This window comes from Desulfovibrio intestinalis, from assembly GCF_014202345.1.
GTDB lineage: Bacteria > Desulfobacterota > Desulfovibrionia > Desulfovibrionales > Desulfovibrionaceae > Desulfovibrio > Desulfovibrio intestinalis.
Genome location: NZ_JACHGO010000012.1, coordinates 1 through 54110, shown reverse-complemented (window position 1 = coordinate 54110; position 54110 = coordinate 1). Strand labels below are relative to the sequence as shown.

The window sequence follows — 54110 nt, the reverse complement described above, 5'->3', positions numbered from 1 at the left end:
GCCCTCAATTGCGGCTTCCACTGCCGAATGCTCTGTGCCAATTGACAAGCATAGGCGATGGCTGAAGCCGTGTCAGGACAGTGAACGTGGACTTTGATCAAGGTGGCATCCAGCGCTTCCTTCAGGCCGGGAAAGTGCTGACGTAGCACCGCTGCTGCTGCCATGCGTGGAATGTTAACTTCTTCCACATCCCAGGCCCGTACGGTCAACAGCACATAGTCCAAAACAGCAAGGGCCGGGGAATCACCCCCGGCCCTTGGCTGTGCCTCTTCCACAAAGAATCGTCGTATCAGCCAGTTCAAATTCTGTCGGCAGCCAGGAAAAATGGCGGACAGCTTCTTTTCAATGCGCCAGTCCTCCAGGCAGTTAAAGAAATTGAAGGTCACAGGATCAAGGTTGGCAGCCTTCAGTACTACAAAGTCCGTATGCCGGATATGGCCAGATTCATGATCGACAAACGACCTTGCCAATGCCAGCAATTCCGGCTCGCAAGCCATCGGCAATGAGGGCAGTTGAATAACCTTGCCGTCGGTGCAGGCTTCACTGCCACCAATACGTATCTGCACCCCGTACTGGTCGCCCAGCACGGATGCCAGCAGGGGCAGGCAGTTGAGAACGTCTTTTGAACGAATCATGGCATCACCACAGGCCCAGGCTGGGAATGGCTGGATGAGGCAGCGTGTTGTCTGCCACGGAGATATCCGGCAATATGGGGGCGTCATCCATATCCCCACCTGCAATGTCGTCTATCTGTTCAGCTAAGCCGTCTGATTCGTGGATAACGTTCGGCCCAGCCAGCAAGGCGTCCAGCACAAAGGCCGGGCCATACCCCTCAATGACCTTCTGGGCGTGTGCCACCAGGGCATCACTGTCCTTGAGCAGGCAGACCAGGCCTTGCAGCAACAGCAAGTCTGTGCCGCTGATGTTGCCCTTCCTGGGTATGCGCTGCAATGCGGCCTGCACGATGTCTGCCACCGGAGCCACATGCGGCTCCACGAAAGACAAGCCCGTGAGCTTGGCATGCAGAGTTCGCAGAGGCGAAAGGGCCTTGTGGGTTACTTCCGTCTTGCCGTGATAGACCCTGCGCCAGATGTCTTCGGCAGACTTGGCCACTTCGCCGAAGAGTGTGCCGCCCAGACCCTGCACCTCTTCTGCCAGACCGGCTTCCAGCACGGCTGTGTTATCTGTATGTTGCGCCAGCGGGGACACCTTGTACAATTGCCAGCGAAAATCCATGCGGGCACGCACATAGTCCGGCCCCACAATGGAATTGCGGATAATTTCGCCCCACTGATGATGCTTTTCTATCCAGCCCTGCACATTCTGATCATAGCCTGCCAGAAAGGCCTCTTTTTCTTTCTGAAAATCGTTGCGTATATTGCAAAGCTCTTGCACGATTTCACCGGCTTTTTCTTCAGGGATGGCCCAGCCGGACATGAAGCGTACTCCGTGCCGGTCCAGATAGTTGAAGGCGCGGGCCTTGAGCGTACCGAACACCTTGAGATTTTCCGGGTCAGCAATGCGCTTTGATCCCAGAGATGCCAGGTCTTCAGGGGGCAGTTCTGCGCCGCCCAGGTCTTCCTGGCTCATCTTGCGCCGGGCTGACCACAGGCTGACATTGAGGTTGAGGGCCAGTAAATTGTCGAGAATACGAATGTCAGAAATAATCGATGTCATAACAGCCTCCTAAAATAAGCTTTTTGTAATGTTTAGGACGTAGCCTTCGGTGAGCTTTTTGGCTGCGCGGGCTTCAAGCTCCAGCACGGAATTGTTGCCCGCACAATTTTCAGCAGGGATAGAGTGTTGTTGCCCGGCAGTGTCCGGCTTGCCCCAATGGAGCATAAGACCTTCAGGCCTGGCCTCGCCGATCCAGAACTTTCCGCTCTGTTTTTTACCGGGAGGGGTATGAGCTACCTCCAAATGAACACGAGGCTTCGCCACCGTAGGAGTGTTCCTCAAATGGCTGCGCATGAAGCGCAGGGCTTGTTCACCTTGCAGGCTTTCTGTTTCAGTCGTTTTGGTTTTAAGGGCTTCAGCTTCCACCGGTTGCGGAAACATGCGCTGTGCCAATTCGTGCAGCATGGCGCGAGTTTCGCGGCTGGCGCGATAGGCAAGCGCTCGGTCAAGGGCATAGGTGACAGGCTGTATGCCCTGATGGGCCAAAGGCTGGAAGCGCACGGTCAGATCGCCCCAGCGCAGCAGGCTGCGCGTGGAGAAGGTAACTTCAATGGTGTTGGTCAGATTGCCGGTCGAAGCTTCTCCCATGAATAGTTTTCGGATTTCGTTGGCGTACTCCACCATGGTGGCACAGAGCGCTTCGGGCAGTGAAGGGAAGCGCCTGGCAAGCAAGCTTTTTTCCACATCCGCAGTTGGGTAACCCACTTCACAGATGGTAAAGCGGTCCAGCCACGCGAGGTTCTGGCGTTGTGTGCCCTGGTACAGGCCCGTGTCATCGCCAGCGCCATTGGTATTGGCTGTTGCCACGAAGCGGAACATGGGGTGCGGCTGGATGATCTCACCCCCATTTTCCGCTACGCACAGGGTGGAGCCATCCAAGACGCTGTTCAGGCCAGCGGCGATTTCTGGCGAGGTTAAGTCAATCTCATTAAGCAGAAGAAGTGCGCCGTACCGCATGGCTAGTGCCAGCGGGCCGTACTCAAAGGCCATGTTGCCGTCTTTGACCGTCAGGTGCCCCACCAGATCGGCAAATTCCAGCCGCCCGTGTCCTGTCACCTCAAATACGGGATAGTTAAGCCTGGCCGCCAGTTGCTTGATGCAACTTGTTTTGCCGCAGCCTGTGGGGCCGAAGACATAGAGAGGTTCATGTGTCCCCTGTGGCCCTTGAAGATTTACGAACCAAACCACCATGTCGCGGCTGGATTCGTGGAAGATGTAGCCTGGGTCAAGGATCGGAGTGTACGCTGTGGGCGCGGCATAGCCTCTTACCGTGGTGCCGGAGGGTTTGCCGCTGAAAACCTGCCCGGCGTCGAAGTCGGTGGGCTGGAGGTTGGATATTTCAATAATTATAGGATTTTTCATTATTTTCACCTTTTCATGTTGTGTGTGCTATTCGCTTGACCGAAGGCGAACAAGGCCCTATCTTTTTGATAGACAGGGGGTATTTATGTCAGAGCAAACAGTTAGTTTTTCTGTTGACGCCAGTCTGTTGAGTGCCTTTGTGCATGTTGCTGAAAAGAACGCCTGCGACAATACTGAGCTTCTGAGAGCATTTATGGCTGAGTATGTGCAGCAGGACGTCCGTAGGAATCATTACGACATGTGGTTCAAAGGCAAGGTGGAGCGCGGATTGCAAGAATTGGAGGCGGGACGTGGCCTGACACAGGAGCAGGCTCTTGCACAGATGGGAGCCTTTAAATCTTCGCTGGCGGCTAGTCGAGAAGGATCACTATGAATCTGATCTGGTCTCCTCAATCCCTAGAAGACCGAAAACAGATTTATGCTTTCATCTTTGAACATGATAATCAGGCTGCGGATGCATTGGATGACTTGTTCGACAATCAGGCCAATCGGCTGCTGACGTTTTCTGAAATGGGTAAACCAGGACGTATAAAGGGGACTCGCGAACTTGTTGTCCATAAACACTATTTGCTTGTGTATACATGTTCACCGGGTGCGATACGCGTTGTAACCGTTCTGCACACATCGCGGCAGTACCCAGCCTGATCAGCCGAATACAATCTCCCGCATAAGGCGCATGCCCAGCAGGTTGTTTCAAAACCGCCGCCTGTTTTGATTCGGCACAGGGCCACGTCAGAATCATACCCCTGATAACCTCCCGGAGTTCAGTTTATGGGTGAAATGGACAGCCGCTCAGAAGGCGCACCCGTACGCTCGCAGCGTGCTAGCAATGCATCTACGTCGATTCCGCCTACCCCTTCAAAGCGGAAAATGTCGGTCAGTTCTTCATGCAGGGCGTCACGATTAAGCGTGCTGCGTCCTGCTGCTACTGACATGCGAAAGCGGTACTTCCCCGTTTCTACCCAATCCTGTGCGCCAGACTGGCGGTGAACCAGCTTGAGCACCGTCTCCATTTCTTTGATTTCGTTATCTAAGGCCGTGCGCTGCTCCTTGAGGGCAGCTAGCTTTTCAAGTGCTGGTTCCCATTGCGGCATCTGCACTCCCTGTGGGAATTTGGGGCAGTCGCCGTTATATTCACAGTACGAACAGATTGGGTAAAAACCTTGGGCGCAATCCACCTGTGCCAGGGTTATGTTCCCTGCGCGGAATGCTGCTAGCTCGTCCCAAAGCTGTGTCGCATGGTCAAGGGCCGTATCGAGCATGGCCTGATTGAAGCCATAGGGACCGAACGCCTTTACCTCCTTCATAGAAAGGCAGAGCAGCCATGCCTCCATACTTGCCTCGGTAGCAGTTGTGGGCAGATGCAGGCCAAGATGGGCAAGGCAAAGTTGCGGAAAGGTCATTTTGTCATGTAGAAGCGTACCGTCCTCAGTACGGAGGCTGAAGACGGGCTTCCTCCATGCTTTTGCCATAAGCCCGATCTGTCCGTGCAGTTGCAGTAGATGGGAATCGTGCGGCGAAGCAGGCAGCTTGTCCGTACTCTTCACTTCCAGAATCCGTATGGCATTGACGGGCGCACCCCAGACCACCACAAAATCCAGATGTGCCTTGATGGGTACGCCCTGATGCTGCCAGTTGATCTCAAGCTGGGGCAATACATGCAGGCTCAGGGATGCCAGAGCCTGGCCAACCCCGGATTCAAACCAATGCCCGCGCTGCAGGGTCAGCAGGCGCTCCAGGCTGTTTGTGGTGGGCAGCACCTTTCTGGCCAACGCAGCCCGTGGACATTCCCAGTGCTGACCAATGTCACTCATGCCCACATAGGTGGACCTGTCGCCCAGATGAGCGGTGGTACTTTGCTGAGAGACCGCCTGCAGCCCCTGACGAATTAATGCCCGCAATCCTTCCGTGCGGTCTGATAGTTCCATAATCCTGTCTCCATAAAAGCGAAAGGGCCGCCATCAGGCAGCCCTTTCACTCAGTCTTTTTGTTTTCGCTATGCGGCATCAACATACTTCCACCACAATTTTCTATGCGGGTTCCAGCGGAAGCCTGCACCTGTGAGCAATTCCTTTTTGGCCTGCGTGTTGCCGCTGGCAATGATGCAGGGCCGCCCGTCCTGGGCCGTGACCTGCTGGTAGGTTATGCCCTCCAGCGGAGGAAGCTTTTCAAGGTTGGCTGTTGGTCGATTTGAGGTGGCTGGAGACTTGCTTTTGATGTTGGCATCGGGAGAACCCACTTTTCGCGCCTCAGAGGCGTTTATGGGTAATTTCGGACGTGAGGGCGTTTTTCGGCCAGTTCTCGCTCCCTCGCCGTCATCATCTTCCGTGACCATGCCCAACATGGCGGTTAGAGCGTAGCGACGGCAATAGGTCATGGCCGATCCCATGCCCTGCGGGTCGGCCTTTGGCAGGGGAACAACAGCAAGGGAACTTTGCCATTGACCTGATTCCGCATGGGTCAGCTTGGTAACCAGCCCGAGAGAGTTGGGCTGCTCCACTGGCACAGGATACTGACACAGCCATATGCCGTTTTCGATGAGCGCATCACGACAGGCATCCATGACGCTGTTGAGGCTGGCGTACCAGCTTTTGGTGAAAGGATTTTCAGCATCCTTAACTATGGGTTGCATGGTTCGTTGCACGTTGAGCAAAGCCTTGGCCAGTTCGGTGATGTTTTCAGATTGGTATGGGGTCATGAGATTCCTCCGTGATTGAAAAATGACAAAGCCCTGCCAGCTTGGTGCTGCACAGGGCTTTCAGGCTGATTTGAAGCATTACTCTGGTATTCTTGAAAGAGTAATATATTCTTAAAGATGGATGAATAACATTGTTCCATGTTCCATTTTTGATTCCTGTGTCAGGGACGCCAACCTTTCAATGGCATACTTTCTACTTCTGACCGCTCCTAAAAATGGGGAGATTACCTATCACTTCTCACCGGGGATCGCAATTATCGCCAGGACATAGAAGAGGAGGGGCCACTACAAGCGGCAGCAGCACCTGGCTGCAAAAATTACGGTAGTTGTTTGCAGATGAAAAACGCTGTCGGCCAGCCTGAACAATAGCGGCACGGGCCGCAGGACTTTTAAAACGGGGCAGCGCATCCACAGCGGCATTAAAGGCCTCCGCGTTGGCATCCGCTGGCAGCAGCATCCCGACATCCGGTGTAACCAGTTCCGCAATGCCGCCCACAGCCGTGCCAATTATGGGTATGCCCGCATGAAGAGCCTCCATCATGCTCACCGGAACCCCCTCTGAAGCGCTGACGTTTACCAGCGCGTCCACAGCCGTGGTATTCATAAAGGCCCGCACAGCATCCACGGGCATTTGCCCGTGCAGCACATATTGCAGATTGGCAACGCCCTGCAGGTGATTCTTGCAGTATTCGGCAAGGGGCGCCAGCAACTCACCGCCGCCCACGTGGTGCCATACGCATGCGCATTCCGGCCTGGCCAAAGCATATTGGCGCACCCGCTCGGCCAACAGATCCAGCCGCTTGATGGCGACGGCCGAACTGCACGAAAGCAGAATACGCTCGTTGGGGGAAGGAATACGCAGTTGCGGCTCGGCCTCCGGTACGCCCAGATAACTGACCGCAAGCCTCTGCGGGGGGACGCCCTGGGCCTCAAGCGTCGCCGCGCCCTGCCGCGAGCAGGGCACAACCATGTCAGGAAGCGTGGCGCGCCATCGGCAAAGGGGGATATAACCGCTGGCATTTTGCTCTGGAAAAATATCATTGCCGTGCGCTCTCGTTACCACAGGAGCATGGCTGCCCGCGCAGGCGCAAGTTGTGGGCGTGAACCAGTACGTATAAAATACCCCTTTGCGCCCAGCGTTTTCTTCTGCCGTCAGCATGGCCCGCAGCCGTTCTTTGTGTACCCGCACCGTCGCGCAGGCATAGGCCAGACGCGCCAGAGCGCGCGCGTTGAACGGCACAGCCCCGGACAGAACCTCCTGCCAAAACAGCCGCCCAAGCCCGTAACGCAGCATGTACGCACATTTTTGCCGGGGGGTGAGTACAAGGGCATCCGACACCTCCACCCCCGCAGGCAAGGCACGACGCCCGCTGGCCCGGCTTACGGGCAAAATGGAGACGCGAAAGCCCGCCTCCAGCAGGTAGGGGATTTCATCCTGCAGAAATGTCTCGCCTTCTCCGTATGGGAAGCGGTGCGTAACAAGAAACAGCGTTGTATTTTGCATGGAATTACCGCGCAAAAGGTGGCAGACCGTAAAAACCCAGGGTGTGGTCGAGCATGTTTTCCAACGAGAAGCGCTCTTTTACAAATGCCGCCCCACGCAAGGCGGCGCGTTTGCGCCAGGCCTCATCCCGCAAGATGCGCAGGGTCGCCGCAGTGAGGTCGTCGGCCAGGTTGCTGCTTTCTGCCACCAGCAGGGCGCTTTCGCCGTCCACAACGGCCTCTGACGCGCCGCCCGTATTTGTGGACACAAGCGGCACACCCAACAACTGGGCCTCAAGGTAGACAACACCAAAGCCTTCAGTTTTAGCCGTGTGCAGCATGATGTCCGCCATAGACAGGGCGTTGCGGGCGTTACCCACCCCCGGCAACAAAACGCCTGCGCGGGCGGCCAGGGGGGTGAGCGCCTCGCGCAACGGGCCGTCGCCAAAAGCCACAAAGGTCACGTTGGGAAACTGCTCTCTGGTGCGCTTTGCAACCTCAATCCACAGCTCTGGGCGCTTGGTCGCGTCAAAGCGCATCAATCCAATAACAACCGCGTGGTCTGAGGCAATGTGCAAGGAGTTTTTTAGCTCCGCAACTTCCGCAGCATCACAGCGGGGCCACTGCGCAACGCCAATGCCAGGATACAGCACATTGATGGATCTGCTGTCGAGATGCAGCCACTGGGCGTAGGAATCCGCTGCGGCGCGGCTGACGTTAAGGCACGTGATGTCCTTGCGCCAGCGGAACAACAGGGCGTAGAGAGCGCGCCAAAGATATGTGCGCGGCAAGGCCTTGCGCGGGAGGATATTCAGCTTGTGCCAGACGTTGAGCGCCATATTCTGCCACGCCAGAACAATTCTGGGCGTCCTGACGAGGCAGGCCCCCAGCGCGGCATAGATATTGTCTGACCAGACATGCACAATATCCGGGGCAATTTTTTGCAGAACAACGGCGTGCCGGACAATATTGAACAATATGCGCCTGGGCAGCAGACGGAGTAAGGGCGGCACGTGGATTGAGCAATCTTTGAGGTCTGCCTGGGAAGGCGCTTCGTACACTGTGGCGTACTGTGAGATGGCCTCAACATAGTGGCGCATGGCCGGCGTGGACAAATCCGCTACCAGCACATGCTGATCCACATAGCCGCGTTTATGGAGGCCCTCGACCGTAGTGAGCAGCAGCCTTTCCGCGCCGCCGCAGCCAAGCCCAAAAACACAATGCACAATTTTAGGCATGCCCTCTTCCTTGCAGCCAGGCTGGATATGGCACCATTTTTTCAATTATCCTTCACCGTTCAGCGCAGCATTTTCCAAAGATTTTCCGCACGCAGGCGAGCCACTTGCAGAGTACTTTTCATCAAGCGCGCGGTGGTGGAGGGGCTGCACCCACGAAACAGCACTGGCATGCAGGCCAGCGCCTTGATAAAGAGCGCGCGCGATATCATCTGGCATACGGTCTCCCACTGCAAGGCTACCTGCGCTTCCAGCTGCGGCTGCGGCAAAAGCCGCCGGCGGGCATTGCCCGCGGGCAGCGTACAAAGATACCCGGCAATGGATTTCAGATCCTCAATGGATGCCGCCCGTCCGTCAGAAGACAGGCAGTGCAGCCGAACTTTTTCATCAGTGGCCTCGTCGCCCCAAAACCAGCGGCAAAGCTCGGCGCGCACCTTGTCGGCCTGTTGCGACATGCGCTGATGATACGCAGATCTGTCCACCTCAGGATGGGTGCGGTAGCGCAAAAGCACATCCTTGTGGTTGGCCAGGCCCCCCTTGCCTGACATGAGAAGCCGCGCCCATAGCGCGTAATCCTCCACAGGCGTGAGGTGGGGGGGATACCCGCCCACAAGGGTCAATGCTTCGTGCTTCCGCATAATGGAGGCCGGATGTACCAAGGCCGCATTGAACAGCGTCATACAGGCGGTCGCCCCCGGCTCAACGGGCAGCGCATGTATTTTGCCTGTTTCATACACGGCATAGGCCCCGCCGCTTGCCAGAACAGACGGGCCCGATTCCATCAGCGCATGCTGCGCTTCCAGCCTGTGGGGGGCGGCGGCGTCATCCGCATCCATAGCCGCAACATAGGGGGCACAGGCCAATGTAAAGGCTTTGTTGCGTGAACCATCTATGCCAAGGTCATGCTCATTGTAAATGCACCGTACCCGCTCGTCTGTGATGGACTCCATATACTGACGTGTAGCGTCGGTTGAAGCGTTGTCCAGCAAGAGCAGCTCAAACTGCGTAAACGTTTGCCCAAGGATGGAGTCTACAGCTTCAGAGAGGAACGGCATGCCGTTTTTTACAGAAAGAACGACGCTGATTTTTGGTTCAGACATTACTCCCCTCCGCGCACGCTATCATGCAAGCCTTCGTGCAACGAGTGCGCGCACTTCCAGCCAGTTACCGAGTGCAATAGCGAGGGGTCGCCAACCATAAAGGGCGCATCAGGAACCGCGCGCGGCGGCAGCGCGCCAAACTTGAGCAACGAGACGTCCACATTAAGGGCCTGCGCTGTCTTTTTGGCAAAATCCGCCACAGAGCAAGGACAGCCGGAGGCAATATTATACGCCGCCGACGGCAGCGTTCCTTCCATGAGGGCGTGCATCATTTGGGATACGGCAGAACACGCATCCTTGATATACACAAAATCCCGCGCCTGCCTCCCCTCGGACAGGGGCACTTCCTGTCCTGTTTTCAGCCGGTCAACCAGCGAAGGGAAGAGCCGGTGACGCAGAGTGTCTTGTGGCCCATAAAGATTGAAAAGACGCCCCACCGCCACTGGAATGTTGTAAAATTTGCCCTGTGCCAGTGCAAATTCGGCCCCGGCGGCCTTGCTGGTGCCGTAGGGTTCGCTTTCTTCCAGCGGATGCTTCTCTGTTAAAAGCTCGTCCTGCGCAGGCGAGGCATACTCCGCGTAACTGCCAGCCATAACCACAGCCCGTGCGCCAAATTTTGCCGCTGCCTCCACAATGATGCCCGGCAAAATGGCGTTGATGCGCGTAAGTGTAAGGATATTACGGTCTGAAGGAACCGACCCGGCCCCGGCAAGATGAATGAAGGCATCAAACTCCCGCCCCCGCAAGGCCGCAGCAATAGAAACAGGCGTATAGTCTGCAACTGGGATATGATGCGCGCCAGCAACGGGCGCGCTACGTGAAAGCGCAAAAACACGGTGTCCCTCGCCCAACAGATGCGGGATCAAATGCCTGCCTACAAAACCGCTTGCGCCCGTAACCAGTATCTGTTTCAAATCATTCCCTCTTCTTGCCGTCACTGCACGGCAAGGATGGCAGCAACCTGGGCTGACATTTGCACAACTGCACTATCAAGCCCGACCAAATCTGCATCTCCAGCAGGCGAAGATGTAACGCCGCACCAACCGGCTTTGCTCCTTACCACGCGGAGACCAATTTTTACAAAAAAGTCAGCACACTACAATGTGCCAGTACATTACGCACTGCCCGACACATTACCGCCCGCCCAACTTGCTTCTTTTTTAAAAAGTGCTGCGCTCCGTCTCTACACGGCATATGTGGCGGTTTTATACAGGGGCAAATGTCGCTGCACAAATTCTATAGTTTCCTGCAACCCTTCGTCCAGGGTAACGGTGGGCGACCAGCCAAGCAGATCGCGCGCCTTGCTGTTGTCTGACAGCAGCCGCATGACTTCACTCTTGGACGGACGCAGGCGAGCCGCATCCTGCTCAATGTTTTTTTTGGAATCCATCAATTCCAAAATGCGGTGTGCAATGGCGCCGATGCTGTCCGTGCGTCCCACGCCAAGATTGATGGTCTCCCCTTCCACGCCTGGGGCAGTGCCCGCCGCAATAAATCCCAGTGCGGTGTCGCGCACAAAGGTCATGTCCCTCTGCGGATCCAGCGAACCCATGCGAATGACCGGCTGCTCCAGCGCATACGCCAGTGACAAACGCTTTTTCTTATAGCATAACAAAATTCACATTTATAAAAAACCAGATTTTTCCCCCCTAATGCTGGCCCAGCCTACAAAAAATTGCGTTATTGCTTGGAAATATTTGCATACTCATGAACATAAAACCAAAAAGTCTTTTGCAATAAAAACACTACAACCCCACATAAATTTCAAATGAAAACAGGAAGATAATTGCGCTAATGTATGTGTAAAACTACATACTAAATACCGAAAACAATACTTACGCATGCCTTTTTGATCAGAAATGGGCAGGCTTCTATACTCCGCTGTCCATTAAAAAACACGCGCGACGCTGAAGTGCATCCAAAACAACTGATATCAATCAGGCAACTCTTGCAAGTCGCCCCCCTCCACATACAAGGCCATCTATCCTTACATAAAATCTGCCAAAAGTTTTTTCCACTCACCCAGCTCAGCGCCAAAGAAGAAAAAATCTTCCTGTAAAGTTGCTGGCTGAGGATTTTCCAATGCCTGCCGGAGCTCTTGAGGCGTATGTACAAAGCAGATGCCCTTTTGCCCAGCCAAGGGCGAAAAATTAAAGTCGTCCTCCACCCCCTGCACAATAAGAGGATGCCGCGCGTACATGACTTCAATGGCAACCGCCGTCGAATTTGCGACATAAAAAACAGCTGGCTCTTTGAGCATCTCACCAACTGGTGTTTTTATTTCTACAACGCCATACTGAGCAAAATCCATTTTTTTGATCAAATCACTGACCGGGTGTACAGGATGTCCCTTAATTACAATTTCGCTATATCTGCTCCCAGCACCATTACGCAGTGCATTCAGCAGCAGGTCAAACTGCGCCTGTACTTCATCCACACCATAGCCCGTGATAACTACAAGCTTATGGGGCTGGTCACATGTTTTGACTGAAACTTCACGCAGGTACTGATAGCGCAACGTTTCGGCCATACGCAGCATTGAGGGGGGACACCCGCCCCGAACCATGACATCGCGCGCCGCGTTTCCGTTACAGACAAACACATCGGGCAATTGCCGCATGAGGTCAGTATTGGCTGCCATTTTTTCTGAAAGGCATGTCCGAAAGCCAACTTCTGAAATGACGGAATGTTGCAACGCAATGCAGGGGATATTCTGCTTGTGGGCCTCGCAAAACAGCAATCGCTCCCAGAACTGCAATTCTGACGTGGTCAGAAACACGCGCTGCGGCCCGATGGCTCGCACATAATTTTTTATGCCACGACGCAGCAACAAACGGGAGAGCATGGCATCGCTGACAATGCCGTCATCCCACAATTTTTGTATGTAGGCACGTATATTGACGCGTGAACCGGGCCATTGCGACAGCCTGTCCAGATGGCCTTCGAGCTTGCTGGCAGCGCAGACCATGCGCAAAGACTCCGCCAAAACACCTGGAATATCGCTAAGCCCAACGCATTCTTCCCAAAAGGTCATACCCGCGTAGGCACCTGCAACCTTATCACGCTGCCGCACGGCCTCTGCCGCGTCATCTCTGGCCTGCATGAAAAACCAGTGTACGTGGTCTGCGGACTGTTCCAAAATGGGCATCAGGCCTGGAATGTACGAAGAGACAAATTGCCCCCGTGCGGCAGCCTTCAGGTCATGATTCGGAAACCATGTTCCAACAACAATCCCGCCGCCAGGACTGACTTTCGGCTTGCGGGGAAAATGCCTGCGCGTTGCCATCAGCCAGCGCAGCAGAAAACGGATGTTCAGAACTGCTGCAACCGCTACGTGTCGCACACCTTGCTTTCTGCACCAGCTTTTGATGCGCGCAATGAACGGCTGGGCTGGTTTAGTCTGCGAGGGCTGCGCAATTTTGCACTCTCTGCCTGAAGCGGCACACAATGCTGTTACAGCGCATATGAGCCGTGCATCATTGCTGTACAAAACAACTTCTGTAATTTCAAATTGCTCCAAAAACAATTCGAGCGCACGAAGTTTAAATATCTCAAACAGAGCTTTTCCGTAGATCAACGGATATCGTTCAAAGAGGGGCGACAGCCACCACGCAGAAAAACCGTCGTTCAAGGCAAGATGTTGGGCAACGCTTTTGCCGTCAACCTCAAGCTCACCGGCTTGGTGTACCCAGTCCAAAAATTCGTCGCGGGTCGCGTGAAGGCGAGCTTCTGCCAGGGCAGGCGCAGAATAATGCCCAAGAGGGATGTCTCGGCGATGCCAATGCATGTTCAGATCAAAAGACGCGTTTTCCCCTGCGGCATCAAGAATGGTCAGTATTTTGCTGGACAAAGACCCTCCTACCCTACACATTCAGGGGAGCATTCCCAAAAAACCCTCTTAAAGGGCAAAAAAAAAATCAAGAAAAGTAGGCTTCTTCCAAAGACAGCACATGGTCGTGCACACTTCCTGCAGAGGAACACGGGATGGTTCGCTGACGCATGCGCATGTTCCTTTACTTCAATACGAAGCGGTGTAGGCTGTAACCACCTTAACCACATATAAAAAACTTTTTGGCATCATCACAACGATTTCGCCACACAAGAATTTCCCGCCAAGGCAACTCGCAAAGAGCAGCAAAGCTCTACCAATTAGACCTTGTCCCAAACCTGGTTGTATGTTCCGGAGAACTTTCCTTCTTCAAACATTTCACTATGCCTTTTTTCACGCAGAACAAATCCACATGCCTGCATAATCTTGTTGATCTGTTCAACTTGATCTTTAAAATTTTCATTTCCCTCAATTATCGCACTTTTTACATTTTTTTCGCTGAGAACATGCGTCATCCCCTGCAAAATAAAGTGCTCAATACCGTCAACATCCAGCTTTATATAGTCGGGTCTGGGAAGCACCCCAATAGCAGCAATCGTATCGCCCTTCAGCCCTAAAAGTGAGTAGGCAAACTGGGGCTGCATGGCCCGTCCATCAAACCCAAAATCCACACCAAATGCCGAACACGCCCCACCATATTGGATGTCGCCCATCTGAAAGGTGTTGACTCCATCCTGACAGCTAAGTGCCACAGGCACTATATGAATCTTGTCTTGCAGCCCGTTAAGAAAAATATTTTTCCCCAACACCTCAAGATTGAAGATAGAGGGCTCAAAGGCTAGCACACGGCAATTGCGCATCTTGGCGGCATAAAGGCTAAAAACACCTACATTAGCACCAATATCCCACAACACACTACCGGGTTCCAGAGAGTCGACCCACTCAATGGTTTCCGGCTCTTTAGAAAAGAATGTTTCACAGCGAAATGCAGTCAAACTACCATTTACATGCATCAGTAGTGATTCTTCTTTGCGCCCAGGCAGCTGAATTTTCTTGAACTGCTGCCCAATTACTCTCCGCATGGAGTCTTCAAATACCCCTTTATTCTCTGGAAACTTCAAAACAAGATTTGCGAGCGCGAGCGAACTGATTCCAATGACACGCATAATAATGCGCTTTGCTTTTCGCACGTATGCAGCTGGCTCTAAAAACTTTTTCCAGCGCGTTCCATTGCAACCATCCATACACATCTACCTCTTTTATAAAAACAAACATACAACAGAAATCATGATTTCAATTTTATTTTCAAGCCACTCCACGCTTCACAACTAGCGACAATATAACTTAATGCAACACATCAATGTGCGGCTCTCGGAAATGCAATTTACTACTGCTTTTGACAGCGCTCTCCCCGCGCTCACTTATAGCCACTTGCCAACCAGTCATAGGGCTTTTCGCCCAAGTTGCCTTTTGGAAAACTTTGCACCATTGACTGCAACGAGGTATTAACAACCTGCACATTCCTGTACAACGCAAGCTCCCGTAGCTGGTCAAAGGCATCAAAGACTTTCGCTATATCTCTATAAAAATTTGCCACTGAAGCCCACCGCCCAGTATTGGCAACAGCATCAGTATAAAAATGCCTATTCTCACGTTGTATCAGACAGTTTTCATCAACGCAGAACGTAAAACAGGTCATATCGATACCTGCCAACCATACTTTTTTATACCCGGCCAAGCATGCCGTTTGAATAGCTGGAATTACAGAATTGACACCACTTATACCACAACACCCCTTTTCAATTTTTTTTGCGGACCGAACAACATCTACGGCACATGGATCCTTTGCAAAACCGTAAATCTTTTTAACTTTTTTATATTGCATCCGCGCCAAAGGAACCAAAGTAGTGGGCACCATCAAATGGCATCGTTGTTGCAATTGGTCAAAGTAATAATGCACTTTCCGCACATGTTCAGAAAATGAGAAATTAGGCTCAATTTTTGAATGAACCTCATCGTTAAAGTATAGCGGGTCTAAAAAAAAATGAGCGATGGGCGATAACTTCAAAAAAAAATCCGTGCAACAAACGTCGTTCACAGTATAAACGTCAGCAGGATATTTATATATTTTTTCTAGAGACTGAGACAATGAGGGCCCATTTCCAATGACTATACACTCATCTCGTGTGCGATCAGGGAGCTTCCAATATTTCCTGTGGGTATATATGTGAATATTCTGTAATGCTGCTTGGATCACTTGAGCCATGGGCTTGGGGATACTTTTTTTTATCATACATTTGATGCCCATCATACCTCCACCTCTTCTACTAAAGCACCAAGGCAAAAAGTTGAAATAAAACTCGAAGGCAAACGTGCCTCTAGTAAAAGCTGGCGCACTTCTCGGAATATCTAAAAAAGCACAAGCTAGAGCCCCTTTAGGCCCAAAGCGCCCCATCACCGCAGCCATTAAGCACACTGTCCATCCATACAACTGGCAAACACGCTCCGGTATTACAAACTCATTCAACTCGTTTATTAAGATGAAAAATCCCTATTAAATGACAAATATGGCTTAATTCAGCCTGCATGGCATAAGGAGAAATTTCTTGCCACAATACAGTATTCCACCCGTTTTTCTCAGCATAATACTGGTAATTATGGCTATAGCTGAAATTTCCCCTCGGAAAAGACCCCTCTAGCTGCAGAGGATTACACGTCTGAAAGGCGGGTTCGCCAACAAAAATTTCTGCTTCTTTACTGCCAAGCGATAAAAATATTCGTTTAAACATAAGATCTAAATGCTCAGGATAAACATATTGAGCTGACCCTGAAGAAAGTATTATCACTTTATTTGTACTAGCATATTGCACCAAAACATGCAGATTATCAGCTGAAACAGTGCAAAAACTCATATTTGCCATCTTCAGAGATTGTGCTGCATAATTTACAATATCATCAAATATGTCTGTATAAATAAACTTGTGATTGGGGTTTTCTCTAGCGAGCCATGCAATTTCTCTTCCAGAGGAAGCACCGAGCTGGATGACCGTAACAGAATCCGCTTCAACTTTTAGCTTGTCGTTCAGGAGCGCCAGGTGTGGCCATGCTTCAGAGAGGGCAAGAGAGCCGATGCGACAACTACAGTCTCCAGGAAAGTTATCAACGTTCGCGTGATATTCTTTGGCCCAATCGACCCCGATTGCCCCACCCATCAGAGCTTCTTGAAATACGGATCGTAGCCCAATAGGCATTTTGTAATAGTTAGACCAAAAAACAGATCTGACAATTCGTGCCGTAATCGTGTTTTTACCTGCAAATTCGCCGTGAAAACAATTTCTTTTGACAGCAGAGATAAAAAAATTTGACAGTAAAAAACCTCGAGGAATTAACTCCTTAACAACTCTTTTCGCAGACTTTAAAAACATTGCCATTAAAGACCTTCACAGTTGCTAAAGTACTAATTTTTATGCCGCTCAAATTAGACATTCAAGGTTCACCTTCAACCTCTAAAAAGGGTAGCTCAAGACCTCTGTAACGTAGGTGGAGTCGATGGCGTCGAGTACATATGCGCGTTCATTGCCCATAAATACGGGCGCATGCAAAGAGATGCGATGGCGCGAATTACAAATACGCCGGATGGTCTCAATGACGGATGAAAATGATTGCATGAGAATCTACCGGGTTAGAAAGATGTCCTTGCTGCCTGCAGGAAGCCTGCTAAGCATCCTCGCCATGAGTATTTAAAAACATCTCGTACTCCGGCAGCACCTTCTCTGGAGAACCATACTTCCGGACCTTTCCGGCGTCCAGCCAATACAGATGGTCGCAGCCCTGCACGGTGGAGAGCCTGTGCGCCACCACAACGATGGTCAGATTTTCCCGCAAACTGAGTATGGTACTCTGAATAGCCGCTTCAGCGGCGCCGTCGAGGGCGCTGGTGGCTTCGTCAAGAAGCAGGATATCCGGTGCGCCATAAAGGGCTCTGGCAATGGCAATACGCTGCACCTGCCCGCCAGACAGGCGCATGCCGCGATCCCCCAGTTCCGTATGGATGTCTTCGGGCAAGGAGTCCAGAAAATCCATAGCCGCCATGCGGCAACACTCCCGCACGCGCTCTTCGTCAGGGGCGCTGCCCCAGGAGCAAAAGGCTACATTTTCAGCCAGCGAAGCGTCAATGATATAGGGATTCTGCGGCACATAGCCTATTTTCAAAAATCCTGGGCCAGACTTCACTTCCTTGCCGTCCACCAGCAGCGTCCCCTGCCGGGGTTCCAGCAAGCCCGTCAGCACGCCCACTACGGTGCTTTTCCCCGCACCGGAAAGTCCAACAAGTCCCACCATGCTGCCCTTGCCGATGGTCAGGCTGACGCCGTCCAGAGAATCCTCCTGCGCCTGAGGATAGCGAAAAGATATCTCGCGCAGCTCCAGACTCTGGGCAAAAGGCGTGTGCGTCACATGGGCGACTATCTGCGGGGAAGAAAGGTCACTGGCGAGCAGCGTCTGCACGGGGCTGAAGTAGGTTTTAAGTTGCAGCACGCCGCCTACAATCTTGTTTAATGCTGGCAGCATGCGCCAGCAAATTGCCGCCATGAGGGTCAGCGTTCCAGTAATGCTGGCAACGCTTTCGCTGCGTGTTGCCATAAGAATAACCGCCAGAAAAAGCAGCGTCATGCCTGTTGTTTCAAGAAACCACAACGGCATGGCAGGGAACAGGTTCTGGCGGGCATTGGCTTTGGCTGTGGCCGTGGCGTAAGAAGAATAATGCGTGCCAAATGAGGCCTGCTGGCCGTAAATCTGCACCTCCCGAATGCCGTGCAGCGCAGAGAGTGCCACACGCCCAGCGCCAACCCCAAGCTCTGCCGCCTGCTCACCCGCTTCCAGCGCCTTGCGTTGCGCGGCCTTATACACCAGCAAGGCGACGCTGGCCGCCACGCCGTACAGCAGCAGCGCCACCAGGGGGGCCATGACAAACGCACCTACCATGAGAAAAAGCATGATCCCGACCTGACTGGCCACTTGCAGGCCGCCGAGAAGAAAACTTGCCACATAGGCCCGCCATGTAAGGTGGACACTGAGGTCTGCCGGATTGCGCTGCGTATGCCACACATACGCAGCGCCCAGATAGGCGTCAAAAACCTGCACGCCTATATCCCAGCCCACATACTGTGAAACCAGGCCTTGCCAATAGGTCATGGTGGCCGTGAGGATATTTTTAAGCGCTGTGGCCACGCATACCAGGCCAAGCACAAGTATGAGCATGCGGATGCTCTGCGGAATATCCACGCCAAAGCTGGGCAGCAACTGAAAAAGCTTCCAGAGCGGCCCAACTTTTTCCAGCCCCTCCGGAGCGGCCAAGGCCACGCCCAGCAGAGAAATGGTTCCCGCCAGCCCCAATTCCACAAAGCCCATACAAAACATCCCCAACGTCAGCCAAATAAACTGTTTCTGGCGCTGCGGGGACAGCATGGTATAAATCTTACGAAGTACAACTAACACGAGCACCTTCAAAAGATACGTGGGAACATGCCTGCAAGCGAACACACTGACGTAGCGCAGCAAATTCAAGCAATTGCGATTTAATAGTAAATCGCGACCTATTTAATTAGCCATATTTATGATAAATATCAAGCGGCGAATACCCATTCCAATAGCAGAGAACACCTATTAACTACATATGAATATTAAAAAATTGTTTTCCGCTGTTACTCAGACGGTAGTAACAGCGGTGGACTGTTTGGCAGAAGCCTCTTGCCGGAGATTTCGAACTGCGCCCCACGCCCGCAGAACGCTCTGGCGTTTAGAGGAGTTATCGCCTATATGGACGGCAGGGGCACAGCCACGGGCCTGGCAATTGCGTACAATGAGCCACACCAGCATTGTACGTTGGCGCCGCCACCGCTATGTTTCGTCTAAAATAAAGACACTGCGCGCCGTTGTCGCGCCTGTTTGGAGAGCAACCATGTGCGGCATTTACGGCTGGATACCTTCGCAGCAATTTCAAGATTGTGATGCCCACAAGGTATCATTAACGCTGAAAGACAAAATGCGCCATCGCGGCCCCAATGACGCAGGATTTGTCATATTTTCCACGCAGGCCCACAAGGCCGAACAAACCGAACGCACCTATACCCGGCAAGAACCGTTTCGCCTGCTGCTGGGGCAGACGCGCCTGTCCATCCTTGACCTTTCACCAACTGGGCACCAGCCCATGCGCTCGCCAGACGGGCGGTACACCATCACCTATAACGGCGAGGTGTACAATTACCGCGAACTGCGTGAAGAACTGCGCGCTGCGGGGGTAGCCTTTTATTCCGGAACTGACACGGAAGTGGTGCTGCAAGCCTTGATCCACTGGGGAAAGGATGCCTTGAGCAGGTTTTCGGGCATGTTTGCCCTTGCGCTGTTTGATGCCCGCGAAAACACCCTTTTCTGCGCCCGCGATTTTTTTGGCATCAAACCTTTTTTCTGGCACAGCGACGCAGCAGGCTTTTGCTTTGCCTCCGAGTTGCCCGCGCTTTTATGTTTTCCCGGCGTCTCGCGCAAGGTTGATCCTGTTTCCGCATATCAGTATCTGTGCTACGGGCAATACGATGTGGGGGCAGCCACCATGCTGGCAAGCGTGTACTCCCTGCCGCCCGCCCACTGCTGCACCATCCGCCTGAACTCGCCGGAATCCGTCAATATTGAGAGGTACTGGCTGCCTGAGGTCAGCACAAGGTCAAAGCTCAGCTTTGACGACGCCGCCACGCAACTGCGACAGCTCTTTCTCGATTCTGTCCGCCTGCATCTGCGCAGCGACGTGCCTTTGGGAACAGCCCTGTCCGGCGGCATTGACTCCTCTGCCGTCACCTGCGCCGTTCGGCATCTGGAGCCTGACGCCAAGCTGCATACCTTCAGCTTTATCGCGCCGGGCAGCGATATTTCCGAGGCCCACTGGGCCAACATGGTTTCCCGCCACACTGATACCGTCCACCACACGGTTACGGTAGAACCGCAAGAGCTGCGCAAGGATATGGACGCGCTTCTGCTGGCGCAAGGCGAACCCTTTGGTTCTACCTCCATCTATGCCCAGTACCGGGTTTTTCAGCTTGCCAGAGAATGTGGCATCACCGTGACCCTTGACGGTCAGGGCGCTGACGAACTACTGGCCGGGTATCACGGCTACCCCGGCCCCCGGCTTGCCTCCCTGCTCCGCGCTGGCGACCTCAGCGGCGCATACAGTTTTTTGCGGGCCAGCCATCAGTGGCCCGGACGCACCTGGAGCTACCTTGTCAGCCAGGGCGTGCGCGAATTTGTGCCAGAATGGCTCACGCCGCTGGCCTTGCGCTGTGTTGGCCGCTCCACCGCACCCGCGTGGCTTGATACCGAACAACTGCGCCAGGAGGGTGTGCGCCTGCTGCGCCAAAACACGCGCCGCCAGCTTTACCCCACGCCCCACTGCCTCAAGCAGACCCTGGCCTATCAGCTGACCTGGAACGGCCTGCCGCAGCTTTTGCGCCACGGCGACCGCAATGCCATGACCCATTCCATCGAGAGCCGGGTTCCTTTTCTTACCAGAGAAATAGCCGAGTTCTGCATGTCGCAGCCTGAGGAATATCTGGTTGATATGCAAGGTTGCAGCAAAAGCATCTTCCGCAGGGCCATGCGCGGCCTCGTACCGGACGCTGTGCTTGACCGGAAGGACAAAGTCGGTTTTGCCACGCCGGAATGGCAGTGGATCAACGCCCTTTCGGACTGGGTTGAAACCACGCTTGCCGATGCCAGCTCCGTGCCGTTTTTACGCATGGATGCGGCCCGCCAGGAGTGGCGCGCCATCCGCGACGGGCGCAAGCCGTTTGACTGGCGGGTATGGCGCTGGCTGTGCTATGTCAGGTGGATTCAGCTTTTGGACATCAGACACTAGACTGACGGATTACCATTGCGCGCTGCAGCAAGGCGGCAGGGGCATACCGCTCCACAGCCAGCTTTTAAATGCTTTCAGAATCCGGGCTTGCGCGGCCTGAATGCCTGCGGCATACTACTTGACCCTATGGCTTGTGTGGATTTACGCTTACTTGCTAATGCGGCAACCTTGATGATTACTGATTTCGGTGGTCTGCAAAGCAAGCCTGTTACATCCGTCAATACACGGCGGCCGTTTGCCGGATGCTCGGTTACGCCTTGGTTCAGATAAGGAGTTGCTCATGTTTCCTACCATCACAGGCAGAAAGATTAAAAACGCCATTGTCGGCTGCGGGCGCATCTCAAAAAATCACTTTGGCTCCATTGAAGTGCACAGCGACAACATGGAACTGGCCGCCATTTGCGACAACAATCACGAAGTTCTGGCAGCCCATGCCGCGCAATACAATGTGCCCGCCTACAAAAGCCTGACCGAGCTTCTTGCGCAATCTGACTGCGACATAGTGACCATCTGCACGCCCAGCGGCCTGCACCCGCAAATGGTCATCGAAGCCGCCAAGGCCGGCAAGCACATCATGACTGAAAAGCCCATGGCCACCCGCTGGCAGGACGGTATGGACATGATCCACGCCTGCGATCATGCCAGGCGCAGGCTGTTTGTCATCAAGCAGAACCGACGCAACGCCACCTTGCAGCTGCTCAAACGCGCCATTGACGAAAAACGCTTTGGCAGAATCTATATGGTGCATCTCAACGTGTTCTGGACGCGCCCCCAAGCCTATTACGACTCGGCCAAATGGCGCGGCACCTGGGAAATGGACGGCGGGGCTTTCATGAATCAGGCCAGCCATTACGTTGACCTGCTTGAATGGCTCATTGGCCCCATTGCCGATGTTCAGGCCATGATGGGTACGCTTGCCCGCGACATCGAGGTTGAAGACACTGGTGTACTCAACGTGCGCTGGCGCAACGGTGCCCTAGGCTCTATGGCCGTGACCATGCTCACCTATCCCAAAAACCTTGAAGGCTCCATCACCATTATCGGCGAAAAGGGCACAGTGCGAGTAGGCGGCGTGGCTGTTAATGAAATACAGCTGTGGGACTTTGCCGAAGCAAAAGATTATGACGCCGATGTCAGAAATGCCAGTTATTCCACCACATCCGTGTACGGCTTTGGGCATCCGCTCTACTACAGGAATGTTATCGAGGTGCTGCGCGGCGAGGCGGAGCCCGAAACCGATGGCCGCGAGGGCTTGAAATCTCTGGAAGTGCTTATCGCGGCATACCGCAGCGCGCGCGACCACAGAACCATTTCACTGCCGTTGGAATACTAAAAGCAGGCGGGCAAGCATGCAATTCATCGACCTTACGGCCCAACAGGCCCGCATACGCCAGAATATAGACCTCCGCATCAAGGCCGTGCTGGATCACGGCAAATACATCATGGGGCCGGAAATCAAAGAGCTGGAAGATCTGCTCTGTTCTTTCACCGGGGCAAAGCACTGCATCACCTGCGCCTCTGGCACAGACGCCCTGCTTATGCCGCTTATGGCCTGGGGAATAAAGGAAGGGGACGCGGTCTTTATGCCTCCCTTTACCTTTTTTGCCACAGCCGAAGAGCCCTCCTTATTGGGAGCCACCCCCGTCTTTGTGGACATAGACCCCATCACATTCAATATGCGCCCTGATTTGCTTGAAAAAGCTATTGAGGCCATACAAAAAAGTGATCCGTCCATTTACCCTGTCCCCGAGGCGGCCCTCAAGCGCCCCCTGACCCCTCGTGCCGTCATTCCCGTAGATATTTTCGGGCAGGCGGCCGACTATGAGTCCATTATGCCCATTGCGCGCGCGCATGGGCTTATGGTGCTGGAGGATGCCGCTCAGGCATTTGGCGGAAGCCGTCACGGCAAAAAAACCTGCGCTCTGGGGTGCCATGCCTCGGCCACCAGCTTTTTTCCGGCCAAGCCTTTGGGCTGCTACGGCGATGGCGGGGCAGTTTTTACTGATGACGATGACTTGGCCGAACTTTTGCGCTCCATCCGGATACACGGCAAGGGCCAAGACAAGTATGACAATGTCCGTCTGGGGCTCAACGGACGCCTGGACACCTTGCAGGCCGCTATCTTATTGGCAAAAATGAAAATTTTTCCTGACGAAATTGCGGCGCGCCAGCAGGTTGCGGCATGGTATTCCAAATATCTGCAAGGCATTCCCGGCCTGACTGCTCCTTGCGTTGAGGAAGGCAACGTCAGCGCCTGGGCACAGTACTGCATCATGCTTCCTGAGGGCCGCCGTGACGCTGTGGCCGCACACCTCAAGCAGCAGAGCGTGCCCACCAACATTTACTACCCCAAGCCGCAGCATTGCCTGGCCGTGTTTGCCGACCTGGGCTACACGCCCCAGAGCATGCCCGCCGCTCTTTACGCCTCACGCAATATTCTGGCTTTGCCTTTTCACCCATATATGGACGAGGCCTCTGTTTGGCAGGTGGCTGACGCTGTTGCAAAGGCGCTGTCATGAGCGGAAAAACATACTTTGCCCATGAGACAGCCTGCATTGACGACGCTGTAACCATTGGCACTAACACAAAAATATGGCATTTCTCGCATATCATGTCAGGCTCGGCCATCGGGGCTGACTGCAACGTGGGGCAGAATGTCGTTATCGGCCCTGATGTTGCAATCGGCAACGGCTGTAAAATCCAGAATAATGTCAGCGTCTACAAGGGCGTTACCCTGGAAGATGATGTTTTTTGCGGCCCAAGCATGGTTTTTACAAATGTGTTTAATCCCCGTGCCAATATCCGTCGGATGGACGAGGCCAGGCCTACACGCATCAAAAAAGGTGCGAGCCTGGGGGCCAATTCTACCATCGTTTGCGGCACCACCATTGGTTGCTATGCCTTTGTGGGGGCGGGGGCCGTGGTAACGCGTGATGTTCCCGACCATGCTCTGGTATTCGGCAATCCGGCCAGGCTCAAAGGCTGGGTTTGCCGCTGCGGCGAAAAACTGAACACCGATCTCGCCTGTCCGGCCTGTGGCGAAAAATATATTCGCATTGACGCTGGCTTGAAGTTGGCCGACTAGCCACCCATACCTCATGAACATTGTTCTACTCAGCAACCACTGGTATCCATCGCCGCGCAAGGCCGGGTTCCACCATCTGGCCAATGCCTGGCATGCCCAGGGACATAACATCACATTCGCCACTGTGGGATTTTCCTGGTTATCCTACGCCCGGCGCGACTTCCGTACGCGCTATTCCGGCATCTGGCAGGCACGCAACAGCATGCAGTCCATTGCCCCAGGCCTGGACTCCTACGTTCACTTCACTCCCACGCATCCCCACTCGGCACTGTTTGCCCAGGTAGACCGCCTGCTTGCCGCCCGCATGGACAGATATGACCGTTATCCATTGGGCCAGTTACAGTCGCGTATACAGGAAGCTGATGCCGTGGTGTACGAGAGCAACGCGTCCCTGTTTCTAACCAGACTGTGCCGCTCGCTTGCGCCCCAGGCACGACATATCTACCGGGTGTCTGACGACATCCGCACCATGCGCTCAACCCCGTTGCGTATGGTGACTCTGGAGCAGGAACTGGCGCCGGGTTTCTCGCTCATAAGTGTCCCCTGCGCCCCCCTGGCAGAAAAATTTCCCAACCCGTCCACTGTGCGCATCCAGCCTCACGGCATTGACAAAAGCTCTTTTGACGCCTGTTCTGATAATCCTTTTGCCCCCGGCACAGCTAATGCCGTTTTTTGCGGTTTGGGCTTCTATGATGTAGAGGCCGTCCACCGCATGGCAGAACAATGCCAGAATGTGGACTTTCATATATTGGGAATCGTCCGCCCTGGAAAAAATATACCTGCCAACGTGCAATACTACGGTGAAATTCCGTTTAAAGAGACTATTCCCTTTATCAAGTTCGCCAGTTCCGGCCTGTATACCCTGCGTCCCTCATCCCGCCCCATGCAGGCTTATACCGATTCGCTGAAAATCATGCAGTACAGATACTGCGGGCTGCCAATAGTATCACCCGACTTTATTGACCTGCATCGTGCTGGAGTTTTTTACTATACGCCCGGCGATGCTTCCTCCTGCCGCACCGCGCTGCAAAACGCCTTGGCCCACGGCCACGACGCCAGCTTTGCTTTGGAGGTGCGCACGTGGGCAGAAGTTGCGAAAGAAATTCTCCAGATGTAACAGAGGAAAAGGCTTCGACTCCCTTCATCTCCTCAAAAATGAAGGGGAGGGAAGAGTGGAGAAAAAACAGCCGCGCTGGCAGGATTTCTACGATATCATCATTTCGCTTTACGCCCGTGGCATCAGTGTGTGTAAAGTTCAACAGCACCTGAATGATCTGTACCATACCGAGGTTTATCTGACGCTGATTAGTGCTGTAACAGGCGAAGTAGATAATCGGCCCTTAAAAAATGTTTTCAGTTAACTGCAAGCATGCGTTTGTTTTTGCATTGAATTCTCGTGCAAAGCGTAAACATGATAAAATCAGACCAGCGACCACGGCGCTCATCCATTTCGTGCAGTTAAAGGTGGCTGAGACAGGCTGGAAAAAACGGTCGGACCTGCTTTCGGAAAATCTGGTGCTGTCCGTGGTCATGAAGACCGATTAGCCGATTAGGACCGAAAGCGCGGATTCCCTATACTGGCGGGGCAATATCGCCTGATGCCGAATATACGTGTGCATCCGATTTGTTTTTTTCATGAAGAAAGACCTTATCTCCTGGGCGAGGCCATATACGGACAGCAAGAGGTAAAAGTCAGTGATTGTTCTCCACGCCGCGCAGACGGAGATGGGATTTCTGCTTTGGGGCGAAAGTTCGCCAGCCTCTTCTACGTCTTCCGTACCTTCTTCTTCTTCTTCTTCTTCTGCTGCTTCTGCTGCCTCGGAGAACACAGCCCCGGCAATCGTCCTGAAACGTGCAGCAAAAACAAAAACCGCAAGTCCCGCCCATTCTCCCTTTGACGCTGGGCAGGCCGCTCTTGACGCCGCTCTGGTCGAACACTTCGGCCTTTCGCCGGGCGTTGCAAGCCCGCTTGAGGCCACCGCCTGGCTGCCGTCCTCAAAATCCGGTCCTGTGCCGTCGAGTCGGCTCCTTCACGATGCCGAAAAAGCCGAAGCTTCACTCCGCCTGCGTCCCTGGCGCGTTGCAGCCACACGGCTCAATAGCCAGGAAGCCGTAATTGCTCTGGCAAATTGCATAGGCAAGCAAACTCTCGCCCGTGGTGTTCTTTTGGGGAATGACCTTGCCTATTGGGCTGAAATGCTCAGGTATGCCGGGGCGCTTGTTGCCAGACAGCACTACCTGCCCGGCGTACGGATGGTCGGCGGTCATTGCCACTCCGTATGGGAACCGGTGATTACCGCGGAGGAACAGCCACGCTTCGCTGCCTTTGCCGCCGCCATGCCCCCATCGGCCAGGGCCTTGACCAAGGCTGACGGCAAAGCACCGCCTTCCACCGCCGCCGCTTCTGTTCTGCGCGCTTTTCTGACGGACATGGTTGACGCACTTGTCCGCTCCGCCATGCCGCAAACGACGTCAAGTAAAAAGGGTCAAGGCGCCACTTCCGCCACTTCACGAATATTACGAGCATCACGGGCGCACCCCGTAGTGGATAGCGTACATGACGCATGGCTGGCCGCCCTGCGCTCGCCAGATGGGCGCATAGATTGGCTGAAGAAAGATGTAACAGATCTAAAAAATACCCTTACTCGCTGGAAACGCCCCATAACGGTGTTATCCAAATCCCCGGTGCGACTCTGCTTCAGGCTTGAAGAACCCACAAATGACGACGCGCCTTTGAACCATGCTCTTCCTGCCCTTCCGGCGGGGGACGATTCTGCCTGGCGGGTTTCCTATCTTCTGCATCCGCACGATGACCACAGCCTCCTGCTCCCCATACAGGACCTCTGGTCTGGTCCCAAAAAGCGTGCCTCGGTATTGAAGCACCTGGGTGCAGATGCCAGAGAGTATGTGCTCTCTGCGCTCGGCCAGGCTTCCGGCATTGCGCCGGAGATTGCGGCCAGCCTCAAGGATGCCGCCCCCCAAGGCTACAGTCTGGACGTTCAGGGCGCACACCGTTTTCTGACACATACCTCTCTTGCTCTGGGCCAGGCCGGATTCGGGGTCATGCTGCCTGCATGGTGGACCAGCAAAGGCGCGAAGCTCCGGCCAGTCATTCAGGCCAGGGTGGCAGCCCCCAAACTCCGCTCTTCAAGCGGTCTTTCCCTTGATACCATTGTGGAATTCGACTGGCAGGCTTCTCTTGGTGGAGCGCCCATAACGCATAAAGACCTTCTGGCTCTGGCCCGGCTCAAGGTTCCTCTGGTGCAGGTGCGGGGACAGTGGGTGGAGGTCAATGCACAGGAAATTCTGGCCGCTGCCGATTTCTGGAAGAAAAACAGCAAAAATACCGCCCCGGCCCGGGATATTCTCCGCATGGCCCTTGGCGGTGAGGACGCCCCCCACGGCTTTGCCTTTGGCGGTGTGCAGAGTGCGGGCTGGCTCAGCGAGTTGCTCGACCAATTGGAGGGCCGCACGGTCTGCGCGGAGTTGCCGCCCCCGGCCGAGTTTGGCGGAACCCTGCGGCCCTATCAGGCGCGGGGCTTTTCCTGGCTCGCCTTTTTGCAGCAATGGGGCCTTGGGGCCTGCCTTGCCGATGACATGGGTCTGGGAAAAACCATCCAGACTCTGGCCCTGCTGCAAAGATTATGGTCTTCCGGCAAAAAGATGCCCAGCCTGCTCATCTGCCCCACATCGGTGGTCAACAACTGGGCCAGAGAAGCGGGAAAATTCACCCCCGAACTGCCGATCATGATCCATCACGGGCTTGACCGCAAGAAAGGAGCAGCCTTCCGGCGGCTCGCGTCCTCGCAGGCGCTGGTCATTTCAAGCTACGGCCTTCTCCAGCGGGATATGGCGGTACTGAAAGATATTTCCTGGGCCGGCGTTATTCTGGATGAAGCGCAAAACATCAAAAACCCCGAAACAAAACAGGCCAAAGCCGCTCGGGCCATCCCGGCGGCGTACCGCATAGCCCTGACAGGAACGCCGGTGGAAAACAATGTCGGCGACCTGTGGTCTCTTATGGATTTTCTCAATCCGGGTTTTCTGGGCAGCCAGCAAGAGTTTCGCAAGCGTTTTTTCATACCCATCCAGACCGGACGCGATCCCGAGGCTGCCACAAGGCTGAAGCGCCTTACCGCGCCCTTCCTCCTGCGTCGCCTTAAAACAGACACGTCCATTATTTCCGACCTCCCCGACAAGGTGGAAATGAAGGAATTTTGCCCGCTGACCAAGGAGCAGGCATCGCTGTATGCCGCTGTGCTTGAAGACCTGAACCGTACATTATACGAGGTGGACGGCATACAGCGCAAGGGCATTATTCTTGCGACCCTGTCCCGGCTCAAGCAGGTATGCAATCACCCCGCTCACTTCCTTGGCGACAACTCGGCCATAGACGGACGCTCGGGCAAGCTTGCCCGCCTCACTGAAATGCTGGAAGAGATTTTGCCCGTGGGCGACAAGGCCCTGGTATTCACCCAGTTCAAAGAGATGGGCCATATACTCAAAGCGCATTTGCAGGACACCCTCGGCAGGGAGGTGCTTTTTCTGCACGGCGGCGTAGCACGAAAGGCGCGCGACCGGATGATTGAGCGCTTTCAGGGCGATGCCCAGGCCCCTCCGATTTTTATTCTTTCGCTCAAAGCTGGCTCTACGGGGCTTAACCTCACTGCGGCCAATCATGTGTTTCATTATGACAGATGGTGGAACCCGGCAGTGGAAAATCAGGCCACGGACCGCGCCTTCAGAATCGGCCAGCACCACAATGTTCTTGTGCATAAATTTGTCTGTAGCGGTACGCTGGAAGAAAAGATTGATGCCATGATTGAGCGCAAGAAAGAAATTTCCGATGCAGTGGTGGGTGTTGGCGAGGCCTGGTTGACAGAACTGTCCAACCAGGAACTTCGAGATTTATTCGCCTTGCGGAAAAACGCCCTGGAGGAGTAAGCATGGCCTGGTATCGTGAATATGGCGGCTTTCCCCCATCGCAAGCCCGCGAGGTCAAGGGGGGCATCAAGTCCCAGAGTCGGCGCGGCGGCTTTGGCCAAAACTGGTGGGCCAAGCGCTGGGTTGAACTTATTGAAAGCTTCGGGCTGGGCGCACGGCTGACCCGTGGGCGCGCGTATGCCCGCAAAGGGCAGGTCGTGTCCATCCAAATGGAAAAAGGCTGCATTTCCGCAAAAGTGCAAGGCTCACGGGCCAAGCCGTACACTGTCACCATGCGGGTCAAACCTCTGGAGGCTGACGCGTGGGGCACCATCGGCCATGCACTGCGCAAGGAGGCCCTTTTCTCCGCCGCCCTCTTGTCGGGACAGATGCCGCAACAGATTGAAGAAATTTTCAAAAAGGCCAAGCTGTCGCTTTTTCCTGCAAAGAAGGATGATTTTACAACCGACTGCTCGTGCCCTGACGGGTCAAATCCGTGCAAGCATATCGCAGCTGTGTACTACCTTGTGGCAGAGGAGTTTGACCGGGATCCCTTTTTGCTGTTCAAGCTTCGGGGCATTGAGCGGGAGGCCCTTCTGGAACTGCTGGGTACTGGCGCGAATGATGCCGAAGCCGACCCGGATGACAGACAGGAAGAGGCTGAACCGCTCCCCTGCGATCCTGCACAGTTTTGGGGCCACTGTGCAACGCCGATTGAACTTGGAGCGGTTATGCTTCCCGCTGTTGCCGCCGCCCTGCCCCGGCGGCTTGGCGGAATCCCTTTTTGGCGGGGAAATGAAGAATTTATGGGCACAATGGTGGACGTGTACGGGGCAGCAAGTGATGTGGGCCTCAACTGCACCATAGGCTGCAACATCGTGGGGAAAACTACAACACAAGCGGAGTAGGTTCTTCTCACCCGGTAACGACGATTTTGATAACGGCAGGGTTTTCAAGATGTTTTTTAGGCGTGACCACGTTGCACAACAAAAACGAATTTCGCACAAACGTTGCTGTGCGGAATCCTGTCTCAATACCCCACAATTTCCAACATTTTCAGGCATCGCACAAACGCACAGGCGCACAACCCAAATACTATTCTTGCTCTTTTTGGCAAAATTGGAGCATCAACCTCCCTCGGTCAAAAATTGTTTGGGGCCGTTCCCACTTCATGGCCTTCAAAAAATTCAGGAATGGTTGTTTCGGGTTCAGGGCCTTCTACCAAATGACAAAACAGGCCCGAAGAATAGAGGGTGCTGTACAGATACGCATCAATTTTTCTGGCAAAAGATGGAGTCTATGAACGGCACAAGATCCATGCCCTGTAATGCCCTCATTTTTGCTCCCCTTCGTTGTTCCGTATAAAAAACTGCTGTGCGGCTGTGCGTTTGTGCGAAGGTTCAAAACACCAAGAAATTACTGGTGTTTTATACAAAGAATCGCACAAACGCTTTTGTGCGCCGCACAGCTTAAAAGTCACAATCACAGGCTTTGGATTCTCTTACTACATTCATGTGCCGCTCTTCCAGGTCTCCACGGCCTTCCCATGCGGAAGGGATGAATCCATAGCCACGTACGTTCCGCCCTTTGATACACTTCGTTTCCGTAAGATTTCCCTTGGTGTTCATCAAAAGCCACCCCTGACGCTTCATATGTTCCAGCAACTCATGGCGATTGACTCCTTTGGCGAGGTCGTTGAACGTTGGGCTTGTCATGAATAACCGCAGGTCACCCTTGTCCTCCCATCGATAGCCAGCCAGATCGCGCATACTCTCACCCAGGCCATCCACATCCGCAAAACGGCTTCTGCCGTAGCGCGCAAAGAAATCCTTAAAGCGATCAAGAGCTTTCATGATTTCCAGATTGCCAACACCGCCGCGTTCGTCAAGCCAGACGTTGAACCATTCCACAACGGCATCACTTGATTCTTCCGGTGTCCAAGGCAGGATGCCGGTCTTTGCAGCGAACATACCGGCCGCAGCAATCAGCCCGAACTTGAGAACCACACGCCGGACCTGCCCGCAGGCTTCCTCTGGGCAATATTTTTTCATGAACATGCTGACATTATTGTTTATTTCATCTATATTCATGTCCAGATCATGTTCCCCAGTACCACACAAAACCTTCAAAAAAGCACGCAGCGGTGTACCATAGTAGGTTCGGGAAGCACTTTTAAGATGTTCACTCAATGCCGCTGGATTTTTGAAGCCATGCAAAGTGCTATAGGCATTTTTACCTGTGCCGCCATCAATGGGCAGATTTATCACACGTACATTCTGCCCGGCCGTTGCACGGTATTTGCCCGTCTCCTCTATTTTGTCTTCTATGCGCAACTCGCCAGTGGAAAAGAAGTTGAGAAGCCATTGATGGGCCTTACGCTGTGTGGCATCGCTCCGCATGCGCTCCTTGCCTTGGCCGTTGGGCAACATATATGTGACCTGAGTCACCGTTTCTGCTGTGGCTTGGCCAATCTCATCGAGAACCAGCAGGCAGTCATTATGCTGGGCCGCGATATGCTCAAGGGCATTGTGCGTGCTGCGCCACTGGCGGATAAACCCTTTACCGTCATTGCCGCCGCAGAGGCTGCCAGCCAACAGGGCCAACGTTGTTTTGCCGGTGGAAGATGGCCCGAACAAATGCAATCCACCGCCTTCCATTTCGCAAGGGCGCAAAAGCGGTCCTGTCAGGGCAAAGGCTACAACCAGCATGAGTAAGGTGTTGCCCTGGCAATAGCGGCCCACATGCTCATGCCACTGCTCCAGTTCGCCTGCATGGTTGAACAGGCCGTGTTCCTGCGTGTAATGAATTTCTTCATTTTCTCCTCCGCCAAAAATATTATCCGGCAAGACATAACACCTGTCGTGCCAGCCCAGGCGCTCAACATTGGTGAAAATTTTGTCGGAACCCGCAAAACGCAAATACTCCATAACGAATTTTTCCGTTCGCCCGCTTGCCAACTCAAGACCATGCTCACAAAGCCGTCCAAGAACGACATCGCCGCGCCCCACACATTCCTTCATGGTGATGGTCAGTTTTTGTTCTTTGCCATCTGGCGTCAGCAGTTTCACCAGCCTTGCCCAGCCCGTGCCGTCCGTATTACGCATCTTGCCAAGAACTTTTAAAGGGCTACACACTTTGACACTGTCGCCCTCCATCATGCCACGGGATGGTGAATAGTACAGGCCATCCTTTTGGGAACTGAAGGATTCTGTGGCGACCACAACATCACTCAGGCGCTTGCGTTCAAGGTCAAGCGGGCTACGCACCTTGCAGCGAGGGTTGCACTGAAAAAATTCCTGAATATCCTCACAGTTGGCCGGATATCCCTTATTCAGAGCATGCAGAAATTTGGCTCGAGTTTTTTGTGCCGAGTATCCCGGGTGGGGATGGCTGTATTCCTGCGCCAATTCAAGCCCTTTTTCTCCCAGCGGAGCCAGAACACGCAGCATCAGGAACCATTCCGGCTCACTCAGCGTTGCGGCATTTTCACGGCAATGGCGCATGAAATGGCAATCGTAAAGCCCTTGCAGGTTGAGCTTGCTCTGACTACAAGATTGCAGGTCCAGAAGGGCGTGGTCATAAAGGGCTGTCATCCCCGTCACCTTTGGCGGCAGAGCATGTATGACGCATGTTCTTGCCGACTGGGTCAGTTCCAGTAACGAGTCAATTCCCCATTCAAAGAACTCCTTAACGCTCACCTGCACTTTGTAGCGTCCGTCAGGACGCCTGATATTGGGAGCTCTCAGCAACTTCCCCTTCCCCATGCAATACAGGCTTGTGTCCACAAGGTCGCCGACAGTCTTGCGTCTGAAATCATCGGGCACGGGCTTGCCCAAAGCCAGCAAGCCCAGGTTATGGCAAATTGGATAGTGCTGAAAAATCCGCTCCAGCATTTTCAAATGCAGCTTTGGCAGGTAGGGATGTCCGTTTTCTCCACCAAATACCTCAGCTGGAATACGGATATGGACGCCTTTGCTGCCACTCATGTAGTAGTCGAGCATGGCAGGATCAAAATCATCATACCGGTTGCGCAGGTCCTTAACAAAATCCCTTGCGCCCACAATGGCGAGAAATGGCACTTCCTTACAGTCGATGTCCAGCCAAAGATCGCCGTAGCGCATGGGTTCGGGTTTCCCTTCTTCTGGTTCGTAGGCGAGGCTCATGGTCGTGAATGCCTTGCAGCCCTGTTCAAGCGCCTGAGCACGCGATTCAGGCGAATCTTCTATAAGTGTCCAGGGGCCATGGCCAGGTTCTGGTGTTCCAGCGTAGACAAATTTTTTTGTATTCATGGCAACATCCTTATTATTCAGTCCACTACAGGGTGAGTTATTCCGAAACGGGCAAATACTTGCCGCATAGAATAAGAAAGGGGGCATGAAAAAAATTCATGCCCCTGCGGTTGTTCGTTGCTGGTATTTTTTTGCGGTCAGTTACTGCCGCACATGCTGCTTGAGCCATTGGAGGAAGCTTCGGCGCTCATAGCAGACTTTCTTTCTGATACGAATTTTCACGCTTGGCCCTTCTCCCATGGCGTCAAGATTTGAAAGAGTCTTGGCCCGAATCAAGCCGCCCATCTGCCGGGCAGCCTCCTCCCGGGAAAAGACAGGAGGAAGATTTTTTTCCAATTGCTCAAAAAAGATAGTTTCAGGTCTGGTGTTGCTCATGTTCACAATGCCTCCGTCAAGTTTTGCATACCATATAGGCCTGCAGTGGCCTGATGGGGCACGTTTGATGCAGATTGACGCCACTGAGAGGTCGGCTGGAAAAAACGGACAAGAACCTGCTGCTTTTTCCCCTCACATTACTCGCCCTCCCCTCCCTGACGTAAGTGCGCTCCATCATGACCACAGCAGTCATACTCATGAGCGGCGGCAATCAGGCCCAAGCCGCGCACCAGATGGCGCATCTCTCAACCCGCCATCAGTAAACACCTAAAGTCTTAAATAAAAACTGTGCAATGGCGAATTTTAAACCACATTTCGATCTATTTGCCGAAAAGGTTTACCTAATAGTTGGGCAAAGCCTATAAGCCATCCAGGAGAAGTGCTCCCCCAAAATCGGACAGATGTGATAGCTACTCAACCAGACGAGGAGAACACATATCCAAGCGAAAGAATCATGCCCCGGCTTTCAAGGCCCGAGTGGCTCTGGCGGCCCTCTCCGGCAATAAAACCATCACTGAGCTCAGTTCAGAATTCGGCGTTCATCAGACACTCATCCATAAATGGGTGAAACAGCTCAAGGAGTCGGCAGCGGGCATCTTTGCCGGTGAAATCAAAACTGAAGAGGCCAGAAAAGAAAAACAGCTCCAGATACTTCATGCCAAAATCGGTCAGATCACCGTGGCATCCCATTGCAGCCCGGTCCGGCTCCCAGCGCGGGAAAATAAAGGCAGCTTGACAAAAATGACGCCATCTTATTTTTCTGCCGTACTGTCCCGCTATTGGAGACCAGACATCTAGTTTAACCATTTGATATCACGGTATATAGTAAAATATCATCTTCGGTGTTCGTGGCTTTACTGGTGTAATCCCTGCGTAATACAGGCGAACAAACCCCTCGTTGCCTGGACAATTCCTAGTCAATCCCCGCACATTTCCAGTGAGTAGCAGCCCTAAAAATAGCCCCCCCCAGGATACAAGTACGTATCCCGGGGGATCCTGCCAGAGCGGGGCAATTGCCTATGATGTGGGTATTTGAGTGTAATAAGTACCCTTTCCTTGGCCTTCCCTACTGACTAACCCCAATTCAATAAGCGAATTCAGCAGTTCACGGGTTTTGTCTTCGCCAAAACCGGTTTCACCTTGTACCTCTTCACGCTTGGCAGAGCCTTTTTTCAAGATTTCAAGCACCCGCCGTTGGTCAGGGGAAAGGTCGTGCTCGGCAGGCACTGAGGGAGCTGCGCTCGATACGGGCTGCGAGTCTTCTTTGTTGTTTGCAGCCCCAACTCCAGTTGTAGCAGCACCCATAGGCAATTCAATTTTCTGCCCATCTGCCCCAGTAGCGGCCAGAAACTCCCATTCCGAGTCCCCCAACGGCAGGTGCAGCCAGAAGGTCTTTTTTTCCAGAATGGGTGCTGGCTTACTCACATCGAACCGTAAACCCACAGTCAGACCATCCCGGGCCGCTGCTTTTTGAATGTCCTCGGTACCAAGAGCGTCATTCAATATTTCTGCGCTACTCACCAATCCAATGAATGTTCTGGCAAGAGTGGTGAAGAGATGGCTACCGCGAGCATTCACGCCATGCTGATTCGCCGCTGCATCCTCTGATTTGTGGTGAACAAAAACCACGCAATGGTCATGACGCTGAAGTTTTTTTACCCACTCAAGCACCTCATCAGAAAAATTACCGTAATTCACCTTATCGCCCATCAAGGCACTGAGGTTATCAAAAAAAACAAAACGGCATTCGTTTTTCTGGAGGTAGTTGCTAAGCCCTTCGCGAAATTCAGAATTCTCGAGAGAAAAAGTATCACAAAATTCCGGGAGGTCAGGGGCAAATATGGACAAACCAAAAAAACGTTTACTCTGTTCTTTGGCAAGGCAATGCTGGTCTAGATTTGCACAAAATTCATCATATGGGGTTTCCGCATCAATATAAGCGACATTGCCAGCAGCCACGCCAGCACCAGAAAAAAGCGGCCACATGACATTGCCATTGAGTATGGAGCGGCAAGTCGAGAGAGCAACTTGCGTTTTACCAGCCCCCTTCTTTCCGACAATCATGACATAACTGCCTGGACGCATTGTGTGATAGAGAGTTACGTCAGCCAATTTAAAAGCCTTTGCAGGGGTCAGTGCGGGGTTGGCTGGAGGCAGTGCTTGATTATTTTTTTGCGATGAATCTTTCGTTGAAGGGCTCGATCCGACTTCGACGAGCAACTCTTTAAAATCAGAGAGGGATAGTGCCTTCTTAGTAACTCTATTAAGAAGAGAGGAAGGGGCTAGTTCTTCCCTCAAGTCAACCTCCTGTTCAAGGAAGGTTTGCTTCCAGCCTACCTCAGTCATCACCTCGTCAGACATGCCATCAGCCCTGATAGGCCAAGGGTATATTTTTAGATCACGCGCAATGGATTTAAGCTTTTCGGCAATTCGGTCTGCCTCAAAAAAGCCATCTTCCGAGAACTCCGGGAGCAATATGACCTTTCGCCCCTGAAAACATTTCAAATCAAGAGCATCAATGCCCCCGAAATGTCCGGAAACTATAAAATTACGTTCACCAATTCCAGCTTCACGGCATACCCTCCGAAGATGAAATGCGACAGGCAAAGACATCGGAAAAATAACGTGAGCGTCTGGAAATTTATCAATTGCAACTCTGGAAAAAGCCAATGCTGTTGATGGTGCGCAGCCAATCCCATGAAAATTTTCTATTCTATTTCTTTTTTGAATTGCTTTTTTAGACGCTATCAGGAAAAAACAGTCGTCTTTTGCTGCAGAATAACAACAAATTTTTTGTTCAACCTCCCCACCAAAGTTTTCTTGCTCATCGATACATGAAAGTTTGTATCTTTTATGTCCAACATTAATGTTCTCTGGAATAAAATATGATAAATAGCATGGTTCGTTATTATTGTTCACCCTGTTGTTCTGTGTAATGGGAAACGCATCAAAGCAGTTTTCAGGCTTGATACCCAACCTTTCTCCTAAGATACGTGCTGTTTGGATACGATCCCTGTCGAGTTTCTTCATGGCAAATCCAACGACATCGTCACCGCTAAATCTATCTTGTATTTCCCAACCTATTTTTTGTTCTGGATTCCCGAGTTCCTGAAGAAATTCTTCTTTTTCTGAACTGATCAGACATGTAAAAACCGCATTGATGAGGCCAACAAAAATTTCTGCGTTTTTGTTGTCCTGCAAACATGTTGCAATTGCTGTTTTATCAATCTTTGCGCGCAAGCTCAGAAAACTACGAGAGAGTTTGCTATCGTTAGAATATGACACTTTTACATCTCCATATCCGTTCAAAACACAACATTAATACTACTACCATAATCCAACTTCACAATCACATTTTCATATAAAACCTTTGGCGGGAATTTTTCACCATACTGCTTGCCAGCAAGCATGGGCAGTTCGTGCCCGAACACCTGGCGGAAATAGTCATTTTGCAGGCCCCGCTGCTTATAAAAATCTGCAAAGGTGTGCCTGAGTGAGTGAAACGTCTTACCCGATGCATCTCCAAGGGCAGCCGTCACCACAGATTTAAACTGCTTTCCTGGCTGTTTGCCAAACTTTACGGCCCCTTCTGATTTTTTCAGATCAGGGAAAAGTCGAACATGCTTTTTCTTTGTAATATCGGCATGGTAATCTAAAATTCCCAGCCTTATTAAAATGGGATGTATGGGCACGATTCGTCGCGCATTTTTATTTTTCAGCAGCTTGGGGCGACCCTCTTCATCAAGTCCCGTGGCGTTAATGTCGATAATCCAAATCCCTTTGTTCGAACTTTCATAAATGTCGGCGCAATGAAGCTGGGAGATTTCTTCAAGGCGCATACCAGTATAAAGAGCGATCAGTGGTATCCAGTAGTAGGAAGGAGATTTGAATTCTTTTTGTGCAAATTTGGGATGCGCAAAAATTTTTGACAACTCATCTGCAGAAAAAGCCTGGCGCAATTCGATATCCTGACGCGTATCCTTAATTTGCAGGTGTGTAGCCGGATTAACATCCAGCAGGCCTTCCCGAACGTACCACCCCAACATGCTTCCCACTGCTTCCACTAAAATGTTGACCGTGGTGACGCTGAGCGTTTTTTCAACTTTGAGCGCAAGCAGTTCCTGAATATTTTTATCCTTATAGGCCTTCACCCGTGTGCGGTTCGGTGGCAACCGCCGCAGGGTTTCACGAAAGAGCCGCATATCTTCACGAGTAATGCTCTCAATGGATTTATCCCCGATGATGAGCAAAAACTCACCCAGGCGGCCACGGTGATCTGCCACACTGTGTTCGCGCCACTCACCATCCTGCAGCTTCTGATGGATGTACCGGTCCATAGCGTCAGAGTATAAAAGCGCATTTTTCTTTGGTGGCATTGCCTCTACGGCTACCTGCATTGGGACTAAAGAGGCCTCTTTTTCGGCCGTTTCTTTTATTTCACAAGGAAGCTTTCCGTAGTCACGTCCGACGATTTCTTCTTCCAGTAAAAAATCTCCACGCAATCGTGCTACTTCGATACGGTGCATGGTGATTTGCATTTCGTTATATGCCTTGACTATCTGTAAATAATTTTCTTCCGAAAGTTCTTCCCAGGTAAAGGCTCCCGATTTAAATAAATCAACAAGGCAAGTTGGTGCAAGTTTCTCCAACGCTTTTTCAGAATTCCAGCACAAGAGCATTGCGGCCTGTGAAGCCCTCAGTTGATCGTAAGGAATAGTTGTATCGCCTATTGTGAGAGCTTTTTTTTCAGAAAGATCTGCATGATCCTGCGCCAGCATCCGCTGGAGCAGGATATTCATTCGGCGACGAATTTCTCTGTACTCCAGCATGGTCTCCTCAAGAAAAGTTTTTTCTACTTCCGCAAGCAACATGCGCGCGCGAAAACGGGCCGTCCGCAGATAAGATGTCCGCAGGCTGAGGCGCAGCTCACTTCGTCCCCAGTGCAGTCGGGGTTCCTTGGGCAAAGCGTAACGGAAATAATAGATGCTTCGTTTGAGACAAAGATACGCAGGAGAACTTTTTTTGTCATCCCCGGAATTACGGAGAGCAGGTACGTGGCTTGAGTCAAAGGATGTAGGAGGGGGAGGCAACATGGGGTTTCTCCTGACCTGCCAAAAAAGGTTTGCACCCGATTTTGGCACGTCTTTGACCCCGCACTTTGACCCCATAAACTCCCAAGTGCGGGTTTTCGTCTGGTGCCTATGCTGGCCACAAGACAAAAAAATAAGTCGTTACAAGCTGTTGCTTATAACGACTCTTGAAAGATGGTGCCGAAGGGGAGACTCGAACTCCCACTCCCTTGCGAGAACTAGACCCTGAACCTAGCGTGTCTACCAATTCCACCACTTCGGCGCGAAGATTGATTTACCCGAACGGGCAGCCCTTGGCAAGCTTTTTTTGCCTATTGAGCAAAAAATTATGTCTTTGCGGCTTACTAGAGGAAAATGGTTCGCAACTGATCAGTATTCATGCCGCCCTGCGAAGCACCGCAACCAGCCCCGATGCTTTCAGCCGCTGGATGTTTTCGATCAGGATACGCAATCTGGACGCATTGTTTTTTAAGTTGTGAATCCGTACCGCCCTGCTCGCCACCTGTTCATCAGACGCAGCAGGACAGATCGATTTTCGGCACCCAGAGCAGATTAACCTTAAGAGTCTATGTTCTCAAATAGTGTGCGCTCGTTATGGCGGTTACCGCCGCTAATCAATACCGCTGTTTCCTCGCTGCCACCGTTTCCAGCAAAAAATACGGACGGCGGCTGCTACTGTGATAATCAAACGCTATCATTACTCATACTGCCTCTATCCGTGGCTTCGCGGTAGCAATCGTTGGCAGACCATACGGATGACTGTTGCGACTGAATAGAGCAATCCGTGTCGCGACTCTAACTGCCTTCATCCGCACTTTCTGCAATGACCGTTGGCCGAAGGCTGTATATATGGCGACAGCGACCGAACAGAGCAAGCCGTATTCCTACTCATACTGCTGCTACCTGTTGCTTCACTATAACCATTGGCCGAAGGGCTAACGGGTGGCGATTGCGATTGCGTGGAACAAACTGAATTGTTCAGCGGGCAGTCTTAAACGCAGATCCCTGCGTCACAAGCATTCAAGCTCACGCCACAACGCCTCAAACCATAAACCCGGCGAAGTTCAGTCCGACACACGCTACGACACCCAAATATCTGCAGTAACATTGCCTTGCCCTGCAAGGCTATCCCGCCAGTGGTTAAAGCTAGCCCCGCGTCAACCCATGAAACGGCCTTAACGCCTCCACGGCGGGCGTCTGCCTGAACACCCTCACGGCATCTTCAGGATAAACCACTCCGGAAAGCGGCTCACGTTCCACCCGTAAGCGAGGCTACAAGACAGGCAAGGGCTTCCCGGCAGAAGTACACCTCTGCTGGAAAGCCCTGCTCACAATATATATCTGAGTGCTAGAAGGGCCAGACGTTGTCCATAAGCCGCGTGAACCAGCCGGGCTTCTGCTTGTCGGCCAATACGCCGCGTCCGTAGTATTCGATGCTGGCGTCGGCGATCTGGGTTGAAAGCACGCTGTTGTCTGCGCTCACGTCCTTGGAACGCACCATGCCGCGCACCACCATATACTCTGTTTCTTCATTGACGCGGATTTCACGCGCACCTTCAATTTGCAGCAATCCGCCCGGCAGCACACGAAGCACCCGCGCAGCCAGAGAGGTCGTAACGTAGTTTTCACGCTTGGTTTTCCCCGTGGCTGAAAGGTCGCTGGTAGAGGTTGTGGACAAAGCCGGAACTCCTACTTTGCTGGTGGGGCCTACGTTCAGGAAGGGGATGAAGCCGCTTGAGCTTTGCCCAAAAAGCGCACCAACCTGATAGTCGTTCGCCCCGCCCTTTTTCGCCGTGGTTTCTGCCTTGTTCTGGGCCTTGGTATTTTCCACCAGTTTGACTACCACAATATCCCCTACCCTGCGGGCGCGGCTGTCAGAAAAAAGCGTATCCTGTTCACTGGCTGCGAAAAGCGAACCGGGATTATTGGCCGCGTTGGTTTCCTGCCTGTATTCCTGTGGATCGGTGACAGGCGGCTGCAAAGCCGGATGTTTACGCGGCCCGCCGCCGCAAGCGGCGCACAGGGCAAAAACCAGCGCCAGAACGGGTATTATGTGACGTGCCTGCATATGCTCCTCTCCTTCAATAACCGCGTTTGGCCACAAGAGCAGCTGAACGCCTAGTGTACTTCTACAGTATTGCCGTTTTTGACAATGCCGAAGACCTGCTTTTTGGTCTGCAAGTTCCGCAGCGGAATGGTGGCTCCGGGTTCACCGTCAGCCATGGCTTGCGCCTGTGTGACAATTTTCAGATTGCCACGGGAAAATATGAGTGAGACCACATCACCGCGCTTGACCATATGCTGATTGGCCAGGTCGCTCTGCAAAATTGTGTCACCAGCATTTATACTTCTGGCAAGCTGCCAGGGGCCGCCGTGCCCGTCCCATGGCAAATCACGCAACTGCCCGGCGTTGACGCGCATAAAGGTCACGCTTTGGGCAGTCAGGGCATCGCCCTTGTTCATCGACTGGGCAGCCGTGGGCACCGTAAGCCACAGAGAAAGCGTTGCAGTACCCGCCACCCGCCGCAACACAGAGCCATCGGCTTCCTGCACGGCAAAGCGCAAGGGCACGCGCCCGGGAGTCAGCTTACCCGGCTCAAGCTGGACGCGCTGCTGGCTGTGAGCGAGAAAAATGTATTCTGGCAAGCGAAAATCTGTGAGCTCCGCCTCGCCAGGCATGGCCGCCAATTGTGGGGTCAAGCTTTTGACGACATAGTTGCGCAAATCGTCTTCACGAAAAACCAATCCGCCGTGCTGGATCACAAGAGAGGTCGGCAAAATGCACCGGCTCGCCACATCCTGCCCCAATGCCTGCCGTAGTGCCTGCGATAACCGGGAGCGGTTGATCTGCAGCGGCTTGCCTTCTTCAGGCGGCGCGTCCCACAGGGGGGTGGCGCGTAACGCGTCCCACTGCGCCTGCTCAATATGTCCAAGGGGTATGGCAATATCGCCCAACAGTACCATATTGGTATTGGTAACAGCCGCCGGAACGATTTTAAGCCGCCAGTCGCCCTGCTCCAGCAGGCTCAAATTTCCTTCCTGAGCCAGAGGCACAGCGTTGGCGGCCAGTTGCGTGCTGGTTTTGGCGGCTCTGGCGTCGTGGGCCTCCGGGTCAAGGGGCATTTGTCCGGCCCGAACCTGAGGAGGCCGCAGCTGGGTTTTCACCTGTGTTGGCGAACGCCTGTGGTTACGGTCATTATCCTGCCATACGGCCTGCGGCACGCCGCCAGCCGCCAGCACAGGCTCGGCCCGCCACAGGCAGACCAGCGTCAATGCCAGCAGAAGAGCGGACACAGCCAGCCAGATCAGCCTGACATGGCGCGCTGCCCAGGGCATTTCTGCCGCTCCTGATAAATGTACCGCCAGTAGCCTCATGATTCTGTTACCGTCCTAGCTGCGCTTGAGCTGAACCGCGATGCCAAGCATGGAGTCTGAAGTCTGGATGGACTTGGAGTTGACCTCATAGGCGCGCTGGCCAACGATCATGTTGACCATTTCGTCCACCACTTCCACGTTGGACATTTCCAGAAAGCCCTGTGCCAGGGTGCCCACGTTTTCAGTGCCTGGCACACCTTCCACGGCGTCGCCAGAGGCTTCTGTAGGGGTGAAGAGGTTGCGCCCGCGAGCGTCGAGGCCCGCGGAGTTGATGAAGGTATAAAGCGGAATCTCTGCCCCGGCCAACTCCTGCCCTTGCGAATCGAGAGCGGCGATATGACCGGACGAGGATATGGAGATATTTTTGGTTTCAGCGGGCACGGCAAATTCCGGCTGAAGGATATAGCCGTTGGCCGTTACCACCGTACCATCCTGATTCAGCTTGAAGGAGCCGGCGCGGGTGTACATAAGCTCGCCGTTCACATCCACCTGAAAAAAACCGTCGCCCTCAATGGCTACGTCCAGCGTGTTGCCGGTGTTCTGAAAGTCGCCCTGGGTGAAAAACTTGTGCACAGCCGTAGGGCGTGTGCCCATACCCACCTGAATGCCCACAGGCAAGCGGTTGTCGCCTTCTGTAATAGACCCGGCCATGCGCATGGTCTGGTACATGAGGTCTTCAAATTCCGCGCGGCTTTTTTTGAAGCCCGTGGTGTTGACGTTGGCCAGGTTGTTGGAAATGACGTCAATATTGAGTTGCTGCGCCACCATGCCGGTGGCTCCAGTCCAAAGGGAACGCATCATGGGAAATACTCCTTGTTTCAGCCTTTGCTGTCAGCTCTAGCCCTGACGGCGGCCCACTTTTTCCGTGGCGGCGCGGTCCAGCGTATCCGAGGTCTGCATGACCTTCTGATAGGCTTCAAACTGACGCTGCACCTCAATCATGTTCACCATCTCCGGAACCACTTCCACGTTGGCGGCCTCGGTAAAGCCCTGCTCAATACGGCTGCCGTCCAGATAGGCATTGCCTTCCGCCACCTGCACATTTTCACGCGGGCGGTAAAGGTTGTTGCCCATTTTTTCAAGATTTTGCGGGTTATCCACGTTGACCAGGGCGATCTGCCCAAGCACGTCGTTGTCTGCAATGACCTGCCCGTCGCCGCTCACCTGAATGTGCCGCGTGCCCGGCGGGATGGTAATGTTGCCGCCGCCCTGTGCTTGTACTGGATAGCCCTGCGGCGTCATGATGGTGCCGTTTTCTGACAGCACAAAGGCACCGTTACGGGTAAGAAACTCCCCAGTGGGCGTAGCCACCCGAAAAAAGGCGTTCTCACCGTTAATGGCCATATCCAGCGAATTACCCGAATACTGCATGGACCCCTGGGCGAAATCGATCTTTGACACCGCCAAGCGCACCCTTGAGGCATTGAGCGGCTCAGGGAACAGCGGATCTGACTTGAGGTTCAAAAGCGGTTCGCGGATTTCGTCAAAGGCATAGCTGACCATGGTATCTTTAAAGGCCACGGTGTCGCGCTTGTACCCTCGCGTATTGGCATTCGCCAAATTATTGGCGATATAATTCATGCGGTGCTCTGTGCTGAGTGCGGCAAAAAGTCCGCTAAACATGCCAGCTTGCATGTGCTTCTCCTTGGTTGGCGGGCGCGCTGAAGCGGGTGCGCGGCCATCTTGTCCTCGAGCCCTATGGCCCGTGCCAAAAGCATTGCAAAGTACGGGCCAAAAAAAGCCCCTCGCGCGAACGAGGGGCTATGAGTCCAAAACAAGCTGAGTTGCTGCAAGACAGGTGCAGACGTGCCTGGTTATTTCCAGGTGATGTCAGGCTGCTTGCGCACGGGGCGAACCTTGGCCTTGAATAGCGGGTAGCCCATCATCTGCGCGGCAAAACCCATTTCATCAGGCCCGATACCGAGGAAGTCACGCACGGGCTGCGCCGCAGGATGCTCAAAGGCCATGCAGAGGTAGCCCCCCCAACAGCAGCCTATGCCCTGCGCCTGTGCCAGCAGTTCCAGATAGGTTATGGCAATAACGGAATCCGCCTGTCCCCAGCGCCACTTGGGAGCCACAACAACTGCCAGGTGGGGCGCCGTGCGGGTGATAACGTCAACACCCCGGTCCCAGGCACGCACAAGGCCGCTGGCATGCATGGCTTCGTCCACTACAGGGTCGGTTTGGGGCAAAAGGCGCATCCAGTCCACCACCAGTTCCGCAAGCTTCACCACCTGCTCGCGCGATTCCAGCACTATCCAGCGCAGATTTTGCACGTTTTTGGCTGTGGGGGCGAACCGCGCCGCTTCAAGAAGACGCTTGAACTGCTCTCTCGGAATGTTTTTATTTTTGAAATTACGAACAGACCGACGCGACGACGCCAGTTCTTCGGCCTGATCTGCCGTGGGCATCAGCTCAGGATGCAGCGGCAGACAGTCTTTCTGGTCAAGACCGGGAGCAGAACAAGCCTGCGTGGGGCAAAAAGCCATGCATTGCCCACAGCCTATGCAATAGGCCGCCTTATGCTTGTCCAGAGTAGGATAGGAGCCCACTTCAGCGTCAATAATATGCACTGGGCATACCAGGGCGCATATGCCGTCTTTGCGGCACAAATCATGATTAACTGTAAATACGTTCATATTCTTCTCCGATGGCAAGGCCTTTTGCGGCTTGCCCTTGTAAGCAAAAAGCCTCTTGCACCAGCAAGAGGCCCAGACAGCGTGGTCACGCGACGATTTTCCTTGTTATATCTGAGCAGATCCGCTTTGAAATTGGCTGCAATTTCACACTGGCATCTGGCTGAAAACGCGGTTTCCAGCCAAATTCACCCCGCTTTGCGGCGGACGGTTCGGCCTGCTCGCCGCCGGGCATTGCAGCATTTTCAGCGTTAAAATGCTTCTGAAAGTAAACCTTTTATGCTGGAAGTGTATTCTTGTGCTACTCAACCGAGATAAAAGGTGACGTTCGACGGAGAGATAACTGGAAAGACCCTTGGGACGCCTCTGTCCAAAAAATGCTGGATGGCAGATTAACCCTACATGCCCAGCTGACTGAGCATGTCGTCGATGGCGCTCTGCGATACGCCCTCTTTGTCCGGTCCTTTGAGACTATCGCCCTTTTTGCGCTGCTGACGAAAATCTTCCACAGCCTGCCGGGCCTCGGTCTGAAGAGATACCGCATTCTTTTGCGGATCTTTTTCCGCTCCATCCATGATGAGCCCAGACGAGATATAAAGCTCCACCACGGTATTTTCTATCTTGTTCAACGCCGTTACAACACGCTTGATGCGCTGCCCGGTGATGTCCTGAAAGCTCAGGTCCGTCAGCAGGCCGGTAAGGTCATCACCCAACCTGGTATTATTTTCCTCAAGCAGAGAAATCTGCACTTGAGACGCGCTGCCCTCGCGTACAGCTGCCAGCAGTTCTACGTTCTGCGCCTGCAAATCGAGGTGACGTTCCACAACCTCCATGATGGACATGGTGGCGCTTTCTGTAGCTTTGAGAACTTCTGCCAGCTGGGCCGTTGCCTCATGAAAGAGCGCATCCGTGCCGGAATCAGCCAGAGGCTTGTTCTGGGAGGCAGTGGATATCTGCTGATAAATATCCTTGAGTCCCTCGCGCATGTCCGCGCTCAACTGCCTGTACACGGTGGGTTCGGCCTTTTCGTCGCTCATGCAATGCCTTTGCGCCAGGGGCGCTGTTGAAAAGACGACAATAAAGTACCGCCGCGCCAAACTGCGGCGCGGCGGTACAAGAAGCTTACTTGTTGGTCTTCAGGAAGGTCTTGGCGCGGGCCGCCTCGGGCGAATTGGGGTACTTCTTGATGAGCTCTTCCAGGCGGGCCTTGGAAGCCGCACTCTGATTGAGCTTGCTGAAGCTGATGCCCTGCTTGAGGTAGGCGCCGGGTGCGCTGTTGGACTTGGGATAGTCCTTGATAACCTTGTCATAGGCCAGGGCTGCATCCGCGAACTGATTGCGCTGGAAGTAGCATTCGGCCATATAGAACTGCGCTTCAGGAGCCAGATTGTGGTTCTTGTAGTTTTTCAGAAAATCTGAAAAGGAGCGCTGCGCCTCGTCGTACTTGCGGGCATTGTAGGCATTGACGCCAGCATCAAAGAGCGCCAGCGAAATATCCTTTTGCGGGGCCTGTACCTGAGGCTGGGGCGAAGGCTGCCCCCAGTTGCTGCCGTCGGGAGCCTGGGCAGGAACGTGCGCGGAATTTGCAGCGGCCGCCTGGCCGCCGTAAGGCTGCACGCCTTCAGGCACGGCTGCGGCATACGCGGTAGAGCCCGCAGCCACAGACCCGGCGGCTCCAGCCTGGCCATAGGCAGGCTGCCCATAATTGGGCGTCTGCAGGGCCGTCTGGGTAGAAGGAGCCTGACTCACGGGAGCGACCGGCGCGGCAGCCCCTGGTTCACCAAGGTTCAGATTCAGCGCCATGCTGCGTTCTACCTGGCGCAGAGCCTCGTCATGCCGATTCACGCGGTCCACAAGGGCACGCGCACCGCCAGCATTGTTGAGGTCATCCATCTGTCCTTTCATTGCGTTCAGTTCCTGGCGCAGGGCCTGAATCTGATTCCAGGCATCTGCCTGCGAAGGCTGCATTTGACGCAACTGCACATCGTGCTGCTGCACCTGCTGTTCAAGGCTGAGGCTGCCCCCACTGGAGCTGCCGCCGGATACGCAGGCGCTCAGCGGCAGAGCAGCGCAAGCCAGCGTTACAAGGTACAATGTACGGAATGTGCGCATAATATCCTCTTTTTTCAAATTTGCACTTTTCCCAGGGCTTTTTTACGCCCTGTGAAAATATAGATGATACCGCCGATAACCGGCAAAAAAACCACCAGTACGAGCCACAGTGCCCGTTGCTGGGGTGTGGGAAACTCATGCCCCCAGATGTGGATTATGCTCCACAACGTAGGAAGCATGGGAATCATGACCAGAGCCACATGCCACCAATGAAACATCATGCGGCACTTCCCCCTTTGCCGGAGGCTTTTCCGGCTTTGTTGCCTTTTTTGTCCCCGGCTTTTGTCGGCGATTGACGCCACATGATAAAGCAAGCCAGGGCAGCCCCCACAAAAATGGCCGAATCTGCCACATTGAAGGCAGGCCAATGCCAGTCGCCCCAGTAAACATCCAGAAAGTCCACCACCGCCCGAAAACGGATGCGGTCTACCAGATTTCCCAGAGCGCCGCCCAGAACCAGCCCCAGGCCCGCAAAGAGCCAGGGTTCGTCGTCCGAGTTGCGAACCAGCATGAATATGGCCCACGCGGCCACCACCGTGGCCCCAAGGAACAGCCAAAACTGCCATTCAATGTCGGAGCGGTTCAAAAAGCCAAAGGCCGCTCCGCGGTTTCGTATGTTGATCAGGTCAAACAGGCCTTCAATAACCGGCACAGACCGGTGCTCCGGTATGGTCTGCATGACAATATACTTGCTCAGCTGATCGAGCGCCAGTGCCAACAGGGCCATACCCCCGAGAATGCGATAGCGTCTGCGCATGATCCTCAGGATTCCATACCCTTGATAACCGCCGTGCAACGCGGGCACAAGGCGGGGTGCTCGGGGTCAGTGCCAAGATCGGTGCTGTAAATCCAGCAGCGTTCGCATTTTTCGCCACGCGCCTTTTCAACGCCAATGGCAAGACCCGCGATTTCTTCATCCTGATACGCCGCCTGCGGGGCGCGGTCCAGAGCTTCCAGCTGCAACTGGGACACAATGCACACCGCACGCAGGTCGGTATGCAGCCCTTCCAGCCGCTGACGCAGTTCGTCAGCCACAAAGAGGGTGATGCGCGTGTCCAGGGAATGCCCGATGATGCCTTCACGGCGCATGGGCTCGATGGCCTTGGTTACAGCGCCGCGCACGGCCAGCAGCACGTTCCAGTCGTCGCGCGTGCCTTCGTCAAAAAGGTAGGGCGCGGCTTCCAGAGCCGGCAGGGCAAACACCGTGGGTTCGGGGCCACGCAGACTTTCAGGCAGATGGCTGAAGATTTCTTCAGCCGTGAAGGACAGCACCGGAGCCATGTCGCGCAGCAGCAGACACAAAATGTGCCACAAAGCAGTCTGGGCTGAACGGCGTTCTTGGCTGGCCGGGGCCGAAGCGTAGAGGCGGTCCTTGAGAATATCCAGATACACGGACGAAAGGTCGGTGACGCAATAGTTATGCAGGGTATGGTAGACCTTGTGGAAGTCAAAATCCATATAGGCCTGCTGCACACGCTCGTGCACGCGCCCGGCCACGTCCAGGGCAAAGCGGTCCAGAGGCTCCAGCTTGTCCAGCGGCAGCAGATCCTGAGCGGAAATATCGTTCAGGTTGCCGAGGATAAAGCGGCAGGTGTTGCGGATACGGCGATAAGCATCCACCAGACGGCCAAGAATTTCGTCCGAAATGCGGATGTCTTCGCGGTATTCTACCGAGGACACCCACAGACGCACGATTTCAGCGCCGAACTTTTCAATAAGCTCCTGCGGCGCAATGACGTTGCCGATGGATTTTGACATCTTGCGGCCATCGCCGTCCACCACATAGCCGTGCGTGAGCACGGAGCGGTAAGGAGCGCGGTTGCGCGTGCCTTCGCTGACCAGAAGCGAGCTGTGGAACCAGCCACGGTGCTGGTCAGAGCCTTCCAGGTACAGATCCGCCGGAAAGCCCAGCTCGGGGCGCTTTTCAAGCACGGCGGCAAAGCTTGTGCCAGAGTCGAACCACACGTCCAGAATATCGGTTTCGCGCTTCCAGTGGTTGCCGCCGCAATGCGGGCAGGCAAGCCCCTCGGGCACGATGTCTTTCAGCTCGGCTTCGTACCAGTAGTCGCAGCCTGTGGGATGATTGGCAAAACGCGCGGCCATTTCGTGCATCCAGGCCGGATCATTCCAGGCCTCGCCGCAGTCTTCGCACAGCAGGGCCATGATGGGTACGCCCCACTGCCGCTGGCGCGAGATGCACCAGTCGGGGCGGAATTCCACCATATTGTGGATGCGCTCGCGGCCCCATGCGGGAATCCAGCACACTTCGTCGTCAATGGCCTTGAGGGCGCGGGTACGCAGATCGTTCTTTTCCATGCTTATAAACCACTGAGTGGTTGCGCGGAAAATGACGGGCTCTTTGCAGCGCCAGCAATGCGGGTACGAATGCTTGATTTTGGACTTTTGCAGCAGTGCGCCCACTTCTTCAAGCTTTTCGATAACCTTGGGGTTGGCTTCAAAAACATTCAACCCCGCGAAAAATTCCACGCTGGGCAAAAAGCGGCCTGCGTCGTCCATTGGCGAGTAGACTTCCAGCCCGTACTTGAGGCCCACGTCGTAGTCTTCGCGGCCGTGACCGGGAGCGGTATGTACGCAACCCGTGCCAGCTTCCAAAGTTACATGCTGGCCAAGAATGACCAGTGAATCCCTATCATAGAAGGGATGACGGGCTTTAAGGCCCTCAAGCTTCGCGCCGGGCGCGCGGTCCAGAATGGTATAGTCGCTCCAGCCAAACGCGGCTGCGCAGGATTCAAGCAATTCTTCGGCAAGAATATACTGGCTGCCAGCGGCTTCCACCAGAGCGTAGGTGAATTCTGGGTGCAGGCAGACGCCCATATTGTCGGGGAGGGTCCAGGGCGTTGTGGTCCAGATGACCACATTCGCGCGCGACGGATCAGCGGCGGCAAAGACCTTTTTCAGTCCCTCGTCGGGCAAGGAAAAACGCACATAGACGGAAGGCGAGGTGTGGTCATAGTATTCCACCTCTGCCTCGGCCAGGGCCGTATGGCAGGAGCAGCACCAGTGAATGGGCTTTTTGGAACGAACCACGCCGCCCGTGGCCACAAAGTTTGCCAGTTCGTCAGCCGTGGCGGCTTCATAGGCGGGCTTCATGCTCATGTAGGGATCTTCCCAGTTACCGAGCACGCCCAGACGCTTGAATTCCTTGCGCTGCACGTCAATCCACTTTGAAGCGTATTCGCGGCAGAGCTTGCGCACCACATGGGCCGGAAGAGTCTTTTTCTTTTCCTTGAGTTCCTGCTCAACCTTGTGTTCGATGGGCAGGCCGTGGCAGTCCCAGCCGGGTACATAGCGCGACGTATAGCCCGCCATATTGCGGGATTTGACAATAATATCCTTGAGAATCTTGTTCAGCGCCGTGCCCATGTGAATATGCCCGTTGGCGTAAGGCGGGCCGTCATGCAGGATGTAGCTTCCCTTGCTGCCCGAAGCTTCTACCATAATGCCACAGGCATTCATGGCTTCCCACTTCTTGAGGGTTTCCGGCTCGCGCTGGGCCAGATTGGCCTTCATAGGAAAGGCGGTTTGGGGCAAATTCAGCGTTTTTTTATAATCACTCATTGGGGCTCCCGGCACTGATGTCGCAAGAAAAATATGTGATAAGCGGTGATAAAAATCACTGTAGTTTGGGCAAATAGACGCCTAAAGTCAAGGATTCGCAAGCACCTCGCGCTTCCGTTCTTACCAGCGTACGCATGCAGAAAATTGACTTCAATAAAAAGATCTTCCGCCACAGCTGCTTGCCTACGCCCGTCAGGGCTGGTAAGCTGTATCTTATTCATCTTGCGGCAATTCATGGCCGCTTCAGGACTTGCCGAAACTGCTATGATGGTTATTTGCCTGACAAGAGGTAGCTATGTGTCTTGCCATTCCCGCCCGTATTGAAGAATTGTTTGGTGAAGGTATGGCCCGCGTGCGCGTGGGCGAAAGTTCAACCTATTTGAACGCTTCTGTCATGCTTTTGCCTCAAGAACCCAATGTTGGGGACTATGTTATCGTGCACGCGGGCTTTGCCCTGCACACAATGACCCCTACGGAAGCAGAAGAAAGCCTGTCAGCCCTGCGCGAAATGGCCAAAGCACTGGACGACGGGCCACCGCAGTTCTAGCTGTAAATTTTACCAGGCAAGGCGAGACCGCCTTGCCTCCCCCAGTTAGTTCGGTGTGTCCTTTAGCCGCGGATGCTAAAGGCGAGCACACTGGCTGACTGAAAATGGCGTAATAAAAATTGCAATACAATTTCGAAAGTCCTCTGCTATTCAGGGGACTTTTTTTATATGCAACGTAACAGCACACTAGGGATATTACCGTTCCAAGCGGGTCTGATTTTCAAGATTTGAAACCAAGCCAGTGCAACAATTTTTTATGAACCAATAAGAAGTATCTTGATGAAATCATGAATAAATTTTCTTTATGAGCAGACTTTCAGCAGCTTCACTACTGTGGCGATTTTCTCAAAAACGGTTGCCAAGTAAAAAAGGAACATCAATCATATTGATAATTTTGAACAACAAACTAGAATAGCATCGTTGTAATATTGCAATCCACTCAAAAACTTTTACACTGGTTTTGAACGCACAATTCAAATCCAAGCACGGCATTAAAAAACACAACCATACTAGTAAATGCCATTTCAACTCATTTGGTTTTCACCACAAGAGTAATGGATATACATCCGCACCTTGTGGCTTAACCGCACAAAGGAATTCTGCCTTGGACATACCGCGCATATTCAACATTACTGAAAGTGCTCACCGCATACATAATCCTTATACGCCAGAGAAGCTCGCCACTCTTGGTGCGGCCTTGCGTCTGAAGCCGGAAGATCGTGTCCTTGATCTTGGCAGTGGGTCGGGCGAAATGTTGTGCACCTGGGCACGGGATTACGGAATCACCGGAACTGGCGTCGACATGAGCCAGCTGTTTTTCGAGCAAGCGAAGCTACGCGCAAACGAGCTAGAAGTTGCCGATAAAATCCACTTCATCCACGACGATGCCGCTGGCTACATAGCAGCTGAAAAGGTTGACGTGGCAGCCTGCGTTGGTGCCACATGGATCGGCGGAGGCGTCACGGGCACCATTGAACTTCTTGCAAAAAGCCTTCGGCCCGGAGGAATCATCCTTATTGGTGAACCCTACTGGCTCCAGCTGCCGCCAACAGAAACCATTGCCAAGGGATGCCTTGCCAACACAATAGCCGACTTTCTCACGCTTCCTGAGCTTGTCGCGTCTTTTGGTGAGCTTAATTACGATGTTGTGGAGATGGTGCTTGCCGATCAGGACAGCTGGGACAGATACGAGGCAGCAAAATGGCTGACCATGCGGCGATGGCTTGAGGCCAACCCGGACGACGATTTTGCGAAGGAAGTTCGCGACCAACTGACGACGGAGCCCAAACGCTACGTTACCTACAGCCGGGACTATCTTGGGTGGGGCGTATTTGCCCTGATGGCGCGGTAGGGTGACATTTGGACAGTGATGCTGGTCGCCCTGGTGATATGCTGAATGCAAAAGGGGGCAGGCACTGCGTGGACCACTGTTCCGGGTTTTGCATTTAATCGCTCGCGCCAGGAACATAAAATTGCTTAAGTTCAGCGCGCGAAGTTAGTGCGCGAAGGCTGTCAGTCGCGCAAAGGTAGTCACCGCCCGGCATTCTTCGAACTATTATGGCTGAAGTTGTCGATAACCAGCAGGGAGAGGTGGCTGCGCCCGTCTCGAAGCAAAGGACGGGCTCACTCCTTACGCGCATTTCTTGGGCAAAACATCCTAATATCAGACGGCTTTTTGATGTGGAGGGTATTTGGGGTACCCGCCCACATGCAAAAGCCGCCTTTGCGTAACTTGCAGCCAATCCACCCCACGCGAATCATCACTTGCCATAAATCATTCGCTGTCCGACCTGCAGAATTTTCAGCAACTCTCTTTTTCTTCGCTCAAATGACGGGCCAACCAGATGGTGTGGCCGCCGCAGCTTTGATCTTCGATCACATGCTCCACCAATGCAAAGCCGTGTGAAGCCAGAAGAGTGCCATACTCAGCCGCATCCAGGCTGGCGTGGTACAACTGCTCGCCCTGAAATTCGCCGATGGCTTCACCCGCGCCCGGGCCAGAGGTGAACATCAGGGCAGCGCCGGGTGCAGCGTGGCGCTCGAATACGGCGAACATGGGCCGTTGATCTTCAGGAGGAAGGTGGAAAAAGCTGTCCCAAGCCAGAATACCATTGAAAGCCTTGCCCAACCTGCAGTGCCGCATGTCGCCAGGAAGCCATTCTTGATCTGGAAACCGCGCCCTGCACAAACTCAACATCGGCGCTGATCCGTCTATGCCAGTCACATGATGCCCGTTTTCAATGCAATACGCTGCCAATGGCTCGCCTGAACCGCAGCCCAAATCGAGAATGTTTGCACCAGAGCCGGCGATGGTGAGAAATTTGTCCATCCACGCTTGCTCAACAAGACTCTTACCACGAGACTTGTCAAAATAATCCGCATGCCGCTCATAGAGGGAAGGAATGTTTTGCCATGAGGGATGAACCTTGTTTGAACTCATGTGTGTAACTCCATTAGCATGCGTTTATTCAATGTAGCGTAAAAGGCAGCCGTATCATCCACGATGGGTCATAACCCCAAATTCGGTTTTTCAAAGAGGTCTTGCAAGCATTATTCATCAGGAGCAGTGCTTGCCCAAAACCAGTTGCACCCGTCAGCTGACGACTCCTGTGTGCCCATAAGGCACTATTATTTCACATTTTTCAGCAGATTGCATGGCTATGAATACTGTTTAGCTACAAGTCACGCAGCACTTCTACTTGCTTATGACTTCAGACCAAATGAGTCTTTTGCACGTGCCAATTTCTTAGCTGCTTAGCAGCACAGTCAGAGAAAGAAGGAATACTGCAGTGATGGCGAAGGATATCATCGCG

General features: G+C 53.5%; 42 protein-coding genes, 1 tRNA gene and 2 pseudogenes. 13 read left to right on the top strand and 32 right to left on the bottom strand.

All coding sequences use genetic code 11. From position 1 onward, the window contains the following. The 3 genes and pseudogenes from HNQ38_RS13990 to HNQ38_RS13980 form a co-directional block, all read right to left on the bottom strand. Window positions 1-635: pseudogene (locus tag HNQ38_RS13990) on the bottom strand (VWA domain-containing protein); the annotation flags it as partial. A gap of 4 nt (window positions 636-639) precedes the next feature. Continuing rightward, window positions 640-1677: a DUF3150 domain-containing protein gene (locus tag HNQ38_RS13985; protein ID WP_183722519.1), complete on the bottom strand. Its 1038-nt coding sequence runs from the start codon at window positions 1675-1677 to the stop codon at window positions 640-642. A 372-nt stretch (window positions 1678-2049) separates the two neighbouring features. Beyond that, window positions 2050-3039: pseudogene (locus HNQ38_RS13980) on the bottom strand (AAA family ATPase); the annotation flags it as partial. A gap of 85 nt (window positions 3040-3124) precedes the next feature. Here HNQ38_RS13980 and HNQ38_RS13975 point away from each other — a divergent pair. Both HNQ38_RS13975 and HNQ38_RS13970 read left to right on the top strand, forming a co-directional pair. Next, a complete protein-coding gene (locus HNQ38_RS13975) occupies window positions 3125-3412 on the top strand; it encodes a hypothetical protein (protein WP_183722513.1) in 288 nt (95 codons plus the stop codon). Next, the gene (locus tag HNQ38_RS13970; RefSeq protein WP_183722510.1) at window positions 3409-3684 is read left to right on the top strand and encodes a type II toxin-antitoxin system RelE/ParE family toxin; all 276 of its coding nucleotides are present in this window, start codon (window positions 3409-3411) and stop codon (window positions 3682-3684) included. Before HNQ38_RS13975 ends, HNQ38_RS13970 begins: the two co-directional genes overlap by 4 nt. 119 nt (window positions 3685-3803) lie before the next feature. Here HNQ38_RS13970 and HNQ38_RS13965 read toward each other — a convergent pair whose 3' ends face one another. The 13 genes from HNQ38_RS13965 to HNQ38_RS13905 all read right to left on the bottom strand — a co-directional run bounded on the left by HNQ38_RS13965 (window position 3804) and on the right by HNQ38_RS13905 (window position 18792). Next, complete coding sequence (locus HNQ38_RS13965; protein WP_183722507.1) at window positions 3804-4967, bottom strand: hypothetical protein; 1164 nt, start codon at window positions 4965-4967, stop codon at window positions 3804-3806. 68 nt (window positions 4968-5035) lie between these two features. Next, on the bottom strand, window positions 5036-5737 hold the full coding sequence (locus tag HNQ38_RS13960) for an ERF family protein (protein ID WP_183722504.1): 702 nt from the start codon (window positions 5735-5737) through the stop codon (window positions 5036-5038). A gap of 238 nt (window positions 5738-5975) precedes the next feature. Then, window positions 5976-7241, bottom strand: a complete 1266-nt coding sequence (locus HNQ38_RS13955; protein WP_183722501.1) for a glycosyltransferase — start codon at window positions 7239-7241, stop codon at window positions 5976-5978. A gap of 4 nt (window positions 7242-7245) precedes the next feature. Continuing rightward, window positions 7246-8457: a glycosyltransferase gene (locus HNQ38_RS13950; protein WP_183722498.1), complete on the bottom strand. Its 1212-nt coding sequence runs from the start codon at window positions 8455-8457 to the stop codon at window positions 7246-7248. A 59-nt stretch (window positions 8458-8516) separates the two neighbouring features. Next, window positions 8517-9554 (bottom strand): glycosyltransferase family 2 protein, encoded by a 1038-nt coding sequence (locus HNQ38_RS13945; protein ID WP_183722495.1) that lies wholly within the window; start codon window positions 9552-9554, stop codon window positions 8517-8519. After that, window positions 9554-10468 (bottom strand): NAD-dependent epimerase/dehydratase family protein, encoded by a 915-nt coding sequence (locus tag HNQ38_RS13940; RefSeq protein ID WP_183722492.1) that lies wholly within the window; start codon window positions 10466-10468, stop codon window positions 9554-9556. Before HNQ38_RS13940 ends, HNQ38_RS13945 begins: the two co-directional genes overlap by 1 nt. Window positions 10469-10737: 269 nt before the next feature. Further along, a complete protein-coding gene (locus HNQ38_RS13935) occupies window positions 10738-11145 on the bottom strand; it encodes a GDP-mannose 4,6-dehydratase (RefSeq protein WP_246388169.1) in 408 nt (135 codons plus the stop codon). Between the two features lie 396 nt (window positions 11146-11541). Continuing rightward, window positions 11542-13404: a TIGR04326 family surface carbohydrate biosynthesis protein gene (locus HNQ38_RS13930; protein ID WP_183722489.1), complete on the bottom strand. Its 1863-nt coding sequence runs from the start codon at window positions 13402-13404 to the stop codon at window positions 11542-11544. A 299-nt stretch (window positions 13405-13703) separates the two neighbouring features. Then, window positions 13704-14627 carry an FkbM family methyltransferase gene (locus HNQ38_RS13925; protein WP_183722486.1) on the bottom strand — a complete coding sequence of 308 codons (924 nt, stop codon included), beginning with the start codon at window positions 14625-14627 and terminating at the stop codon, window positions 13704-13706. 173 nt (window positions 14628-14800) lie between these two features. Next, a complete protein-coding gene (locus HNQ38_RS13920; RefSeq protein ID WP_183722483.1) occupies window positions 14801-15850 on the bottom strand; it encodes a hypothetical protein in 1050 nt (349 codons plus the stop codon). Window positions 15851-15902: 52 nt separating this feature from the next. Continuing rightward, on the bottom strand, window positions 15903-16814 hold the full coding sequence (locus HNQ38_RS13915; protein ID WP_183722481.1) for a hypothetical protein: 912 nt from the start codon (window positions 16812-16814) through the stop codon (window positions 15903-15905). Window positions 16815-16889: 75 nt separating this feature from the next. After that, complete coding sequence (locus HNQ38_RS13910) at window positions 16890-17051, bottom strand: hypothetical protein (protein ID WP_183722478.1); 162 nt, start codon at window positions 17049-17051, stop codon at window positions 16890-16892. Between the two features lie 49 nt (window positions 17052-17100). Further along, window positions 17101-18792 carry an ABC transporter ATP-binding protein gene (locus tag HNQ38_RS13905; RefSeq protein WP_183722475.1) on the bottom strand — a complete coding sequence of 564 codons (1692 nt, stop codon included), beginning with the start codon at window positions 18790-18792 and terminating at the stop codon, window positions 17101-17103. A 550-nt stretch (window positions 18793-19342) separates the two neighbouring features. Here HNQ38_RS13905 and asnB point away from each other — a divergent pair. From asnB to HNQ38_RS13865, 8 genes are all read left to right on the top strand, one after another. Next, window positions 19343-21286, top strand: a complete 1944-nt coding sequence (asnB, locus tag HNQ38_RS13900; protein ID WP_183722472.1) for an asparagine synthase (glutamine-hydrolyzing) — start codon at window positions 19343-19345, stop codon at window positions 21284-21286. Between the two features lie 280 nt (window positions 21287-21566). Continuing rightward, entirely contained in the window at window positions 21567-22619 is a 1053-nt protein-coding gene (locus tag HNQ38_RS13895) for a Gfo/Idh/MocA family protein (RefSeq protein ID WP_183722469.1), read from the top strand. Between the two features lie 16 nt (window positions 22620-22635). Further along, window positions 22636-23805 (top strand): DegT/DnrJ/EryC1/StrS family aminotransferase, encoded by a 1170-nt coding sequence (locus tag HNQ38_RS13890; RefSeq protein ID WP_183722466.1) that lies wholly within the window; start codon window positions 22636-22638, stop codon window positions 23803-23805. Next, window positions 23802-24371, top strand: coding sequence for an acyltransferase (locus HNQ38_RS13885; protein ID WP_183722463.1), 570 nt, complete (start codon window positions 23802-23804; stop codon window positions 24369-24371). Before HNQ38_RS13890 ends, HNQ38_RS13885 begins: the two co-directional genes overlap by 4 nt. 13 nt (window positions 24372-24384) lie before the next feature. Continuing rightward, complete coding sequence (locus HNQ38_RS13880; RefSeq protein ID WP_183722460.1) at window positions 24385-25488, top strand: GumK N-terminal domain-containing glycosyltransferase; 1104 nt, start codon at window positions 24385-24387, stop codon at window positions 25486-25488. 55 nt (window positions 25489-25543) lie between these two features. After that, window positions 25544-25732, top strand: coding sequence for a transposase (locus HNQ38_RS14505; protein ID WP_183722457.1), 189 nt, complete (start codon window positions 25544-25546; stop codon window positions 25730-25732). Window positions 25733-26096: 364 nt separating this feature from the next. Next, window positions 26097-29315, top strand: coding sequence for a DEAD/DEAH box helicase (locus tag HNQ38_RS13870; RefSeq protein ID WP_183722453.1), 3219 nt, complete (start codon window positions 26097-26099; stop codon window positions 29313-29315). Between the two features lie 2 nt (window positions 29316-29317). Then, window positions 29318-30202, top strand: a complete 885-nt coding sequence (locus HNQ38_RS13865) for an SWIM zinc finger family protein (RefSeq protein WP_183722451.1) — start codon at window positions 29318-29320, stop codon at window positions 30200-30202. Window positions 30203-30763: 561 nt separating this feature from the next. Here the strand turns inward: HNQ38_RS13865 and HNQ38_RS13860 are convergent. Both HNQ38_RS13860 and HNQ38_RS13855 read right to left on the bottom strand, forming a co-directional pair. After that, on the bottom strand, window positions 30764-33583 hold the full coding sequence (locus HNQ38_RS13860; protein WP_183722448.1) for a DUF927 domain-containing protein: 2820 nt from the start codon (window positions 33581-33583) through the stop codon (window positions 30764-30766). A gap of 141 nt (window positions 33584-33724) precedes the next feature. Beyond that, complete coding sequence (locus HNQ38_RS13855; RefSeq protein ID WP_183722445.1) at window positions 33725-33958, bottom strand: hypothetical protein; 234 nt, start codon at window positions 33956-33958, stop codon at window positions 33725-33727. Window positions 33959-34435: 477 nt separating this feature from the next. Here HNQ38_RS13855 and HNQ38_RS13850 point away from each other — a divergent pair, with 477 nt between their 5' ends. Next, window positions 34436-34756 carry a transposase gene (locus HNQ38_RS13850; protein ID WP_183722442.1) on the top strand — a complete coding sequence of 107 codons (321 nt, stop codon included), beginning with the start codon at window positions 34436-34438 and terminating at the stop codon, window positions 34754-34756. Window positions 34757-34975: 219 nt separating this feature from the next. Here HNQ38_RS13850 and HNQ38_RS14500 read toward each other — a convergent pair whose 3' ends face one another. The 13 genes from HNQ38_RS14500 to ileS all read right to left on the bottom strand — a co-directional run bounded on the left by HNQ38_RS14500 (window position 34976) and on the right by ileS (window position 50750). Continuing rightward, window positions 34976-37243: an AAA family ATPase gene (locus tag HNQ38_RS14500; protein ID WP_183722438.1), complete on the bottom strand. Its 2268-nt coding sequence runs from the start codon at window positions 37241-37243 to the stop codon at window positions 34976-34978. Window positions 37244-37263: 20 nt separating this feature from the next. Beyond that, window positions 37264-39051 (bottom strand): site-specific integrase, encoded by a 1788-nt coding sequence (locus HNQ38_RS13840; RefSeq protein WP_183722435.1) that lies wholly within the window; start codon window positions 39049-39051, stop codon window positions 37264-37266. 172 nt (window positions 39052-39223) lie between these two features. Beyond that, a tRNA-Leu gene (locus HNQ38_RS13835) sits at window positions 39224-39310 on the bottom strand. A gap of 1086 nt (window positions 39311-40396) precedes the next feature. Next, complete coding sequence (locus tag HNQ38_RS13830; RefSeq protein WP_183722431.1) at window positions 40397-41116, bottom strand: flagellar basal body L-ring protein FlgH; 720 nt, start codon at window positions 41114-41116, stop codon at window positions 40397-40399. 50 nt (window positions 41117-41166) lie between these two features. Further along, entirely contained in the window at window positions 41167-42384 is a 1218-nt protein-coding gene (flgA, locus tag HNQ38_RS13825) for a flagellar basal body P-ring formation chaperone FlgA (protein WP_246388167.1), read from the bottom strand. 54 nt (window positions 42385-42438) lie between these two features. After that, window positions 42439-43224 carry a flagellar basal-body rod protein FlgG gene (gene flgG / locus HNQ38_RS13820; RefSeq protein WP_183722425.1) on the bottom strand — a complete coding sequence of 262 codons (786 nt, stop codon included), beginning with the start codon at window positions 43222-43224 and terminating at the stop codon, window positions 42439-42441. A 36-nt stretch (window positions 43225-43260) separates the two neighbouring features. Beyond that, window positions 43261-44058: a flagellar hook-basal body protein gene (locus HNQ38_RS13815; protein ID WP_183722422.1), complete on the bottom strand. Its 798-nt coding sequence runs from the start codon at window positions 44056-44058 to the stop codon at window positions 43261-43263. A 179-nt stretch (window positions 44059-44237) separates the two neighbouring features. Then, the gene (locus HNQ38_RS13810) at window positions 44238-45062 is read right to left on the bottom strand and encodes a nitroreductase family protein (RefSeq protein WP_183722419.1); all 825 of its coding nucleotides are present in this window, start codon (window positions 45060-45062) and stop codon (window positions 44238-44240) included. A 395-nt stretch (window positions 45063-45457) separates the two neighbouring features. Continuing rightward, on the bottom strand, window positions 45458-46096 hold the full coding sequence (locus tag HNQ38_RS13805) for a protein phosphatase CheZ (RefSeq protein WP_183722416.1): 639 nt from the start codon (window positions 46094-46096) through the stop codon (window positions 45458-45460). An 85-nt stretch (window positions 46097-46181) separates the two neighbouring features. Further along, window positions 46182-47171: a tol-pal system protein YbgF gene (ybgF, locus tag HNQ38_RS13800; protein ID WP_183722413.1), complete on the bottom strand. Its 990-nt coding sequence runs from the start codon at window positions 47169-47171 to the stop codon at window positions 46182-46184. Window positions 47172-47185: 14 nt separating this feature from the next. Beyond that, the gene (locus HNQ38_RS13795; RefSeq protein WP_183722410.1) at window positions 47186-47392 is read right to left on the bottom strand and encodes a PLDc N-terminal domain-containing protein; all 207 of its coding nucleotides are present in this window, start codon (window positions 47390-47392) and stop codon (window positions 47186-47188) included. Next, window positions 47389-47931 (bottom strand): signal peptidase II, encoded by a 543-nt coding sequence (lspA, locus tag HNQ38_RS13790; RefSeq protein WP_183722522.1) that lies wholly within the window; start codon window positions 47929-47931, stop codon window positions 47389-47391. Before lspA ends, HNQ38_RS13795 begins: the two co-directional genes overlap by 4 nt. Before the next feature lie 2 nt (window positions 47932-47933). Next, window positions 47934-50750, bottom strand: coding sequence for an isoleucine--tRNA ligase (gene ileS, locus HNQ38_RS13785; RefSeq protein ID WP_183722407.1), 2817 nt, complete (start codon window positions 50748-50750; stop codon window positions 47934-47936). A gap of 295 nt (window positions 50751-51045) precedes the next feature. Here ileS and HNQ38_RS13780 point away from each other — a divergent pair, with 295 nt between their 5' ends. Together HNQ38_RS13780 and HNQ38_RS13775 are read left to right on the top strand one after the other, a co-directional pair. Next, complete coding sequence (locus HNQ38_RS13780) at window positions 51046-51297, top strand: HypC/HybG/HupF family hydrogenase formation chaperone (RefSeq protein WP_183722404.1); 252 nt, start codon at window positions 51046-51048, stop codon at window positions 51295-51297. 604 nt (window positions 51298-51901) lie between these two features. Next, window positions 51902-52648: an SAM-dependent methyltransferase gene (locus tag HNQ38_RS13775; protein WP_183722401.1), complete on the top strand. Its 747-nt coding sequence runs from the start codon at window positions 51902-51904 to the stop codon at window positions 52646-52648. A 450-nt stretch (window positions 52649-53098) separates the two neighbouring features. On the opposite strand, the gene HNQ38_RS13770 is transcribed toward HNQ38_RS13775, so the two are convergent. Next, window positions 53099-53737, bottom strand: a complete 639-nt coding sequence (locus HNQ38_RS13770) for a class I SAM-dependent DNA methyltransferase (RefSeq protein WP_183722398.1) — start codon at window positions 53735-53737, stop codon at window positions 53099-53101. Window positions 53738-54110 lie beyond the last annotated feature (373 nt).

Bases quoted from the DNA above. Each gene is read 5' to 3' on its own strand.
- HNQ38_RS13905 (WP_183722475.1), bottom strand. From the start codon at position 18,792: ATGGGCTTTGTGGAATTGGGGCTGGCGGGAACCATTTCTCTGCTGGGC.
- HNQ38_RS13795 (WP_183722410.1), bottom strand. From the start codon at position 47,392: ATGATGTTTCATTGGTGGCATGTGGCTCTGGTCATGATTCCCATGCTT.
- HNQ38_RS13970 (WP_183722510.1), top strand. From the start codon at position 3,409: ATGAATCTGATCTGGTCTCCTCAATCCCTAGAAGACCGAAAACAGATT.
- HNQ38_RS13915 (WP_183722481.1), bottom strand. From the start codon at position 16,814: ATGGCAATGTTTTTAAAGTCTGCGAAAAGAGTTGTTAAGGAGTTAATT.
- HNQ38_RS13840 (WP_183722435.1), bottom strand. From the start codon at position 39,051: ATGTTGCCTCCCCCTCCTACATCCTTTGACTCAAGCCACGTACCTGCT.
- HNQ38_RS13890 (WP_183722466.1), top strand. From the start codon at position 22,636: ATGCAATTCATCGACCTTACGGCCCAACAGGCCCGCATACGCCAGAAT.
- HNQ38_RS13910 (WP_183722478.1), bottom strand. From the start codon at position 17,051: ATGCAATCATTTTCATCCGTCATTGAGACCATCCGGCGTATTTGTAAT.
- ybgF (WP_183722413.1), bottom strand. From the start codon at position 47,171: ATGCGCACATTCCGTACATTGTACCTTGTAACGCTGGCTTGCGCTGCT.
- HNQ38_RS13960 (WP_183722504.1), bottom strand. From the start codon at position 5,737: ATGACCCCATACCAATCTGAAAACATCACCGAACTGGCCAAGGCTTTG.
- HNQ38_RS13870 (WP_183722453.1), top strand. From the start codon at position 26,097: ATGGGATTTCTGCTTTGGGGCGAAAGTTCGCCAGCCTCTTCTACGTCT.
- ileS (WP_183722407.1), bottom strand. From the start codon at position 50,750: ATGAGTGATTATAAAAAAACGCTGAATTTGCCCCAAACCGCCTTTCCT.
- HNQ38_RS13975 (WP_183722513.1), top strand. From the start codon at position 3,125: ATGTCAGAGCAAACAGTTAGTTTTTCTGTTGACGCCAGTCTGTTGAGT.
- HNQ38_RS13920 (WP_183722483.1), bottom strand. From the start codon at position 15,850: ATGGCTGCGGTGATGGGGCGCTTTGGGCCTAAAGGGGCTCTAGCTTGT.
- flgA (WP_246388167.1), bottom strand. From the start codon at position 42,384: ATGCCCTGGGCAGCGCGCCATGTCAGGCTGATCTGGCTGGCTGTGTCC.
- HNQ38_RS13805 (WP_183722416.1), bottom strand. From the start codon at position 46,096: ATGAGCGACGAAAAGGCCGAACCCACCGTGTACAGGCAGTTGAGCGCG.
- HNQ38_RS13985 (WP_183722519.1), bottom strand. From the start codon at position 1,677: ATGACATCGATTATTTCTGACATTCGTATTCTCGACAATTTACTGGCC.
- HNQ38_RS13965 (WP_183722507.1), bottom strand. From the start codon at position 4,967: ATGGAACTATCAGACCGCACGGAAGGATTGCGGGCATTAATTCGTCAG.
- HNQ38_RS13925 (WP_183722486.1), bottom strand. From the start codon at position 14,627: ATGGATGGTTGCAATGGAACGCGCTGGAAAAAGTTTTTAGAGCCAGCT.
- asnB (WP_183722472.1), top strand. From the start codon at position 19,343: ATGTGCGGCATTTACGGCTGGATACCTTCGCAGCAATTTCAAGATTGT.
- flgG (WP_183722425.1), bottom strand. From the start codon at position 43,224: ATGATGCGTTCCCTTTGGACTGGAGCCACCGGCATGGTGGCGCAGCAA.
- HNQ38_RS13950 (WP_183722498.1), bottom strand. From the start codon at position 8,457: ATGCCTAAAATTGTGCATTGTGTTTTTGGGCTTGGCTGCGGCGGCGCG.
- HNQ38_RS13865 (WP_183722451.1), top strand. From the start codon at position 29,318: ATGGCCTGGTATCGTGAATATGGCGGCTTTCCCCCATCGCAAGCCCGC.
- HNQ38_RS13815 (WP_183722422.1), bottom strand. From the start codon at position 44,058: ATGCAAGCTGGCATGTTTAGCGGACTTTTTGCCGCACTCAGCACAGAG.
- HNQ38_RS13860 (WP_183722448.1), bottom strand. From the start codon at position 33,583: ATGAATACAAAAAAATTTGTCTACGCTGGAACACCAGAACCTGGCCAT.
- HNQ38_RS13955 (WP_183722501.1), bottom strand. From the start codon at position 7,241: ATGCAAAATACAACGCTGTTTCTTGTTACGCACCGCTTCCCATACGGA.
- HNQ38_RS13810 (WP_183722419.1), bottom strand. From the start codon at position 45,062: ATGAACGTATTTACAGTTAATCATGATTTGTGCCGCAAAGACGGCATA.
- HNQ38_RS13945 (WP_183722495.1), bottom strand. From the start codon at position 9,554: ATGTCTGAACCAAAAATCAGCGTCGTTCTTTCTGTAAAAAACGGCATG.
- HNQ38_RS13885 (WP_183722463.1), top strand. From the start codon at position 23,802: ATGAGCGGAAAAACATACTTTGCCCATGAGACAGCCTGCATTGACGAC.
- HNQ38_RS13830 (WP_183722431.1), bottom strand. From the start codon at position 41,116: ATGCAGGCACGTCACATAATACCCGTTCTGGCGCTGGTTTTTGCCCTG.
- HNQ38_RS13880 (WP_183722460.1), top strand. From the start codon at position 24,385: ATGAACATTGTTCTACTCAGCAACCACTGGTATCCATCGCCGCGCAAG.
- HNQ38_RS13895 (WP_183722469.1), top strand. From the start codon at position 21,567: ATGTTTCCTACCATCACAGGCAGAAAGATTAAAAACGCCATTGTCGGC.
- HNQ38_RS13770 (WP_183722398.1), bottom strand. From the start codon at position 53,737: ATGAGTTCAAACAAGGTTCATCCCTCATGGCAAAACATTCCTTCCCTC.
- HNQ38_RS13855 (WP_183722445.1), bottom strand. From the start codon at position 33,958: ATGAGCAACACCAGACCTGAAACTATCTTTTTTGAGCAATTGGAAAAA.
- HNQ38_RS13780 (WP_183722404.1), top strand. From the start codon at position 51,046: ATGTGTCTTGCCATTCCCGCCCGTATTGAAGAATTGTTTGGTGAAGGT.